This is a genomic window from Leisingera sp. ANG-Vp (assembly GCF_000813725.1).
Classification (GTDB): Bacteria; Pseudomonadota; Alphaproteobacteria; order Rhodobacterales; family Rhodobacteraceae; genus Leisingera.
Window position 1 is genome coordinate 88540 of sequence record NZ_JWLD01000044.1, and the last position, 55414, is coordinate 143953.

Here is a 55414-nt window from a genome sequence, read left to right on the forward strand (position 1 = left end):
CCTCGATGCCATCGGCATCCGCGCGCAGCACAGCTACAGCCTGCCCCTGCGGCTGCGGTGCAGCAGGTTCGCCAGCCAATGCCGGGTCTTGTGCAGCCGGTTCGGCCCCGGCGGCGTCCGCAGCATCCTGTGACGGGGCAACGGCTTCTGCTGCTTCCGTCTCAACGGAGGCCGCGCTCTCCTCCACGGCAGCGGGCGTGCTTTCAGACTGGTCCGCCGCCGGGCTGTCCGCAGGCTCCGAAACGGCAGCAAGTTCTTCGCCTGCAGCAGGCTGTTCTGCCCCGGCAGCAACGTCTTCCTGAACCGCTCCGGCTGCAGCTGGCGCATCCGGTTCGGCTGTTTCAGCCGCAGCCGTTTCGGCAGGCTGTTCCTCGGGCACGGCCGCAACCGGGCTCACCGGCGCCAGAATAAACGACGCGCCTGACGTGCTTTTCTGCCCGTCGTGTTCAGCCAGCAGCGAGACCACCCGGGCCTCGGCACTTGCCGGGATATTGGTCAGTGAGACAAACTCTCCCCCGGCGGGCACCTCAACCTGTTCCAGAACTTCACCGTCAAGAAGCACCGAGATCCGCACGCCTTCCTGGGCGCGGCCAGCGATCACCGCCGCTCCTTCGCTGTCGACCCGCACCAGATCCAGTTCCGGCGCCTCAAGAACAAAAATGTCCTCTTTGGCTTCAGGCTCCTGCAGCGCGGGCTCTGCAACCGCTTCGGTCTCTCCGGCAGTTTCGGCCAGGGCAATCTGCTCCCCGGCTTCCACTGAGGCAGCCTCATCCTGAGCTGTTTCCGTTTCATTTCCGCCGGTTAAAGTCTGTTCTTCAGCCACGGCGGCAGAGTCCGTCCCAGCAGGTTCTTCCGCCTCCGGGTCAACTTCTGCCGCTCCGGTTTCTTCCGGCTGGGCTTCCGTGCTTGCAGTTTCAGCCGCCTCCGGCTGTTCCGGCGCCTCCGCAGCCGCGGCAATGTCCGCATCTGCTTCTCCGGACTGGCTCAAGCCGTTGTTTTGCAACGGCTGCCCGGACTCGTCGCCGTCACCGGTAAACCCGCCGTCATTTGCGGCAGTTTGGCTGCCGCCCTGGCTGCCATCCGCCGCGCCGGGCTCCGGCTCCCCCGAGCCCAATATCCCCAGCTGAAACAGCACTACGCCGCCCAGCACCACGGCTGTTCCGGCAATACCGCCAAGTGTGAGGGCCCCCAGACCCCCGCTTCCAGATGCATCCGCCATTGCGATCCCTTCAAGAGTTGCGGAATGTGGCCTTCCGCTTAGTTGAGCAAACCTAGCAATCCCGCTATCACGGGTCAAAACACCAATTGCGTTTCACCTTGAAATTCCACGGAAAGGCTGGCCGATGAGCATCAAATCCGTCTGTGTCTATTGCGGATCCCGCGCCGGCGCGCAGCCCGCTTATGCCGAAGATGCGCGCGCGTTCGGCGCCCTTCTCGCCGAAAACGGCATGCGGCTGGTCTATGGCGCCGGGGATGTCGGTCTGATGGGCGAGGTTGCCCGCGCGGCGCAATCAGCCGGGGCCGAGACCTTCGGCGTGATCCCCAGCCACCTGGAGCGGCGCGAGGTCGGCAAATCCGACCTTACATCTTATGTGGTCACCGAGACCATGCACGAGCGCAAGAAGGTGATGCTGTGGAACGCTGATGCGGTGGTGGTTCTGCCCGGCGGCGCAGGCTCGCTGGACGAGCTGTTCGAGGCCCTCACCTGGCGCCAGCTGGGTCTGCATGGCAAGCCGATCGTGATCCTGAACACCGCAGGCTACTGGGACAAGCTGCGCGATCTGCTGTCACAAGTGGTCAGCGAAGGCTTTGCCGGCCAGGAGACCGCGGATCACCTGATCTGGGCCGACACGCCGGTGGCCGCAATCGCCGCTCTGCGCGACGCCCGCTCCTGACGCAGCGCCGAGACCGAAAACACCGCCACCGCGCTCCAGATAAGGGCAAATGCGATGCCATGCCACTGGGTAAAGGGTTCGGCGAAGACCAGCACAGCAACCATGAACTGCAGTGTCGGGTTCAAATACTGCAGCACCCCCACCGTGCCCAGCCGCACCCTCTTGGCTGCATAGCTGAACAGGATCAGCGGCAGGCCGGTCAGGATACCGGAAAACGCCAGCATGGCGGCATCCTGCGGACCCCCCATGAACCCGGCCCCGCCGGTCGTCCAGATCACCGCCAGGGCCACAGGTAGGATCAGCAGCACCTCTGCCGTCACCGAGACCACCGGCCCCAGCGGCAGTTTTTTCTTGGCGACGCCATAAAGGGCAAAGCTCACGCCAAGGACCAGCGCAATCCAGGGCGCAACTCCCAGCCCAAAGGCCAGAACCGCAACCGCCAATGCGGCCAGCCCAATGGCCGCGCCCTGCGCGCGGGTCAGCAACTCGCCAAAGACCAGCCGCCCCAGAAGCACGCTGAGCAGCGGAAAGATGTAGTAGCCGAGGCTCGCCTCAGTTGCATGCCCCGTCTGTACTGACGAGATGAATACAAACCAGTTGAGAGAGATCATCGCGGTCGCACAGATCAGAAGCAAGGCATGGCGCCAGCTGCTCAGGGCAGCAATCAAGGCATCAATCCGCCCCTGGGCCAGCAAAACTCCTGCAAAAAACAGGAAGGACCACAGCACACGGTGCGACAGCACCTGTTCGGGCGGCACATGCGACAGCGCCTTGTAATAGATCCCGGACAGCCCCCAGACCACGCAGGCTGCAATCATTGCCAGGATGCCTTTGGCCGACTCATTCATGGACTGCCCTCCCCGCCAACGCATGAGCGCCGCGCGGGCCGGTTGCAAGCCTCAATCGTGCCTGCCCCATTGGAAAGGCGCGTTAATCCCTGGCCCGCTCAACCACCGCCGCCAGGCGTAAGACCTGATTGTGCACCGCATCCAGATCCCCGGCGGCCAGCGCCTGGAAGTGGCTCTTGTCCACCTCGCCCACCTTGTCCATTACCTGCTCGGCCAGCACCTGCCCGGCCCCGGTCATCCGGACAATCCGGCTGCGCCCGTCCTGCGGGTTCGGCACCCGCTCCACCGCGCCGCGCCGCTCCAATTCAATCAGCACCTTGGTCATTCCGCCCGAAGTCAGCAGCGCCGACCGGTACAGCTCTGTCGGCGTCATTTGCCGCGGCGGTTCGTAGGCTCTCAGCGTCACCAAAACCTCAAAGGCGGCGGGGGTCAGGTTGAATTCCGCCAGCACCTGGTCAGTGCGGGCCCGGATCAGCTCTCCAATCCGGATCAGCGCAATTGCCATCCGGGATTGCGCACAGGCCGCCTCCGGCCAATGCGCCCCGATCCGGTCCAGCAGGTCTTGTACAGGATATGCGTCAGTCATAGGCCCTCCTGCCGTCACCGTAGATTTACCTTTCCAGAAAGGCAATTCCGCTTTATATCTTTCCAGAAAGATAAAAGGAGCTGCCATGACCGCCCTCGCCAATGCCCTGATCGACACCCTGCCCAAAGCCGAACTGCATCTGCACATCGAAGGCACCCTGGAACCTGAAATGATGCTGGCGCTTGCCAGGCGTAACAAGGTTGAGCTGCCTTACAAAGATGTCGAAGAAATTCGCAAAGCATATGATTTCAACTGCCTGCAGGACTTTCTTGACCTCTACTACCAGGGCATGTCGGTGCTGCTGACCGAGCAGGACTTCTACGACCTCACCTGGGCCTACCTTCTGCGGGTCCAGGCCGACGGCCTGACACATGTCGAGATGTTCTTTGACCCACAGGCGCATACCGGCCGCGGCGTCGCCTTTGAAACCGTACTCGGCGGCATCACTTCCGCGCTGGAGGATGCCCGCAAGGAGATGGGCATCACTTCCAAGCTGATCATGTGCTTCCTGCGCCATCTGCCCGAGGACGAGGCCTTTGACGCCCTTTCCTGCGCCTGCAAGCACAAGGACCATATCTTTGGTGTCGGGCTCGACAGCACCGAACAGGGCCATCCGCCCGCCAAGTTCGCCCGCGTGTTCGAGGCTGCCCGCAACGAAGGCTTCACCCCGGTTGCCCATGTTGGAGAGGAAGGCACTGCCGAAAACGTCCGCGAAGCACTGGATATCCTGAAAATCGACCGGGTCGACCACGGCAACCATGCACTGGACGACCCTGCCGTAACCCGCCGCCTGGCAGAGCAGCAGACCCCGCTCACCATGTGCCCGATCTCCAACTGGCGGCTGAAGGGCATCCCCTCCCTGTCTGCCAGTCCGGTAAAAAAGGCCTTGGACGCGGGCCTTCTGGTCACCGTGAACTCGGATGACCCTTCCTATTTCGGCGGCTACCTGAATGACAACTACCGCGCCGTGCACCAGCATCTGGACCTGAGCGAACAGGAGATCGTGACGCTGGCCAGAAATTCCTTTGCCGGCTCTTTCCTGACAGACGCCGAGAAACAGGCCCAGCTCGACAAGATCGACGCCCAATGCGGGACTTTGAAAAACCGCCTCTGAAATGCAAAACGCCCGGCCAAACGGCCGGGCGTTTCAAATTCCATGATCCCAGGATTACATCCGCGAAGCGACGTTCTCCCAGTTCACCAGGTTGTCCAGGAAGTTGGTCAGGTAAGCCGGGCGCTTGTTGCGGAAATCGATGTAGTAGGAGTGCTCCCACACGTCGCAGCCCAGCAGTGCGGTCTGGCCAAAGCACAGCGGGTTCACGCCGTTTTCGGTCTTGGTCACGGCCAGCGAGCCGTCTGCGTTCTTGACCAGCCAAGCCCAGCCGGAGCCGAACTGGCCCGCGCCTGCAGCGGAGAACTGCGACTTGAATTCGTCAACCGAGCCGAAGGATTCCACCAGGGCCTTCTCCAGCTCACCCGGCATCGCGCTCTCGCCCGGGCCCATCATTTCCCAGAACTGGTTGTGGTTCCACAGCTGGGAGATGTTGTTGAAGATGCCGTTCTGGGCAACCGCGCTGGCGTCGTATGTGCCGGTGATGATCTCTTCCAGCGATTTGCCTTCCCACTCGGTGCCGGCGATCAGCTTGTTGCCGTTGTCGACATAGGCCTTGTGGTGCAGGTCGTGGTGGTATTCCAGGGTCTCGGCCGACATGCCTTTGGCAGCCAGAGCGTCATGTGCATAAGGAAGATCGGGAAGTTCAAAAGCCATTTGGGCCCCCTGTGAAATAAGTTTGCGTTCCTGCGCAGATACATGCTGTGTGTGCGCTATCAGGTCAAGGGCCAAGACAGCAAATCCGCACAAGGTCTATGTGCATATTTCAACCATTCCGGAAAGTCCGGTTCGGCAGAGAGCCAGCCGCTTTTTCTGCCTTGGGTCAGATCCGATGATTACCGTTTCCGCTTTCCGGATACTGACTGACCACAGATGATGTGGCCGCCTTGCCGGGTATCCGAAAACACGGCCACGGCCGCATGAATTCGGCCTTTGCCCGATTCCGGATCAAAATCTGCCCGGTAGGAAGCTGCAGTCCTTCGTCCACTAGAGGTCGGCAGGTTCAGCCGCCATCTAAACCTCAGCATTCCATTTCTTCGCTGCTTCACCGGGACCACCACCGGGCCGCCTTCGCTTTCCCAGATATAGGGATCAGAGACCTCGACGTTTTCAAAACTGTCTAGAAACGTCAGGGAAGTCTTGCGGGGCACCCAGTTGCCGTATCCGTAAGTGTCAATCTTGCAGTTGAAAACCTCACCAAGCTCTGCAGCCCGGCTTTTTTCTGCCAACCCAGCCGTCAGTAGCAAAGACACCCCTAAGATCGGGAAAACAAGTTTCAACAATATGCGTCTTTCTTTTTCATATCTGTTTTGACGATAACGCTCTATTTGCGACTCGCGTCTGCGAAACGTCGGCGCTCGCCCCTGTGGTTATCCCTTGTGTCACCTTGCATTTGCCGCGCCCGCGCGGAGCGTTGCGGAACTCTGCTAGATGCGCGCGGACTGACAGTGTCTGGGTCTGCTTGTTCAGAACCCCGTAATACTGCGCTTTTGCAGTCGTGTTCACATTGCCGACAGGGATGCCGTCGACATACCAGGCCAAATCAACTGCCTTTTCGCTGCGCGGCGTTACTTTCCCGGCAATCGGCTCACCATACACCGTGTGAATGATGCCATCGTATACTTCGACAACCTGTTCCTGGCTGTCGAGCGAAACTATGATCCGGGGCGCAATCCAGCCATTGTTTGTAAACACTTTGATATCGCAATCAAATGTAGTTGTGCCGTCGCCGGCAAATGCTGCGGTCACGGAGGACAGCACCAGGGATGCCGCCAGAAAAATACGCTTCATGAGTTATTTCCGTCGTTCTATATCAACGTTTTGATGTAATAAGCAGTCGCCCAGTGCAAGAGCTAATTGCCCTCTAGCCGTTCTGGCCGCCCCATCCCTATCAGCCTGCGTCGATCCGCGCCAGCTGCGACATGGTACGCTGCATTCGGCAGCTTCCTGAACCGCGCGGCAGCTGGGCATCCGCAGCGGTCAGCACCGACTGAATGCTCATTTTCCGGTTGGCCGTGTTCAGCACCGCCCGGAACCGCGGCTCAGCCCGGCTTTCGCCGGGGGAAACCGCCAGCCCGGGCAGCGACCAGCTAAGCCCATAAGATGTGGCGCTGCGTTTCACCACCCTGGCGGGAGCAGACACGCCAAAGGCTGCATCTTCTACATCAGCCGTCGAAAAATCCTCAGAGAAATGAACGGTGATCCGGGCCGGGATCCAAGACGCCCCGGAGAGCGGTTTCAGGTCGCAGCTATAGCTGGTTCCTGCCAGCGCGCCCGTGCCGGCAAGCGTTAAAACCAATGCCAGCGCCCCGCAGTTCGGCACACTCATCAGATGCCCCCCAAAACCCTCTCACACGGCCGCGCCCCGAACCGGGAAACGGCTAAAAATCAATCTGTTGCAATCACTGCAAAGGTCGTTTTCCAGAGTCTGTTCCAGCGGAAATTGCGGCGCTCCGGATGTCTTTCAGCCACCGTAAATGACGCGCCATGGCGTCACAAGCAAAAAGCGAGTGACAATTTTATTAAACACCCGTGTCATATTCCGGGCTCGCAGCGCCGAAGCAAAGCAGTTGCCTGCCCCTTGGGACGACCGGACCGGGGCGGTTAAAGTCCGGTCCGGCAGACGACAGCCCTTAGCCTTCGCTAAGACTGCATTCCCCGATTCCGCGCGGCTGTGCCACATCCATGCCGTTGTACAAGACACTCATGTGCAGCTTCTTTTTCTTTACGTTGAACAGCGCTCTGAAATGGCCGTCGATCGTATGGACGCCATTGGACAAAGGAACATTGTTCACCGTCCAGGTCAGTTCGAAGATCCGCGCGTTGCGCTGGCTGACAGACGCAGCGATGGGTTCGCCATAGACCTCATGAATGATGCCGTCATACACATGCGCGCCCTCACGGCCGTCGCCCATGATCACGGCAACTTTGGGGGATATCCAGCCGATTGTCGTGTAAGGCGTCATATCGCAGATGAATGTTTCTTTTGCTTGCGCGGCAGAGGCTCCAATCGCAAAAGCCGCAACTGAAGCCAGAGTTTTTAGTATCTTCCGCATTCTTTAGCTCACCTCATTCCGCAAAAAAATTCTGCGCTTCCAGCTGGAGAAAGCCAGCTCGCTATTGATTAATGGCAGCCCACGGCTGCTTTATTCGAAATCAGAGAATTTCACCTGGCCCGGTTCAATTCAAGCTTGTACTTCATCCGGTTCTGATTTTTTGACCAATTACTGAGCTGCATCAGGTGTCCGTCAGTTTGCACTTGCCGATACCGCGCGGTTCAGGCCCGTGCATTCCCGGGAACAGCACATCCATGAACAGCTTGTTCTTCTTGAAGTTAAACATTGCCTCGTAAAACACATTGCCACGATGGGTGTTCTTCCAGCGCGGGACGTCTTCCAGTGTCCAGAAAAGCTTCACTGTTGCAGCAGAGCGAGGTTTCACAGTTACGTTTATTTGCCCGCCGTAGCGTTTGCCGATCAACCGGTCGTGAACCTTCGCCGTGGCCCGGCTGTCCCCGAACTCAACCGTAATGGTCTCAGGGATCCACTGCTCAAGCAGCGGCGCATATGTTGTCACGTCGCAAACGAATGTTTCTTTTGCCTGCGCGGCCTGCGCTCCAATCGCAAGAGATGCTGCGCTCAGCTATGCTGCAAATGTTCTTGTCATGATATTCTCTATTCTGCCCGCCTGGCAGGCAGCCCAGGTTCAATTCACAAAAAAAACGCCCCCTGCGCAGCAAGGGGCGTTCAAACAGCTAACTTCAAGTCAGGGTTTAGTAAACACCGACTTTCGACTGCGGGTGGGCGGCGGTGCTCAGCAGCTTGAACACATACTCGCCAACCGAACGGAAGCACACGATGTAGAAGCTTCCGTCCTCGTTCAGCCAGAAGGCGCCGGCCACCTGAGCCAGGCGCGAGCGGCGGAACTGGCCGGGCACAAAGGCTGCGGCGTCAAAGTCCACCGGGCTCACTTTGCCCAGCACTTCGCGCGCGCCTTCACCGGACAGGCGGAAGAAGGCACGGGCGTCGGAAACGTTCACCGCCAGCGCGTGCTCGCCCTTCAGTGCCTCAGCCACTTCAGCGGTTTTGGCAACCGCGTCCTCGTAAGGCACCAGAAGCAGCAGCTCGTCAGTGGACATCCAGGCGACAGCGCCGTTTTTGGCAACATTGACAGAGCCCTGAGCCGGAACCTCGGCGCCGGTGGCGGCTTTGACAGCCGCCTTCAGCGCTTTGGAACCCAGATCGCCGCGCAGGGTGATCATGCCCTGCAGGCCCGCGTCCTCGACTTTGGCGATCCCGGTATACTGGGCGCCATTCAGTACGGAAACAGCCTTAGACATTCTGCTTTTCCCCTTCCTTGTCGTAGAAGACCGGGTCAACGATCTTGGCTTTGTAGGTCTTGCCGTCGGTGCCCGGGAATTCGATCACTTCGCCCATCCGCTTGGGACCGTGCTTGACCAGGCCCATGGCGATGCCCTTGTTCAGGGTGGCGGAGAAGTAGGTCGAGGTGACCCGGCCGATCATATTGCGCTGGCCGTTGGCGTTGACGCCTTCACCCACCGCATAGGCGCCGTCGGGCAGCACGGAACCGTCGACGGTTTCCAGGCCAACCAGCTGCCAGCGCTCCGGATCAACCATGTGGGAACGGGCTTGCGCGCGTTTGCCCAAATAGTCTTCCTTCTTCTTCGAAAGCGCCCAATGCAGACCCAGATCCTGCGGGATCACGGTGCCATCGGTCTCGTCGCCGATCATGATGAAGCCCTTCTCGGCCCGCAGGATGTGCAGGGTCTCGGTGCCGTAAGGCATGACGCCGAATTCCTTGCCTGCCTCATACAGCGCATCCCAGAACGCCTGGCCTTCTGAGGCCGCAACCGCGATCTCATAAGACAGCTCGCCCGAGAAGGAGATCCGGTAAGCACGGGCGTCAAACCCGCCGATCTTGCCGTCACGCCATTCCATGAAGGGCAGCGCCTCTTTCGAGACATCCATGCCGCCGCCTGCAGCCGCGTTCAGCTTTTCCAGCACCTTGCGGGCGTTGGGGCCGACCACAGCAACCTGCGCGTACTGCTCGGTCACGTTGGCAACATAGACTTTCCAGTCCCACCATTCGGTCTGCAGCCATTCTTCCATCCAGCCGTGGATGCGCTCGGCACCGCCGGTGGTGGTGTGGCACAGCCAGGTGTCCTCGTCGATGCGGGCAACCACACCGTCGTCCATCAGGAAGCCGTTCTCGGTGCACATCAGGCCATAGCGGCATTTGCCGATTTTCAGCGTCGACATCATGTTGGTGTACATCATGTCCAGGAACTTGCCTGCGTCGGGGCCCTTGACCACCAGCTTGCCGAGGGTCGAGGCATCCAGCAGGCCGAGGTTCTCGCGGGTGTTTTTCACCTCGCGGTTCACCGCGGCATGACGGTCCTCGCCCGGGCGGGTAATGGCAAACGGACGGCGCCACTGGCCAACCGGTTCCCAATCCGCGCCGTTCCGGTCCATCCAGTCGGCGATCGGTGTCTTGCGCACCGGCTGGAAGATCTCGGCCCGTGCCTCACCGGCGATCGCGCCCAGCGAGATCGGGTGGTAAGGCGGGCGGAAGGTGGTGGTGCCCACCTGCGGGATTTCCGAGTTCAGGCTGTCGGCCAGAATGGCCAGGCCGTTGATGTTGGACAGCTTGCCCTGGTCGGTCGCCATGCCCAGCGTGGTGTAACGCTTGGTGTGTTCGACGCTTTCATAGCCTTCGCGGGCCGCCAGCTGCACGTCCGACACTTTCACGTCGTTCTGATAGTCCAGCCAGGACTTCATGCGCAGCTTGATGTCCGCCTTAGCCGGCATCAGCCAGACCGCTTCCATCTGCACTTCCGCCTCGGACTCGCCTTTGGCAGCCGCCACGGTTTTCGCCGGGAAGCCAGCCTCTTCAGCTGCCTTGGAACCAGCTGCCGCTGCGTCTTCCAGCAGCGCGCCCAGGCCGAATTCGCCGTTTGCGGCACCGGCGGGAACCACAAAGCCGGTTCCGTCATGGCCCAGCGGCGGACGGGAAGCATCGGGGCGGAAGTTGGCGTTCTTCTCGTCCCAGATCAGCTTGCCGCCGCAGTGGGACCACAGGTGCACCACCGGCGACCAGCCGCCGGACATGGCAACTGCGTCGGCTTGCACGGTTTCACGCGCGCCGCCTTCGCCGTTCTGGGCGCAAATGGAGACCTCGGTCACGCATTTGCCGTCCTTAACCTTGGCGATGGCACGGCCCAACTCAACGCGGATGCCCTTTTCGCGGACCGCTTCCATCAGCGCGCCGCCGCCGGTTTCGCGGGTGTCGACCACGCGGACCACTTCGACGCCTGCGTCATGCAGCACCAGCGCGGTGCGGTAGGCGTCGTCGTTGTTGGTGGCAACCACGACTTTCTGGCCCGGGTTGATGCCCCAGTTGACCACATAGTCGCGCATCGAGGCTGCCAGCATGACGCCGGGAACATCGTTGCCTGCAAAGGACAGCGGACGCTCGATCGCACCGGTTGCGGTGACGATGCGGGTCGCGCGGATCCGCCACAGACGGTGGCGCGGGCCGCCCTGGCCCGGCACGTGGTCGGTCAGGCGCTCATAGCCCAGGGCATAGCCGTGGTCATAGACGCCGGAGCCCATGCAGCGGTCGCGCAGGGTGACATTGTCCATGCCGCGCAGTTCTTCCAGAGTCTTTTCGATCCAGGCATCCGGCGCTTCACCGTCAATGGTGCCGCCGTCGACCGGCGCACGGCCGCCCCAGTGGCTGTTCTGCTCCAGCACCAGAACCTTGGCGCCGGTTGCCGCAGCCGCCTTGGCCGCCTGCAGGCCGGCAACACCGCCGCCGATGACCAGCACATCTGCAAAGAAGTAGAAGTGCTCGTAGGTGTCGGCGTCCTTCAGTTCCTTGTCGGGGGCTGCGCCCAGACCGGCGGACTTCCGGATGATCGGCTCGTAGACGTGCTTCCACAGCGGACGCGGATGGATGAACATCTTGTAGTAGAAACCGGCCGTCAGGAAGCGCGACAGCTTGTTGTTCACCGACAGGACGTCGAACTCCAGGCTCGGCCAGTGGTTCTGCGACTGCGCAGTCAGCCCCGAGAACAGCTCGGTGGTGGTGGCGCGCTGGTTCGGCTCGTAACGGTCGCCCACGCCCAGCTGCATCAGCGCATTGGGCTCTTCCGACCCCGACGCCACAACGCCGCGCGGACGGTGGTATTTGAACGACCGGCCCATCATCACCTGGCCGTTGGCCAGCAGTGCGGATGCCAGGGTATCGCCGGCATAGCCCTTCATGGACTTGCCGTTGAAGGTGAAGTCGATCTGTTTGGAGCGGTCGATCAGCCGGCCCTGATTGGCGAGACGCGTGCTCATGTGCTCAGACCTTTCAAAAGAAAAGCGGGTGTTTCAGTCAGGCGGAGGATCATTTCTTCCCGTCCGCAAATTCACGCCAGGTCCAGCCCGGGCGTTTGGCAGCGATCTTGTCCTGGATCTCCTGCGTCGGCACCGAGGTCTGGGCCGTGTAGGTGCCAAAGACCTCCAGCGTCATGGTGCAGCGCGCGGCATGGAACCACTTGCCGCAGCCATTGGCATGGCGCCAGCGTTCAAAGTGAACGCCTTTGGGGTTTTCGCGCATGAACAGGTAGTCATGGAACTCATCATCCGAGGAGCCGGGGCCAAAGCGCTTCAGATGCGCTTCGCCGCCCGCGGCCAGTTCGGTTTCTTCGGCTTTGACGCCGCAGTAGGGACATTCAAGGATCAGCATTTTGCATCTCCGCCAGTGTGTTTACTGAGCTCCTCCAGAAAGTCAGCACGGGACATGCGGACCTCGTCGGAGCCATCATTGAAAGTGGCATAGACCGCCACCTCGTCATTTTCCGGGATGTACTCAAATCCCAGTGTGTTCGTTTCAAAGCTGGCCTTGCGCCCTGCATCCCATCCCTTGCTGAGCGGGACGGCAATCTGCGAAAAACGCGTTCTGCCGTCCTGGAGCAATTCAATGTGCATAGCCTGAAAACGGCCAGCTTCGGCACCACTCATCAGTGAGCAACCCCTGCGGCGACGCTCTCGTCGATGAACTTGCCTTCTTTGAAGCGGTTGATCGAGAACTCCTCGGTCAGCGGCGAGTGGCCGGTGGCCATCAGCTCTGCCATCGCCCAGCCCGAACCCGGGATCGACTTAAAGCCGCCGGTGCCCCAGCCGCAGTTGATGAAGCAGTTCTGAACCGGGGTCTTGGAGATGATCGGCGAGCGGTCGCCGGTCACATCCACGATGCCGCCCCACTGGCGCAGCATCTTCAGGCGGCTGACCATCGGGAAGGTTTCGACCAGGGCGCGCACGGTTTCCTCGATATGGTGGAAGCTGCCGCGCTGGGTGTAGTTGTTGAAGCCGTCGGTGCCGCCGCCGATGACCATCTCGCCCTTATCGGACTGGGACATGTAGCCGTGCACGGTGTTGGCCATCACAACCACGTCCATGCAGGGTTTGATCGGCTCGGAGACCATCGCCTGCAGGGCCACGGATTCCATCGGCAGACGGAAGCCCGCCATTTCCGACAGAACAGACGCGTTGCCGGCAACGATCATGCCGATCTTGTCGCAGTCGATCGGGCCTTTGGTGGTGTCGACACCCACGGTGCGGCCGTTCTCGGTGCGCACACCGGTGACTTCGCACTTCTGGATGATGTCCATGCCCATGTCGGAGCACGCACGCGCATAGCCCCAGGCCACAGCATCATGGCGAGCGGTGCCGCCGCGTTCCTGCCACAAGCCGCCCAGCACGGGGTAACGGGGGCCGTGCAGGTTGATGATCGGCACCAGCTCCTTGACGCGCTCCGGGGTAATCCACTCGGTCTGCACACCTTGCTGCTGGTTGGCATGCGCGGTGCGCTTGTAGCCGCGGATCTCATGCTCGGTCTGGGCCAGCATGATCACGCCGCGCGGGCTGAACATCACGTTGTAGTTCAGGTCCTGCGACATGGTCTCATAGAGGCTGCGCGCCTTTTCATAGATCGCAGCCGAAGGATCCTGCAGGTAGTTCGAGCGGATGATGGTGGTGTTCCGGCCGGTGTTGCCGCCGCCAAGCCAGCCTTTCTCGATAATTGCGACATTGGTGATGCCGAAGTTTTTACCCAGGTAGTAGGCAGTGGCGAGGCCATGCCCGCCCGCACCCACGATGACGACATCGTAGTGGCGTTTGGGTTCCGGCGAGCGCCAGGCGCGCTCCCATCCGGTGTGATAGCGCAGGGCTTCCCGCGCAACAGCAAAGACTGAATAGCGTTTCATGAGCGAATCCGATGGTTCGTGTCTGGTAGCGGGTATGCCCTAAACGCATGACTGACCCGTGCCGTTTATCGTCCCCTTTCTGCGTTATTGCGACATATCTTAATGACGCATTGCGGCATGCCGCGCGCCGGCGCGGCAGTTTGGCCCTTTTGTTCAGCCCGCCCCGCATATAGATGAAATCCAAACTACGGAGACACTATGGTTTTCTGGATAGTCACCGCATTCATCGCGTTTTCAGCTGCCCTGCTGCTGGCAATGATCATCATCCGCGCCCGCGAGCAAGGCGAACCCGCGGCGGCCTACGACCTGCGCGTCTACCGCCAGCAGCTGCGCGAAGTGGACAAGGACCTGGCCCGCGGCGTCATTGTCGAGGCCGACGCCGAGCGCATCCGCACCGAGATTTCCCGCCGCATCCTGGCCGCCGACGCCCAGCTGCAAAAGCGCAAGACAGGCCCGGCCCAGCCGCAAAGCGTGTCTTTGGTCTTTGCCGGCGTGACAGCGCTGCTGGTGATCGGCGGCACTCTTGGCCTTTACTGGCAGCTTGGCGCACCGGGCTACGGCGACTTTGGTCTTGAGGACCGAATCCGTCTGGCCGGCGAGCGCGCCGAAAACCGCCCCTCGCAATCCGAGGCAGAAGCCGAAGTGCCGGCGCTGCCCAAACCGCAGGTGGAAGAAGGCTACCTCCAGCTGGTCGAACAACTGCGCAAAACCGCGGGTGAACGGGAAGATGATCCCCAGGGCCAGGCCCTGCTGGCCCAGCACGAGGCCAACCTCGGCAATTTCCAGGCTGCCTATCAAGCCAAGGAAAACTACATCCGCCTGGCAGAAGGCCAGGTCAACGCCCGCGATTTCACCGAACTGGCCGAGCTTCGGATCATGGCGACCGGCGGCTACGTCTCCCCGGAAGCCCAGACCGACCTGCAAAAGGCCCTCGCAATTGACCCCGCGCACGGCCCCGCGCGGTACTACTGGGGCCTGATGCTGGGCCAGATCGGCCGCCCGGATCTCGCCTACCGTGAATGGGCCGCAGCCCTGCGCGCAGGCCCGGCGGAGGCGCCGTGGATCCAAGGCATCCAGGGCCAGATCGAGGAAATGGCCTTCCGCGCCGGCGTCCAGCACAACCCGATCACCCCCGGCGGCGGCACCGCTCCCGCCCTGCCCGGCCCCAGCGCTGAGGAAATGGAAGGCGCAGCTGAGCTCTCGCCCGAGGAACAGCAGGAGATGATCCGCGGCATGGTCACCCGCCTGTCGGACCGTCTGGCATCCGAGGGCGGCAGCGCCGAAGAATGGGCCCGCCTGATCGGCGCCCTTTCGGTTCTGGGCGACACCGACCGGGCCCGCACCATCTATGACGAGGCGCGCAATGTCTTCTCTGCCGACGCAGAGTCGCTCGCCCTGATCGACACCATCGCCGCCCAGGCAGGACTTGCAGAATGATCCACGACGCTTTCGAAGACTTCGCCGCTGCCCTGCCGCCGATGAACGCGCTGATGGGGCTGGACCTGGGCACCAAGACTATCGGCGTTGCCGTCTCCGACCGCATCGGTGCCGTGGCGACACCCTTGGAAACCGTGAGGCGTAAGAAATTCACCCTGGATGCCGCACGGCTTCTGGAGATCCAAAAGGAACGCGACATCAGCGGCATCCTGCTGGGCCTGCCCCGCAATATGGACGGGTCTGAAGGCCCCCGCTGCCAATCCACCCGCGCCTTTGCCCGCAACCTCGCCCGGCTCACCGATCTGCCGATCGGTTTCTGGGACGAGCGCCTCAGCACCGTGGCGGCAGAAAAAGCGCTTCTTGAAGCAGATACGACACGCAAACGCCGCGCAGAGGTTATCGACCACGTTGCGGCTTCCTATATTCTCCAAGGCGCACTGGACCGGATGCGGCATTTGAAGAACGGGTGAATGATGACTGACGACGTTTGGAAACGGGACGAGATCCAGTCCCCCTGCATCAAGATCTGCGTCGTCCACCCCGAGGCGCGCATCTGCACCGGCTGCTACCGCTCCATCGACGAGATCCGCGACTGGTCCAAGATGACCAATGACGAGCGCGCCGGCATCATGAACGACCTCCCTGCCCGCGCCAGCAAACTGGTCAAGCGCCGCGGCGGCCGCGGCGCAAGATTAAAGCGCAGCTAACGCGGCGCACGGCTGGGTAAGGCTCTGTAAATCATGCGGAATAGGCGCTGACCTTTTGTTTCGCGCGCGAAACATTGGGGCGGAAGTACAGACCTATCCGCAGAGGGCAAGCACCTGCCCGCGGGCTAGCGCCTCGACCGGGGGAAGTGGCAGTTTTTCCCTGCAAACCACATCCCAGGCCGCCGGGCTGCACGACCCTTACCAAAGCGCCAGCCCTCCGGTACGGACAGCCGTTTGCAAGGCGCCTGCTGCTTGTTCCGGGCGGTTTGCCGGATTAGTAATGAGCACAGTTATTTATCCGAAGAGATTTCGAGAGTACGAATGAGAAAGAAGTTCAAAGACAGACCAATTTACTTCTGGATTTCCTGCGTGCTTTTGGTCTTTCTAACATGGCTCATGTGGGAAAAGGACGTGGGACTATCCGGGAAAGATGTTTCTATTCTCTCGGTTCTGGTGTTTTTCGGGGCTATGGATTTCGCACGGATTTTTGTTTTCAACTCGAAAAAGCGCGACTGAACACCCATTTAAGCTCCGGCTCCAGGGCAACTAACGTTTACTTGCTTGCCCCGGCCCCTATTAACAACACTAAAATGGACCGGCCGTTAGACGTACCTTAGCCCGGAACAAGGCGCGTAGCGCCGCCAGGCAGAGCCCGCCCGCCCCGCCAAACCGAAGGTTTGCCTACGACAAAATGGGCGGGCTCTTTTGCAAGCACCGCTCAGTGGTTCAATGTCACAGTGGCAGGAAAAACAAACTGCCAAACATACCCAGCTGAAACGCCCACCCGAGGACGGGCCTGGCCCGGCTCTGTTTCAGCCTATCCCTCCGCCAGCCAGCCTTTGGTCCATTCCGCCAGCTCCGGTCGGAAATAGGCGATCATACGCCCTTCTTCCGGTGCTGATGCGCCCTCACCCCAGGGCGCAACCCCGTGCAGGCAGAGGCGATGCATCAGATAGGACTCGCCGGGCTTGGCGTGCACCATGATCCGCGGGCAGGTCTCGAACACTTCGGCGCGGGCCGCCGTATAGGCATCGGTCACATCCACATCCGCCCAGTCCGACTGCGGCACGCCCTCGAATGCGGCGGCAAAGGCGCGGCGCATGATGCGGTGGCTGCCCTCCCAGATCACCAGAGGCGAGGCATCCGGGCTGCTTTCATTCAGAGGGATCCCCAGCACCCAGGCATGCGGCTCCTCCACCTTGCGGCGGCGGTGCTCGCCGTACATTTTCACCCCGTCCACATGCGCCGCATCGCGTTTGATACGGTAGCGGAAGGCGGCCTCGCCCTCACCTGGGCGCGGACGCGGATAGCCGGGGAAGACCGAGGACACCTGCGCCCGGTGCAGCTCCGGGACCGGGCCAAGATTTCGGGTGATGAAGTCCACTGGCGCCCCGGCCAGCGGCGGCCCTTCGGGCAAGCGGCCCGTTGCATCATTCGGCAAAGCATCGACGCCGATGAACCAGGTGCGCTCGCATTGGAACCACTCGGCGCAGGCCGGATCGTCCAGCGACCGGATCCCATGCTGCAGCGCATCCGCCGCCCATTCCGCGATCTTCGGATCATGGGCAAAGCGAACCCAGCCTTTGTCCTGAAACCGTTCGAACTGCTTGTTCATTTTCTTAGTATCCCAGCGCTTTACGCAGCATATTGAGCGCCACCAGCACCAGGAACGCGCCGAAAACCCGTTTCAGCGGCTTGGGGTCCATCGCATGGGCCAGCTTCACGCCGTAAGGCGCAGTGATCAGAGTCATGGCAATCACAATGAAAAACGCCACCAGGTTGACCGCGCCGATGGTGAACGGCGGCCGAGTGGCCGGATCGATATCCAGCAGCAGAAAGCCCGCGACTGAGGGCACCGCAATGATCACGCCAAAGCCCGCAGCAGTTGCCACCGCCCGGTGCACTGCCACCCCGTGCAAGGTCATCAGCGGCACCCCGAAGCTGCCGCCGCCAATGCCCATCAGCACCGACAGGAAGCCAACCGAAGGCGAGAGCGCGGCACGTTTTCCGCCCTTGGGCATGGCTTCGGCAAGCCGCCATTCGGACCTGCCCAGCCCCAGGTAAAACCCGATAACCAGCGCCAGGATGCCGAACACACCTTGCAACACCGTGGAACGCAAAGAGGAAGCCGCCAGCACGCCGATGATGGCGCCAAAGGCAATGCCAATGCCCCAGCTGCGCAGGATTTCCCAGTCAACCGCCCCCTTCTTGTTGTGGCTCATGACAGAGCGCACAGAGGTCACGATGATTGTCGCCAGCGAGGTTGCCAGGCAGATCTGCATCAGCTGATCGCCGCCATAGCCCAGCGTCTGGAAAGCATAGAAAAAGGCCGGCACCAGCACGATGCCGCCGCCAACCCCCAGGAGGCCCGCCAGCACGCCGGCAAAAGCGCCGATCACAACCAGCAGCCCGGCCATCTGCATCAGCAGGGCTGGCTCCGGCCACAGGGCGGCTGTCACAGCGGGATCAGTCATGCGGGGCACCTCGTGGCTTGGCTTTGCCGGCAAAGGGTTAGCCGCCGCCGCAGGCCAGCACAAGGCAATTGCGTGTGAGGCCGCTGCGTCAGGCCGCCGCCTGCCCCGCCACCTGCGCCAGGGCCTGTTCCACCAGCTCCGGCCCTGCCCCCGCGCGGCACGCCCCCTCGGACAGGCTGCGCCGCCATTGCCGCGCTCCCGGCTTGCCGGCAAACAGCCCCAGCATATGCCGGGTGATCTGATTGAGTTTGGCGCCTTCACTCAGCCGCGCCTCGATGTACGGCAGCATCTTCTGAACCGCGGCAACCGGGTCGCTGGCGGCACCGGTGCCATAAATCTCCGGGTCCGCAGCACAAAGGACATCCGCGGGCTGGTGATAGGCCGCACGGCCCACCATCACACCGTCAAGGCCCCGGTCCAGATGCGCCTTCGCCTCTGCCAGCGTGGCAATGCCGCCGTTGATCGAGATATGCAGATCCGGAAACGCCGCCTTCATCCGATGCACCAGATCATAATCCAGCGGCGGGATGTCCCGGTTTTCCTTGGGCGACAGCCCCTGCAGCCAGGCTTTGCGGGCATGGATGGTCACGCGCCGGCAGCCCGCCGCACGGATTTTCTCCAGGAAATCCGGAAGCACCTCTTCCGGCTCCTGCTCATCCACGCCGATGCGGCATTTGACTGTGACCTCAACTTCAACCGCCTCGCGCATGGCAGCCACGCAATCCGCCACCAGCTCCGGCGTCTGCATCAGCACCGCGCCAAAGGCACCGGATTGCACCCGGTCGCTGGGGCAGCCGCAGTTGAGGTTGATCTCGTCATACCCCGCCAGCGCGCCCAAACGCGCCGCCTCTGCCAGCTCTGCCGGGTCGGAGCCGCCCAGTTGCAGGGCAACCGGATGCTCTTCTTCATTGAAATCCAGAAGATGCAGCGCCCCGCCCCGCACCAGGGCCGGCGCGGTGACCATCTCGGTGTACAGCAGCGTCTCCCGGCTCAGCAGCCGGTGCAGATAGCGGCAGTTCCGGTCGGTCCAATCCATCATCGGCGCAACGGACAGGCGCGCGGCTTGGTGCAAGGGGGCAAAATCTTTCATGCCGCGCCATATAGGCCCTGCGCGCGCGCCTGCCAAGCGGATCTGCCTTGGCAAGGCCTATACGCCCTTCCCACCCCGCTACCCGGCCAAGGACGGCAGGTAGAGAACGATCCCCGGGAAGGCGACCAGAAGCGCAATGGTCACGCCATCTGCAATGAAGAACGGGGTCACGCCGCGGAACACATCCTGCACGGACAGATCATCGCGCACGCCCGCCACCACAAAGCAGTTGAGGCCGATGGGCGGGGTGATCAGGCAGAACTCGGCCATTTTCACCACCAGGATACCGAACCAGATCGCACACATGGTGCCGCTCATGCCGAAGGCACTGTCGGCCGCCGCGACGCTATCGCCGCCATTAAGCGCCATCACGGCGGGATAGACGACCGGCAGCGTCAAGAGCAGCATGCCGATCGCGTCCATGAACATCCCCAAAACCGCATAGGCCAGAAGGATGCAGATCAGGATCAGCATCGGGCTCATCTCCAGCGAGGTGATCCAATCCGAGAATGCCCCCGGGAGATCTGCAAAACCTAGGAACCGCACATAGATCAGCACGCCCCAGATGATGGTGAAGATCATCACCGTGAGCTTGGCGGTTTCCAGAAGCGCGGATTTCAGTTCCGCCCATTTCATGCCTTTGAAAACGGCCATGCAGAAAACCACAAAGGCCCCCAAGGCGCCGCCCTCGGTTGGCGTCCCCCAGGCGTCGCCGCCAAAGGGGTTGTAGACAAAGCAGATGATGATCACGACGACAAAGATTATCGGCAGCGCACCGGGCAAGGAGGCAAACCGCTGGCCCCATGTGAACCCCTTCACTGGCGGACCGACGGATTTGAAGATCACTGCGATACCAACGATCAGCAGCCCGTAGATCACAGCCGAGAACGCACCGGGGATGAAGCCTGCCAGCAAGAGCTTGCCCACGTCCTGCTCAACAATGATGGCGTAAATCACCAGGATCGCCGAGGGCGGGATCAGCGAGGCCAGTGTGCCGCCTGCAGCCACCACGCCGGCCGCGAATTGCTTATTGTAACCGATCTTCAGCATCTCGGGGATGGCGATACGGGCAAAGACGGCGGAGGTGGCCACAGAGGCGCCGGACACGGCGGCAAAACCTGCAGTGGCAAAGACAGTGGAGACCGCCAGCCCGCCCGGCAGCCACGCAATCCAGCGTTTTGCTGCCTCAAACAGCGCCCGGGTGAGGCCTGCGTAATAGGCGAGATAGCCGATCAGGATGAAGGTCGGAATAAGGCTGAGCGCCTGGCTTGAGACCTTGGAGTGCGGTACCTGGCCTGCGATCTTGACGGAGACGGTCAGCGCCTTGCCAAACCGCGCCGGGTCATAGCCGAACTTGGCCCAGAATATCCAAATGAGGCCGATGAGGCCTGCAAGGCCTGCCGCAAAGGCCACCCGCATGCCCAGCACCACCATCAGCAGAAGGCCGCCCGTGACCCACAGGCCGATTTCAATGGGTTCCATGCGTCCTACCCCTGCCTGCTGCCATTGCTGTCGTGGCCTTCCAGCTGCTCAGCCTCTGCGGCCGCCTGTTCAGCTGCACTCTGGATCAGCGGCACCGCAACTGGCGCCTCCAGCCCCAGCACAAAGGCGCGGCCATAGCCCCAGACTTGCAGCAGCAGCCGCAGCCCAAGCACGGCAAAGGCCACGGGCACCAGCAGCTTGGCAGGCCAGATAGGCAAGCCGATATCGATCGAGCTGTCGCGGCTCCACAGCGGCGCGGCAAAGTCGAAGGAGCGCAGGAAATGCGACCAGCTGCCCCAAACCAGCGCGGTGATCAGCAGGAAGATCAAGAGGACAGAGATCAGTTCAAACAGCCAGAGCGCCCGGCCCTTCAGGGCGCCGATGAAGATATCCATGCGGATGTGGGCGCCGTCGCGCTGCACGAAGGCAATGCCCATGAAGGCGATCAGCGGCATGATCTGCTCGATCCAGTCGACATAGCCTGGCAGCGGCGCATTGGCCGCGTTGCGTCCGCCAACCGAGATCACCGCCAAGATCATCAGCGAGAACACTGCCAATCCGCTCAAAAGCGCCAGCAGGCGTTCCGCCTTCAATAAACCCCGGTCCAGCCTGCTGATCAGGCTGCCGTCTTCCAGGACTGCTGCACCTGCCGCCATGCCCTGCCCCCATCTTTCCGTTGGTCAAAGACAGAAGGGGCCGGAACTGATCAAGCCCGGCCCCTTCAGCGTCAAATCAGGCTCAGCTGCCCGAGCGGTGATCGCTCAGTGTTTTTTGAACCAGATCATACAGCTCCTGTGCGGGCAGGCCCTGGGCGGACATGTCCTCGATCCACTGGGCGCGGATCGGGTCGGCGGCCACTTTGCGGAACTCGGCCAGCTGGTCGTCGGAAATGGTCACTTTCTCCACGCCCTTCTCGGCCAGAACGCTGTCCCATTTCGCCAGCAGCTCGCCGTAGTTGGCCAGATAGTGATCAATCGCCTCCGCAATCGAGCTGTCCAGAGCCTCGCGCTCAGCATCGCTGAGGGCATCATAGGCATCCGTGTTGACGACCACCGGGCAGTTCACGGTGCCGGGGTTCAGGTTTGCGGTCCACCAGTCGGCACGGTTGATGGTGCCAAAGGCCAGATGCGCGTGCTGGGCAAAGGCCACGGTATCGACCACGCCCGATTCCATCGCGTTATAGGCCTCGGTTGCGGTCACAGATGTCGGCACCGCACCCACGGCTGAGAACGCCTTGCCGATACCGCCGGTGGCGCGCACCCGCATATCCTTGAACTCAGCCAGTTCATCGCGCGGCTCGCCAGTACCAACGATATTATACTGCGGCATCGGCGAGGTCATCAGCAGCTTGGCATTCCAGCGCGCCAGATCCGCCTGCACCGCCGGATGCGCATAGACCGCATTGGCCACCGCCACTTCTTCCTCCAGCGTGTTCACACCCAGGAACGGCAGCTCCAGCACGGTGATCGAGGGGTTCTTGTCGCGGTGGTAGCCCGCGCAGAACTGTGCCATCTCGAAGGCGCCGATGGAGATGCCGTCGAGGTTTTCCTTGTTCTTGCTAAGGCCGCCATAGCTGATGTTCAGGGTGAACTCGCCGCCGGTTTTCTCAGAGACCAGCTCAGCCAGCTTCTCCACATGCTCGGTAAAGGCGCGGCGCTTGCCCCAGAGGGACACGTTCCACTCGGTGGCCGCAGCCTCGCCTGCCAGTGCAACGCCTGCAGTTGCCGCAATGGCGGCAGTCAGAAATTTATTCATGATGTAACTCTCCCGAATTGCGCCCTTTTCCGCTGTGGCGGGTGCCACTGGCGGGCGCTTGCGCGTCAGGCTAACGGCTTGCCCGCGTGCTGCCAACCCCCAGGGCGGAAAGGTTACGCAGCGACTCGCGCCTGGCGCGCAGCCGCAGGTCTTGCGCTCCTGTTTAAGCGGCAGGTGTCACAATATGCCGCAGTGCGGAATCTGCATGTTTCCGCAAACGGCACCTGCCCGGCGCCATGCGGTCCCGTCAGCCCCCGTAAAGCTGCTGTAAATACGTTTACATGCAAGCCTCTGTTTTTCCGTATTCTGAAAATTGAAATCGGCAAAAAATTTACAGAAAGTTACACACCAGGGAAATTCGTTCACAAGCAAATGCTTAAAAACCCGTCAGTTATTCACAAATTTTCAGCCTGCTCTATTATCGGGTCGCAGGAGGAAACGGTTTGACAGCCGCGGCACAGCGTTGTCGTTTGTCTTGCCAATATAATTTCTGGGAGGAAACCGCATGAACGCGCTGCACGCAGACGCTGTCTATCCGCCATCCGACGAAACCGTTGCCCGTGCGCATGTCAATGCCGCGAAATACCAGGAGATGTATGACGCCTCTCTGTCCGATCCGGAAGCATTCTGGGGCGAACAGGGCAAGCGCATCGACTGGATCAAGCCCTTCACCCAGGTGAAGGACGTGAACTATAACTTCGGCAATGTCTCGATCAACTGGTACGGCGACGGCACTCTGAACGTTTCCGCCAACTGCATCGACCGCCACCTGGAAACCCGCGGCGATCAGACCGCGATCATCTGGGAGCCGGACAGCCCCGAGGATGAGGCGCAGCATATCTCCTATAAGGAGCTGCACCGCCGCACCTGCCGGATGGCCAACATCCTGGAGTCGATGGGCGTGCGCAAGGGCGACCGGGTGGTGATTTATCTGCCGATGATCCCCGAAGCGGCCTATGCCATGCTGGCCTGCGCCCGCATCGGCGCCATTCATTCCATTGTCTTTGCCGGCTTCTCCCCTGACGCGCTGGCGGCCCGGATCAACGGCTGCGACGCCAAGGTGCTGATCACCGCGGACGAGGCGCCGCGCGGCGGCCGCAACACGCCGCTGAAATCCAACGCCGACGCCGCTCTGCTGCACACCAAGGACACGGTGAAATGCCTGGTGGTCAAGCGCACCGGCGGCCAGACCACCTGGGTGGACGGGCGCGACCACGACTACAACGAGATGGCGCTGGAAGCGGATGACTACTGCGCGCCGGCAGAGATGAACGCCGAGGATCCGCTGTTCATCCTCTACACCTCGGGCTCCACCGGCCAGCCCAAGGGCGTGGTGCACACCACCGGCGGCTATATCACCTATGCCGCGATGACCCATGAGATCACCTTTGATTACCATGACGGCGACATCTATTGGTGCACCGCCGACGTGGGCTGGGTGACCGGCCATAGCTATATCGTCTACGGGCCCCTGGCCAATGGCGCCACCACGCTGATGTTCGAGGGCGTGCCGACCTACCCCGATGCCTCCCGCTTCTGGCAGGTCTGCGAAAAGCACAAGGTGAACCAGTTCTACACCGCCCCCACCGCCATCCGCGCGCTGATGGGCCAGGGTCCGGAATTTGTCGAGAAATGCGACCTGTCCGCATTGCGCACCCTGGGCACCGTGGGCGAGCCGATCAACCCGGAAGCCTGGACCTGGTACAACGAGGTTGTCGGCAAGGGCAAATGCCCGATCGTCGACACCTGGTGGCAGACCGAGACCGGCGGCCATCTGATGACCCCGCTGCCGGGCGCCCATGCGATGAAACCGGGTGCTGCGATGAAGCCCTTCTTCGGCATCCAGCCGGTGGTTCTCGACCCGCAATCCGGTGTCGAGATCGAGGGCAACGGTGTTGAAGGCGTCCTGTGCATCAAGGACAGCTGGCCGGGCCAGATGCGCACCGTCTGGGGCGACCATGAGCGGTTCGAGAAAACCTATTTCTCGGACTACAAGGGTTACTACTTCACCGGCGACGGCTGCCGCCGCGACGAGGATGGCGATTACTGGATCACCGGCCGCGTCGACGACGTAATCAACGTCTCAGGCCACCGCATGGGCACCGCCGAGGTCGAAAGCGCGCTGGTGGCGCATGCTGCCGTGGCCGAGGCCGCCGTGGTCGGCTACCCGCATGAGATCAAGGGCCAGGGCATCTACTGCTATGTAACCCTGATGAACGACCGGGAGCCGTCCGAGGAATTGCGCAAGGAACTGCGCACCTGGGTCCGCACCGAGATCGGCCCGATCGCCTCGCCGGACGTGATCCAATGGGCGCCGGGCCTGCCGAAAACCCGTTCGGGCAAGATCATGCGCCGCATCCTGCGCAAGATCGCCGAGAACGATTTCGGCAGCTTGGGCGACACCTCGACCCTCGCCGATCCGTCGGTGGTCGAAGACCTGATCGAAAACCGCGCGAACAAGGGGTGATTGACTGATGAATATGGCAGTACTCACCCGTCCCGCCGTGCTGATCCTGCTGGGGCCTCCGGGCGCCGGCAAAGGCACCCAAGCGCGGATGCTGGAGGAAAAATTCGGCTATGTGCAGCTGTCAACCGGCGATCTGCTCCGCGAGGCGGTTGCCGCTGGCACACCTGCGGGCCTTGCCGCCAAGGCGGTGATGGAAGCAGGCCAGCTGGTCAGCGACGAGATCGTGATCAACATCCTGCGCGACCGCCTGGCAGAGCCGGATTGCACCAAGGGCGTGATCCTCGACGGCTTCCCCCGCACCACCGTGCAGGCCGAGGCATTGGACGATCTGCTGGCGGAGACCAGCCAGAAGATCAACGCTGCGATCAGCCTGGAGGTGGACGACGCCGCCATGGTCGAGCGCATCTCCGGCCGCTACACCTGCGGAGGCTGCGGCGAAGGCTACCACGACAGCTTCAAACAGCCCGCCGAGGCTGGCAAATGCGACAAATGCGGCAGCACCGAGATGAAGCGCCGCGCCGATGACAACGCCGAAACCGTTGCCAGCCGGCTGGAGGCCTATCACGCGCAGACCGCGCCGCTGATCACCTACTACGGCGGCAAGGACGTACTGAAGACAACAAATGCCATGGGCGAAATCTCTGATATCGCCCAGGACATGGCGGCCATCGTGACCGAGGCCACCAGCTAACCAACAAGAAACGGGGCCTGCGCCAAAACCGCAGGACCCCGTCTCCCGGACATTGGAATACCCGACGGCACCGCCTTGGCGGACCGGCGGAGTCATGCCTGCACGCCCGTGAACCCGGAGGCAGGCAAACGGAGAGAGTCTGCCTGGTGAACCGCATAGGCAGGCATGGAGGAAGAAGGAGGAGCCGCCATGGCGGATCAAACCACAAACGCCGCAAAGGCCGCCGAAGCCGATAAGGGCTATTGGGCGGCCAACGTGCGCATCATCATTGTCAGCCTGGTGATCTGGGCTGTTGTTTCATTCGGCTTTGGCATCCTGCTGCGCCCGCTGCTTTCGGGCATCCAGGTCGGCGGCAGCGATCTGGGCTTCTGGTTCGCCCAGCAAGGCTCGATCCTGGTGTTCCTGGGGCTGATCTTTTTCTACGCGGTCCGCATGAACAAGCTGGACCGTGAATACGGCGTGGAGGAAGAATAAGATGGACCAGTTTACCATCAACCTGCTGTTTGTGGGCGCCTCCTTTGCGCTTTACATCGGCATCGCAATCTGGGCCCGTGCGGGTTCCACTTCTGAGTTCTATGCGGCCGGCCGGGGCGTTCACCCCGTCACCAACGGCATGGCCACCGCGGCTGACTGGATGTCGGCGGCGTCTTTCATTTCGATGGCGGGCCTCATCGCCTTTACCGGCTATGACAACTCCACCTTCCTGATGGGCTGGACCGGCGGCTATGTGCTGCTGGCGCTGCTGCTGGCGCCCTACCTGCGCAAATTCGGCAAGTACACCGTGTCCGAGTTCATCGGCGACCGTTTCTATTCCCCGACCGCGCGGGTGGTGGCTGTGATCTGCCTGATCGTTGCTTCGACCACCTACGTGATCGGCCAGATGACCGGTGTGGGCGTGGCCTTTGGCCGCTTCCTCGAGGTCTCCAACACCGCGGGGCTGTTGATCGGTGCCTGTGTTGTGTTCGCCTACGCGGTGTTCGGAGGCATGAAGGGCGTGACCTACACCCAGGTGGCCCAGTACTGCGTTCTGATCACCGCCTACACCATCCCGGCGATCTTCATCTCGCTGCAGCTGACCGGCAACCCGGTCCCGGCCCTGGGCCTGTTCGGCGACCACGCTGCCTCTGGCGAGCCGCTCCTGGCCAAGCTGGACGCGATTGTGACTGAGCTGGGCTTCAAGGAGTACACGCTGCATCACGCTGATACCTTCAACATGGTTCTGTTCACCCTGTCGCTGATGATCGGCACCGCGGGCCTGCCCCACGTGATCATGCGTTTCTTCACCGTGCCGCGCGTGGCTGACGCCCGCTGGTCGGCCGGCTGGACCCTGGTGTTCATCGCCCTGCTGTACCTGACAGCTCCGGCTGTTGGCGCCATGGCCCGTCTGAACATCACCGAGATGATGTGGCCCAATGGCGGCATCGAAGGCGGCGCCGTGACCGTGCAGCAGATCGAAAACGATCCGCAGTACGACTGGATGGCCACCTGGCAGAAAACCGGACTGCTGGCCTGGGAAGACAAGAACGGCGACGGTGCGATCCAGTACTACAACGACAAGAACCCCGATCTGCAGGAAACCGCAGCAGCCAACGGCTGGGCCGGCAATGAGCTGACCAAGTTCAACCGCGACATCCTGGTGCTGGCCAACCCTGAGATTGCCAACCTTCCGGGCTGGGTGATCGGCCTGGTGGCGGCTGGCGGCCTGGCGGCAGCACTGTCCACTGCGGCGGGTTTGCTGCTGGCGATCTCCTCAGCCGTGTCGCACGACCTGATCAAGGGCTCGATCAACCCGAACATCTCGGAAAAAGGCGAACTGCTGTCAGCCCGTATCGCCATGGCCGTGGCCATCGCGGTGGCAACCTACCTGGGCCTGAACCCGCCGGGCTTTGCCGCACAGACCGTGGCGCTGGCCTTTGGCCTGGCAGCCGCCTCGATCTTCCCGGCGCTGATGATGGGCATCTTCACCAAGGTGAACAACAAGGGCGCCGTGGCCGGCATGCTGGCAGGCCTGATCGTCACCCTGATCTACATCTTCCTGCACAAGGGCTGGCTGTTCATCCCGGGCACCAACTCCTTCACCGACGCAGACCCGCTGCTGGGCACCGTCAAATCCACCTCCTTCGGTGCGATCGGTGCGATGGTGAACTTTGCGGTGGCCTACTTCGTCTCCAAGTCGAGCGAAGCCATCCCCGCCGAGATCGAAGAGCTGGTGGAAAGCGTCCGCATCCCGCGCGGTGCCGGCGCCGCACAGGACCACTAACCTCCCCTGGGCGGGCCGCCCTCTGGCGGCCCGCCACCTCCCTGATGGTCCCGTCCGGCACTTTCGCTGGCGGGACCATTTTTCTGATTTCAAAGGTGCCGCCATGTCCCTTGATGAAACCGGCCTGATCCGCTTCCTGTCCTCGGTGCATCCCTACGACAGCCTGGAGCCTGCGCTGCTGAACGCCCTTGCCCCGAAGTTCCGCCAGATCCAGGCTGCAGCCGGTGATCCGGTCTACGCGCTGAACGAGGAACTGGAGGGGCTTTATCTGGTCCATTCCGGCGAAGTCGAGGTGACCGATGAGAACGGCATCCTAGTTTCGATCCTCGGCCCCCGCAATTCCTTTGGCGAGCGCGGGCTGACCCGCAGCGGCCGTGCGGTGACCTCGGCCCAGGCAACCGCAGACACCCTGCTGCTCTTGCTGCCCAAAGCCGACTTCCATGCCCTGATGGCAGAGCATGCACAGATCGCAAAATTCTTCGACCGCCGACGCCCCGGCAGCCGCGAAGGCAGCAGCCTGGCCACCACCCGCGTCGAAGCCATCATGGCACGCGACCCGGTCACCTGCGCAGGCACCCTCACCTGCCAAAGCGCGGCGCAGCTGATGCGCAACCATTTCATCTCCTCGGTCTGCGTCACCGATGGAGACCGCCTGCAGGGCATCCTCACCACCCGCGACCTGACCGGCAAAATCCTGGCAGCAGGCAAGCCCATCTCCACCCCGGTCTGCAACGTGATGACCCCCGAGCCGCTGACGCTGGCACCCTCCGCCATCGGCTCTGACGTTCTGCACATGATGATGGAGCACGGCATCGGCCATATCCCGGTGACCGAAGGCGGCAAGCTGGTGGGGATTGTGACCCAGACAGACCTGACCCGGTTCCAGGCCGTGAGTTCCGGCGAGATGGTCTCGGCCATCGCCAGCGCGGACACGGCCGCGGATATGGCCAAGGTCACCAGCGAAATTCCCCGCCTGCTGGTGCAATTGGTGGCAAGCGGCAACCGGCACGAAGTGGTCACCCGTCTGATCACCGACATTGCCGATACCGCCACCCGCCGCCTGCTGGCGCTGGCCGAGGAGAAACTCGGTCCGCCGCCAGTGCCCTACCTGTGGCTGGCCTGCGGCTCGCAGGGGCGGCGCGAGCAGACAGGGGTATCCGATCAGGACAATTGCCTGATCCTCTCGGATCAGCTGGCGCCAGGGGATGAAGCCTATTTCGAGCAGCTGGCCGGTTTTGTCTGCGACGGGCTCAACACCTGCGGCTATGTCTATTGCCCCGGGGAGATGATGGCCTCCAACCCGCGCTGGCGGCAGCCGCTGGGTGTCTGGCGCGAGTATTTCCGCGGCTGGATCGCCAAGCCGAACCCGGAGGCGCAGATGCTGGCCTCGGTGATGTTCGACCTGCGCCCCATCGGCGGCGATGCCGCCTTTTTTGAGGATTTGCAGCGGGAAACCCTGGCAGCCGCCCGTGCAAACTCCATTTTCACCGCGCATATGATCTCCAACTCGCTGAAGCACACGCCGCCGCTGGGATTGCTGCGCGGACTGGCCACCATCCGTTCCGGCGAGCACCGCAACACGCTGGACATGAAGCACAACGGCGTGGTGCCGGTGGTGGATCTGGGCCGGATCTATGCGTTGCAGGGGGAACTGGCTGATGTGAACACCCGCGCCCGGCTGGAAGCGGCGGAGGCGTCCGGTGTTCTCAGCCATACCGGTGCGCAGGACCTTCTGGACGCCTATGACCTGATTGCCCAGACCCGGCTGGAGCATCAGGCAGCGCAGATCCGAGCCGGTCAGGCACCGGACAATTACCTGGCGCCCTCCAGCCTGTCGGACTTTGAGCGAAGTCATCTGCGCGACGCCTTTGTTGTGGTAAAAACAATGCAATCGGCGGTTGGGCACGGCAAAGGTATGCTGGGCTGAGGGCAGCGCCGGCCGCCAGTGCGGGAGCCTCCGGCGGGAGTATTTGGACAAAGAAGAAGAGGCTTGAGGCCTTCGGGGAGATCGGATGTTTCTGGAACTTATTGCGGTGATCTTTGCGGGCATGGCTGCCGCAGGCGTGGTAATGCTGCTGAACCGGACACTCAAGGGCCGGCTTCCGCGCTGGATGGCGCCGGTGGCGGCGGGGCTGGCTATGATCGGCGTGACAATTGCGTCGGAGTACGGCTGGTATTCCCGCACCGTCGCAGCATTGCCCGAGGGGCTGACAGTGACGGAGACGGTGGAGAACCGCAGTTTCTACCGTCCCTGGACCTATGCCGTGCCTTACATCGACCGCTTTGCAGCTGTCGACACGGCCACGATGAAAAGCCACGCGGACCACCCGCAGATACATCTGGCCGATATCTACTTCTTCGGCCGTTGGGCTGCCGTGACCAAACTGCCAGTCTGGCTTGACTGCAGTGCCGGGCGGCGGGCGCTGTCTTCCGGCACCGCGGAGTTCAGCGGCGGGCTGCCGGAGGGGCTGAACTGGATTGAACCGGGCGCCGGTGATGCGATCCTGGCCACTGTTTGCGGAGGATAGCGATGCTTACCCGGCTCAGCCTGCGTTTGCGGATTTTCCTTTTCTTCTGCCTGCTGGCGCTTGGCGGCATTGCGGTGACCGGCGGCGCGCTGTGGCTGGGCTACAACCGCGCGGGGCAGCCGGGGCTTTCAGATGCGTTTTTGTTTTCCGGACTGCTGAGCACATTTGCCATTCTCGGCCTCTGCGCCGGGGTTTGGCTGCTGTTTGATGAAAACGTCGCCAAGCCGATCGAGCGGCTGGCCGCCGATATGCGGGCCCGCGCCCATGCCGGGGTGACCGGCAAGATGGACACCCATGGCGCCCGCTATCTGGGCGACCTGGCTGCTGCGGCGGAAGGGCTGGCGGGCCAGCTGGGGGAAAGCGCGCTGGGGGCTGCCGAAGCCATCGCCCGCGAAACCGAGCATCTGGAGGCGGAGAAAACCCGCCTGGCGGCACTGCTGACCGACATCCCCATCGCCACCGTCATGGCCAGCCCGTCGCATCAAATTGTGCTTTACGACGGGCAGGCCGCCTCGGTGCTGGCGCAGGAGGCCCCGCCCCGGCTGAATGCACCCCTGTCCGGCTACCTGGACATGAACGGGCTTGAGGCGGCTTACGGCCGGATGGCGCGCAGCGGCAAGGAGGTGCAGGCCGAAGTTAAAAGCCTCAGCGGCACCCAGGTGTTTGATCTGCGGCTGAAACCGCTGGGCGGCGCGCCGGGCTACATCATCCTGTTCGAAGGCACCCACGCAGGGCTTGCCCCAGACGAGCCGCGGCCTCTGGTCTATGACTTTGCTTTGCTGAACAGCGGGGCGCCGCCAGAGGATGACCGCGCGCTGTCCAGCTTCAGCTACGCCGTATTTGACACGGAGACCACGGGGCTGTTGCCGCACAAGGACGAAATCGTGCAAATCGGCGCCCTGCGGGTGGTGCGGGGCCGGATCATCGAGGAAGAGCAGTTCGAGACGCTGGTGGATCCGGGACTTCCGATCCCGGCCGCCTCGACCCGGGTGCATGGGGTGACGGACGCCATGGTGCAAGGCGCCCCGGCCATTGCCGAGGCGGCGCGGGAGTTCCACCGCTTTGCCTCGGATGCGGTGATTGTTGCCCATAACGCGCCGTTTGACATGGCTTTTCTGCACCGGCACGCCAAGCAGGCCGGTGTCAGCTGGGAGCAGCCTGTCCTCGACACCGTACTGCTGAGCGCTGTGCTGTTCGGCGCCTCGCAGAATCACACGCTGGATGCGCTCTGCGAACGGCTGGGGGTCACCATCCCCCCGGCCCTGCGCCACACCGCCATGGGAGACGCCCGCGCCACTGCCGAAGTCTTCTGCAAGATGCTGCCCATGCTGGAAGCGCGCGGTCTTTCGACCTTTGGGGCTGTTCTGAAGGAAACCCGCAAGCATGGCCGCCTCATTGAGGACATGAACTAGGTAGACAATCGTTTCCATGCGTGGCAGGTCACTGCCCGGAACGAACAAAAGGCGCGCGACATGGCCGAAACCAGCTTTATTCCCGGGCCCGATACCGCCCGGGCCTACCGCGATGCGCTTGGCAGCTTCGGCACCGGGGTGACCGTCGTCACCACGCAGACCGAGCGCGGCCCTCTGGCCATTACCGTCAACAGCTTCACGTCTGTTTCTCTGGAGCCGCCGCTTTTGCTGTGGTGCCCGGCGCGGGCGTCACTGCGCCATGATGCCTTTGTTTCAGCCGCAAACTTCGCCATTCATGTGATGGCCGAGGACCAACTGGGCCTGGCCAAGCATTTCGCCGCCAACGGCGAAGATTTCAGTGCCGCCGCCTGGCAGCCGAACGCCTTGGGTGCTCCAGCGCTGGAGGGGGTTCTGGCGCGCTTTGACTGCTGCGAATTTGCAGCCCATCCGGCAGGCGACCACACCATCGTGATCGGCGAGGTCGCAAGTGTCACCACCCGTCCGGGCAAGGGGCTGATCTTCAAACGCGGCCAGTACGGCGGATTTCTGGAACAAACCTGACGACTCCGGCGAAAAGGCCGGGAAAGCCTGGCTGCTTGCCGCCTAGTTCTGCAGCCCGCCGGCCTCTTCCGGTTCCCCGCGGCTGCTGCCCTCCCAGCGGGTCAGAAGCTGCGGCAGCACCGCCGAGGCGGACAAATCCATGCCGGCCTCCATGTGCAGCGCCCGTTGCGGGCAGATCGTGATGCACAGGCCGCATTGCGAGCAAAGCGATTCCACAAGGCTCAGTTCACCGCCGTTTTCAGTGAGCCCCAGCGCATCCGACGGGCAGACCCAGACACAGCTGCTGCACTTGTTGCACAGGCTTTCATCCAGACTGACCGTTCCGTAAGGCGCCTTGTCCGGCAGCCCGATATGGTCAATGGCCGGCGGCAACAGGGCCGCAGCACTGGCGCGGGCGGTGTCCCGGCGGCTGCCAACTGCCAGGATCTCCGGCGCGACCGAGGGAAAGGGCAGGATACCGGCCGCAAGCCGCCGCTCCAGGGCAGTCTCCCTATCAAACAGCATGATCCGCCCCAGCCCGCCAAGTTCCCGGACCAGCTCAACCTCATTGTCCTGCGCTTGCCGGACAGAGGGTCTGGGACAGGTCTGCAAGTGGATGACATCAAAACCGCTGGCCAGCGCATGCAGCAGATCCGCATGGCCAATTCTGGTCAGGCAGCAGAGCGACACCGGGATCACATCGTTCAGCCGGGCCTCTGCCGCGGCCAGCCCGGCGGGTTCCGTCTCATAGAGCACCAGAACCTGCGCCCGGCCGCTTTCCAGCTTGCGTGCATGCGCCTCTTGGCAAAGGTCCATCAGAGGCAGCCTGCTGCTGCGGCTGGACACGTCGCGCAGAACGCTCCGCGCCTGCGCCGCATGCCGTGAATGGCATCCTGTATGATCCTGCTGAGGGCAAAGGCAAAGGTATTTCGGCGGATGTCCCGCTTGCTTTTGACCTTCAGGGATATGAGCCCGCATCTCTCCCATAGGGGAAGGCTAACACAAAAAAACTCATCTCAGACTTGTGTTTAAAAAGAGAAGGCAATTTTTTGCTTTTTTAACAAATCTGCTTAAAATTTAGGCAAAAATGCCGCCGAAGAGCTCTTCTCCGGCGGCATCTTCCGCTCAACTTACGGGTGCAGCGGCTTATTTAAGGGCCGCATCAGTGATGGCATGGGTCCAAGCGCCCTCCGGGGACTTGGTGATCACCGGATCGGAACCGCCGCCCATCAGGGTAGCCACCGTGCGTTCGTAGTCCGCGGGGTCCAGCGCGCCGTTGCTGCCTGCAGTCAGCTTGGCAATCTCACCCATCATACGTTTCTGGTGGGTTTCGGTCTGGGCGCCGGAGGCGTCGTTGTCGAGCACGATCTCCGCCGCCTCGTCCGGATGCTCCTCGGCGTATTTCCAGCCCTTCATGGAAGCGCGCACAAAGCGTTCCATCTTGCCGGTGAATTCCGGGTCGCTCAGCTTGTCCTCCAGCACATAAAGACCGTCCTCCAGCGTTGCGACGCCCTGGTCCTCATACTTGAAGGTGATCAGCTCATCCGCGCCTACACCGGCGTCGATGACCTGCCAGTACTCATTGTAGGTCATGGTCGAAATGCAGTCGGCCTGACGCTGCAGCAGCGGGTCGACGTTGAAGCCTTGCTTCAGCACTTCCACACCGCTGTCGCTCTTGCCTTCGGTGGAGATGCCCAGCTGGCTCATCCAGCTCATGAAGGGGAACTCATTGCCGAAGAACCAGACGCCAAGGGTCCGGTTGGCCAGGTCAGCCGGCGCCGCAATGCCGGTGTCCTTCCAGCAGGTCAGCATCATGCCGGAGGATTTGAACGGCTGGGCGATATTGACCAGCGGCAGGCCTTTCTCGCGCGCGGCCAGCGCGGCCGGCATCCATTCCACCGTCACATCGGCACCGCCGCCGGCAATCACCTGGGTCGGTGCAATATCCGGGCCGCCCGGCAGGATGGTGACGTTCAGGTCCTCTTCCTCATAGAACCCCTTGTCCAGCGCCACGTAGTAGCCTGCGAACTGTGCCTGTGTCACCCATTTCAGCTGCAGCGTCACATCATCCGCCGCCTGGGCTGCGCCTGCTGCCCCCAGAGCAAATGCCGCTGCTGTCATAATGTGCTTCATTGGTAAGTTCTCCCTATTGGTTTTGATTTTACCTGTTGGTGTTATTTGTTTTTCACTTTCCCGTATGTGCTGTGCCTGCTCAACCTCTTTGTGACGGATGCCAGAAGGTAAAGCTCTTCTCGATCAGCGCCACCAACCCGTAGAAGGCCGAGCCTGCAAGCGCTGCCACCACGATCTCGGCCCAGACCATGTCCAGCGCCAGCTGGCCGACGCTGGTGGAGATCCGGAAGCCCATGCCAACGGTGGGCGAGCCGAAGAACTCCGCCACAATCGCGCCGATCAGCGCCAGGGTGGTAGAGATCTTGAGGCCATTGAAGACAAAGGGCAGTGCTGCCGGCAGCCGCAATTTGAAGAAACTCTGCCAGTAGCCGGCGGCATAGGTCTGCATCAGGTCGCGCTGCATCTGGTCGGTCTCGCGCAGGCCCGCCACGGTGTTCACCAGCATCGGGAAGAACACCATGACCACAACCACCGCGGCCTTGGAGTGCCAGTCGAATCCGAACCACATCACCAGGATCGGCGCGGTGCCGACAATCGGCAGCGCCGCCACGAAGTTCCCCACCGGCAAAAGCCCGCGGCGCAGGAAATCGCTGCGGTCCACCAGGATCGCCGTCAGAAACGCCGCGCCGCAACCGATCACATAGCCGCCAAGCGCGCCTTTCAGGATGGTCTGGGCAAAGTCTTCCCAGAGGATCGGAATGCTGGAGGCAAAGCGTTCAGCAATCACGGAAGGCGCAGGCAGGATCACCAGCGACACTTCCAGCCCGCGCACCAGCAGCTCCCAGACCACCAGCACGGTGACGCCAAAGATCGCAGGCACCAGCAATTGAACTCCGCGTGTCGCCGCCGCCGGGCTGTTGGCCAGGCGGCTGTTCAGCCACCAGCCCAGACACCAGACGAGAATAGCAAGGATAACCATCACCATGACGCACCCTCCTGCTTCTTTCTGGGCCAAATACCCCGGGTGAGCCGCGCAGCGGCGAGGGCAGAGCCCTCCTTCCAACGCTCAATCATGCCCGCACCCCCATCCGGTTCAGCACCAGCTTTTCAATCAGCCCCAGCAGCGCCACCAGCGCCGCCGCCAGGATGGCAGCCGCAAACAGTGCCGACCAGATCTGCACGGTCTGCCCATAGTAGCTGCCCGCCAAGAGCCGCGCGCCAAGACCCGCAACCGCGCCAGTCGGCAGCTCACCCACGATGGCGCCCACCAGCGAGGCGGCAATACCGATCTTCAGCGAGGCAAACAGATACGGCATCGAGGACGGCAGCCGCAATTTCCAGAACCCCTGGGAGGTCGACGCGCTATAGGTTTTCAGCAGATCCAGCTGCATCGAATCCGGCGCCCGCAGCCCCTTCACCATGCCGACAACGACAGGGAAGAAACTGAGGTAGGCAGAGATCACCGCCTTGGGAATGATCCCCTGCACCCCGATCGAATAGAGCACCACGATGATCATCGGCGCCAATGCAATGATCGGGATGGTCTGGCTGACAATCGCCCAGGGCATCACTGACATATCCATGACGCGGCTGTGCACGATACCGACTGCCAAAAGGATGCCAAGGCCGGTGCCGATGGCAAAGCCCAGGAGCGTCGCGCTCAGGGTTACTTGCGCGTGGTAGATCAGGCTGCGTTTCGAAGTGATCTTCTTCTCCACCGTGGTCTTCCACAGTTCCACCGCCACCTGATGCGGCGCCGGCAGCCGCGGGCGCTCCTGCACCCAGGTGTCGCCAATGGCAAAGGTGTTCTTTGCCACCAGCCCGATTTCGCTCATGTCCCGGCGCGCCTTGGGTGTGGCCGGGGTGACTTCGGCCCCTGCCCGCTCAGCACCATCCAGAACGCCTTTGATGTTCATCGGCACGCAAGCCGCGTACCAAAGGGTAATGATGGCAGCGAGGACGGTTAGAACAGCTATCACACTTTTCATACCTGCCACTCCATCCGAATTTCCGGCAGCTGGTTGGGCGGCCCGGCATCATATGGGCCAGCCTCAACAAAGCCCTCCCGCTTATAAAACCTCTGCGCAGGCAGATTGCATTCCTGAGTGGTCAGCCACAGAGACCCGCGCCCGGCTTTCACTTGATCCAACAAGGCCTTGCCAACGCCCTTGCCACGCTCGCTGCAATAGAGCATGCCAATCCTCTGCGCCTTGGGATCAAACGACAAATATCCTTTGACCGGCTCGCCCGACACCCAGATTTCCCGGTCCGGCATCACCGTCCGGATGAAGTCTTCCGACTCCTTCAGGCTGTAAGTATCCGGCACCCAATCAGTTGCGGTTTCCCAATCAAAAATGATCTGCGCCATTGCGGGGATGTCGGCCTCCGTTGCCCTTCTGACTGGCGTATCAGTCATCGCCATGCCCCGCCCTGAGGCCTTCGCGCACCCGGTGGGCAATCTCGATGAACTCCGGGCTGTCGCGGATATCGAGCGGCCGCTCCTTGGGCAGCGTGCTGTCGATCACATCATGGATGCGGCCCGGCCGCGGCGACATCACAACGATCTTGGTCGAGAGATACACTGCCTCCGGGATCGAGTGGGTGACAAAGCCAATGGTCTTGTTGGTGCGCGCCCAGAGCTTCAAGAGCTGTTCGTTCAGGTGATCGCGCACGATCTCGTCCAGCGCGCCGAAGGGTTCGTCCATCAACAGGATGTCAGCATCGAACGCCAGCGCCCGCGCGATGGAAGCCCGCTGCTGCATGCCGCCCGACAGCTGCCAGGGAAACTTGCCGCCAAAGCCCGACAATTCAACAAGTTCAAGCACTTGGCTAACGCGCTTCTCCTGCTCCGCCTTGGAGTATCCCATGATCTCCAGCGGCAGCTTGATATTCTTGGCAATGGTCCGCCACGGGTAGAGCCCCGCGGCCTGAAACACATAGCCATAAGCCCGGTTGCGGCGCGCCTCATCCGGGGTCATGCCGTTCACGGAAAGGCTGCCGCCGGTCGGTGTCTCCAGCGCAGCAATACAGCGCAGAAACGTTGTTTTGCCGCAGCCGGACGGGCCGATGAAGGAGACAAAATCGCCCTTGTTGATCTCCAGGCTCACATCTTTCAGCGCGTGCACCGGGCCGTCATTGGTCTCAAACGTCAGATCCAGGTTCTTTGCCTCGATCACGCAGTCTGCGGGACCTGTTGCGGAAGCGGCGGCCTCGGGACGGATTGCCTGGGTGGTCGTTTCCATATTCATATCTTCGCCTTGATTTCACACAGGAAAACGGGCCGCCGATACCGGCAGCCCGCTCCTGAATTACACGCCTGTCGCCGGGATGCCGCTGCGCTCCACCGGACGCGGCGCGGTCAGCTCTTTCCAGGTCGACAGCGCCCTGTTCACCGTAGTGTTGGCCTCGCGCTCGACAAACTTGCCGTGGCCCTCCTGGCAGCGGATCTCGCCGTCATGCACCGCCACATGGCCGCGGGTCAGGGTAAAGCGTGGCAGGCCCTTCACCTCATGCCCCTCGAACACATTGTAGTCGATCGAGGACTGCTGAGTGCCTGCCGAGATGGTCTTGGTCTTGGCCGGATCCCAGACCACCAGATCGGCATCGGCGCCTACCAGAACGGCACCCTTTTTCGGATAGCAATTCAGGATCTTGGCGATGTTGGTCGAGGTTACAGCCACAAACTCATTAGGAGTCAGGCGGCCGGTTTCAACACCGTGGGTCCACAGCATCGGCATCCGGTCCTCAAGGCCGCCGGTACCATTGGGGATCTTGGTGAAATCGCCGACGCCATAGCGCTTCTGCTCCGTCGTAAAGGCGCAATGGTCCGTCGCCACCACCGACAGCGAGCCCGATTGCAGGCCGGCCCACAAGCTGTCCTGATGCTGCTTGTTGCGGAACGGCGGCGACATCACCCGGCGGGCTGCGTGGTCCCAGTCCTTGTTGAAATATTCGCTCTCATCCAGAGTCAGATGCTGGATCAAGGGCTCGCCCCAGACCCGCTTGCCCTGCATGCGTGCGCGGCGGATGGCCTCGTGGCTGTCCTCGCAGGAAGTATGCACCACATACAGCGGCACACCCGCCATATCGGCAATCATGATGGCTCGGTTGGTGGCCTCGCCCTCCACCTGCGGCGGGCGGGAATAGGCGTGTGCTTCGGGGCCGTTGTTGCCCTCGGCCAGAAGCTTCGCCGACAGTTCTGCCACCACATCGCCGTTTTCCGCATGCACCATGGCGATGCCGCCCAGCTCTGCCAGGCGCTGGAAGGAGGCATAAAGCTCATCATCGTTCACCATCAAGGCACCCTTGTAGGCCATGAAGTGCTTGAAGGTGTTGATGCCGCGCTCCTGCACCACGGTCTTCATATCGTCAAAGACCTGCTCGCCCCACCAGGTTACCGCCATGTGGAAGGAGTAGTCGCAATTGGCACGGGTCGATTTGTTGTCCCAGCGCTTCAGCGCATCCAGCAGGCTCTCGCCAGGGTTGGGCAGCGCAAAATCCACCACCATCGTGGTGCCGCCTGCCAGGCCCGCACGGGTGCCGCTTTCAAAATCGTCAGAGCTGTACGTGCCCATGAAGGGCATCTCCAGGTGGGTATGCGGGTCAATCCCGCCCGGCATCACATAGCAGCCGGTGGCGTCGAGCTCCTCATCGCCTTTCAGACCCTGGCCGATCTGTGTGATCACGCCGTTTTCGATCAGAACATCCGCCTTATAAGTCAGATCGGCGGTTACGATAGTGCCGTTCCGGATGACTTTACTCATGATTGCAACTCCCTGAATTGGGGCGTCTTTTCACGCCTCCGCTTGTCTCTTTCGCTGTCTGGCGCAGCTCTTTCATCTTGCTGGAAATACTCCGGGGAGCGGCCCCGCGGGCCGCAGGGGCAGCGCCCCTTATCCCACGATTTCCGCAGTTTCGACCACTGCATGGAACAGCACGTTGGCGCCCGCTTCGGCCCATTCCTTGCTGATCTCCTCCGCCTCATTGTGGCTGAGGCCGTCGACACAGGGGCACATCACCATGGCGGTCGGTGCCACCCGGTTGATCCAGCAGGCATCATGGCCTGCGCCGGAAATGATATCGAGATGCGAATAACCCAGCCGCTCTGCTGCGCTGCGCACTGCGGTGACACAACCCTCGTCAAAGGCAACGGGATCAAAGCCGCCAACTTTCTCGAACTCGATTTCCACCCCCATCGCCTCGGCGATTTCGCTGGCCTTTTCGCGCAGGCGGTTCTCCATATCGGTAATCACGTCCAATTCCGGGCTTCGGAAATCAACGGTAAAGACCGCCTTGCCCGGGATCACATTGCGCGAGTTCGGATAAACGTCGATATGGCCGGCCGCGCCAACCGCGTGCGGCGCATGGCTCCAGGCAATCTCGTCTACAGTTTCCAGAATACGTGCCATCGCAAGGCCAGCATTGCGGCGCATCGGCATCGGTGTGGAGCCGGTATGGGCATCCTTGCCGGTGATCGTCACCTGCGTCCAGCTGAGACCCTGTCCATGTGTCACCACGCCGATGTCCTTGCCTTCGGCCTCGAGGATCGGCCCCTGTTCGATGTGCAGCTCGAAGAAGGCATGCATCCTGCGGGCACCGGTTTCCTCGTCGCCCCGCCAGCCGATGCGGCTCAGCTCATCGCCGAATTTCTTGCCCTCGGCATCCTCCCGGTCATAGGCCCAGTCCTGGGTGTGAATGCCGGCAAAGACACCGGAGGACAGCATGGCCGGGGCAAAGCGCGTCCCTTCCTCGTTGGTGAAATTGGTCACCACAATCGGATGCTTGGTCTTGATGTTCATATCGTTGAGCGAGCGGATCAGCTCCAGCCCGCCCAGCACGCCCAAGACACCGTCGTATTTTCCGCCGGTCGGCTGGGTGTCCAGATGCGAGCCCACGTAGACAGGCAGCGCGTCCGGATCGGTGCCTTCACGCCGCGCAAACATGTTGCCCATCTGGTCCAGACCCATGGTGCAGCCTTCAGCCTTGCACCATTTCTCAAACAGAGCCCGGCCCTCGCCATCCTCGTCCGTCAGCGTCTGGCGGTTGTTGCCGCCAGCAATCCCGGGGCCGATTTTGGCCATCTCCATCAGGCTGTCCCACAGCCTGTCGCCATTGATTTTCAGATTCTGTCCAAGCGACGTCATCTCGAGCTTCCTTCCCTGTTCACCTGTCTTTGCAGGTTTCGGCCGGCGTTCTCGCCGTTTCCGGTGGCTTTGAGTGCTGGCCTTTCACCGAGCCGGTCCGCCTGGATCCGGCCAATGATTTGACCAACTGGTCAAACTCACGCTATCACGGGTTCACACTCAGTCAAGAAATTGCCGCGCCCCTCTTGAAAAAATCGGCCCTTTTGCCGGAAATAGGTGAAATTCCGCGCTTCAGCTGGCAGGTGCGGCAAAACAGACAAGGACGGACATGCCCGCAGACCGCGCGCCCACCCGAATTCAGAAGAAGAATCGCGCCGCAATTCTGGAGGCCGCTCTGGATGTGTTTTCCAGCCACGGCTTCCGCGGCTCCACCGTGGATCAGATCGCCAAGGCGGCGGGGTTGTCGAAACCGAACCTGCTCTATTACTTCCCTTCCAAGGAAGCGATTTTCAATGAGCTGATGGCCGGGCTTCTGGACACCTGGCTGGATCCGCTCAGAGCGCTTAATCCGGAGGGGGATCCGCTGGAGGAAATCCTCGCTTACGTGCAGCGCAAACTGCAGATGAGCCGGGATTTCCCAAGGGAGAGCCGACTGTATGCCAATGAGATCGTGCAGGGCGCGCCGCGTTTGCATGATGTCATCGCAAGCGATCTGAATGTGCTGGTTGAGGAAAAGGCCCGGCTTCTGCAGGGCTGGATGGATGCCGGCCGGATCAACCAGGCGCATCCCAAGCACCTCTTGTTTTCGATCTGGTCGCTGACACAGCACTATGCGGATTTCGACGCCCAGGTACGCACGCTGATGGGCACTGAAGACCCCTTTGACGCGGCGCCGCAATACTTGGAAACTCTTTACCGCCGGATGCTTACGCCGCAAAACTGATGCCAAGATCAGTTTTCGCATTCCCGCAATGGAAACTCTCCCGCGCCCGCAGGTGCCATCAGCTATGCTGATGCCCCCTTGGCGGCCTTGGGCCCGGCGCCGCGCTTTGCGCGGCGCCGGGCCCAACGGGAGACGGTCTCCTGCCAAGGAGGCCGGCGACGGGCGGGAGGACACCCGAAGCCGGCCGCCTCAGCAATGTTATTCCGCTGCTGTGGCGGAGGGGTTGTTGGGATGGGTGGTCCAGTTGGCGTAGTCGCCCGAAACCACCTCGCCGGTGCGTTCGTCGATCTGCCCTGCTGCGACCTCCTCCATGGTGATGCAGCCCTCAACCGGGCAGACATTCACACAAAGGTTGCAGGCAACGCATTCGTCGTCCTTCACCGTGAAAACCCGGTCTTCGCTCATCGCAATTGCCTGATGCGAGGTATCTTCGCAGGCCGCATAGCAGCGTCCGCATTTGATGCAGTCGTCCTGATTGATCTTCGCCTTGGTCACAAAGTTCAGATCAAGATACTGCCAGTCGGTCACATTCGGCACTGCCATGCCGATGAAATCCTGGGTGGAGGTATAGCCCTTCTCATCCATCCAGTTGGACAGGCCGGAGATCATCTCCTTCACCACGTTGAAGCCATAGGTCATGGCCGCGGTGCAGACCTGCACGTTGCCTGCGCCCATCGCCATGAATTCCGCCGCATCGCGCCAGGTGGTCACGCCGCCAATGGCAGAGATCGGCAGCCCGCGGGTCTGCGCATCCCGGGCGATTTCCGCCACCATATTCAGCGCAATCGGCTTTACCGCCGGGCCGCAATAGCCGCCATGGGTGCCCTTGCCGCCAATGGTCGGCTCCGGCGCCATGCTGTCGAGATCCACCGAAGTGATCGAGTTGATGGTGTTGATCAGGCTGACCGCATCGGCATTGCCCGCATTTGCAGCCCGCGCCGGGTGGCGGATGTCAGTGATGTTCGGGGTCAGCTTCACGATCACAGGCTTGGAGTAGTACTTCTTGCACCACTCGGTGACCATCTGGATGTATTCCGGCACCTGCCCCACGGCGGAACCCATGCCGCGTTCGGCCATGCCATGCGGGCAGCCGAAGTTCAGCTCAATCCCGTCGGCACCGGTGGCCTCGACCTGGGGCAGGATGTCCTTCCAGGCCTGCTCCTCGCAGGGCACCATGATCGAGACGATGACGGCGCGGTCCGGGTAGTCTTTCTTGACCCGGGTGATTTCCTCGAGGTTGGTCTGCAGCGGGCGGTCGGTGATCAGCTCAATGTTGTTGAGGCCCAGGAGGCGCCGGTCAGCCCCCCAGATCGCGCCATAGCGCGGGCCATTTACATTGACCACCGGCGGACCTTCAGCGCCCAGCGTTTTCCAGACCACACCGCCCCAGCCGGCCTCAAAGGCGCGGCGGACGTTGTATTCCTTATCGGTTGGCGGCGCAGAGGCCAGCCAGAACGGGTTGGGGGATTTGATCCCCAGAAATTCTGTTGTCAGATCAGCCATTTGATCTCTCCTCTTAAGGCTCGCTTGGCGCCGCCGGTGCGCGCCCAAGCTGGCTCAGCCCATCAGGCTGGAGTGAATGTCCATTGCGGCATCGCGGCCCTCGGCCACGGCGGTCACGGTGAGATCCTCGCCGCCCGAGGCGCAGTCGCCCCCGGCCCAGACCCCGGCCACCGAAGTGCGCCCGGTTTCCGTGACCTTGATCTTTCGGCCCTCAAGCTCCAGCGCATCCGGCTGGCCTTCCAGCGTCTGGCCGATGGCTTTGAAGACCTGATCGGCGGCCAGCCGCACGGTCTCGCCGGTGCCGGAGACTTTGCCGTCGGCAACCGCAGTATACTCCAATTCGATCTCGGCTGCCGAACCATTGCCATGCACCGCCTTGGGCATGACGTTGAACATCAGCTTGACGCCCTTGGAGGCCGCGAGATCCTGTTCGAACCGGCTGGCGCCCATGTCATCGCGGCTGCGCCGGTAGGCGATGGTGACGTTTTCTGCCCCCAGCAGTTTCGACTGCACCGCGGCGTCCACCGCGGTCATGCCGCCGCCGATCACCACCACATTGCGGCCCACCGGCAGCGCGGTCAGATCATCCGCCTGGCGCAGTTCGGCAATAAATTCCACCGCGTCACGGACACCGTCCTTGTCCTCGCCCGGTGCGCGCAGGGCGTTGACGCCTGCCAAACCGATGGACAGGAACACAGCATCATTATCCGCCTTCAGAGCGTCCAGGGAAAGCTCCGCGCCCAGCTTCTTACCGTAATCCATTGTAATGCCGCCGATTTGCAGCAGCCACTCCACTTCCCGCGCGGCAAAGTCGTTGGTGGACTTATAGGCGGCAATGCCGAATTCGTTGAGACCGCCCGCCTTGGATTTGGCGTCATAGATCACCACGTCATGACCTAGCATGGCCAGCCGGTGCGCGGCCGCCAGGCCTGCGGGGCCGGCGCCAACCACGGCAACTTTCTTGCCGGATGCGGCTGCGCGGGTGAAGGGGTGTTCGCCCTTCTCCATCAGCGTGTCGGTCGCATAGCGCTGCAGGCGGCCGATCTCCACAGGCTTGCCTTCAGCAGTCTCCCGCACGCAGGCCTCTTCGCAGAGCGTCTCAGTCGGGCAGACCCTGGCGCACATGCCGCCAAGGATGTTCTGCTCCAGAATGGTGCGGGCGGCGCTTTCAGCGTGGCCCGCCTGGATCTCCCGGATGAACTGGGGAATGTCGATGCTGGTCGGACAGGCCGTCATGCAGGGCGCGTCATAGCAGAAGTAGCAGCGGTCCGCTGCCACCGCTGCCTCATGCGCGTCATAAGCCGGGTGCAGGTCCGAGAAATTTTCGGCGATCCCCGCAGCGTCAAGCCGCGCTGCCTGAATGCCGGATGCCTGATGGCTGGTCGCCATTGGGTGTCTCCCTGATTTTGCGTTTTTCTTGCCTTCCAGAGTGCCACAGTCTGATTTTTTATCAACTGGTAAAATTTTGATCAGGGCAAAAAATAAGCTGCTCCGGCAGGAACAGCTTGCAAATCACTGATTTGACGAGAGAAGTCTGAAAGCGGTCTAAGCGGTCAATTGCGCAAGATGGCCGGTTTTCATCCAGATTTTGGCGCCTTCTGCGCCTGCGACAGCGTCAAACCGGCTGCCCGGCGGCAGCCTCAGCCAGTCCCAGCGGGTGAACTCTTCGCCGCTTTCCAGGTAGCTGCCAGCCACCACAAAGACTTCCATCCCGGCGGGAACTTCCAGGCTGACCGCCTGCCCCGGCGCCCAGTTCTGAAGCGTCACGGTCTCCACCGCATCCCGGAACAGCTCCTGCTCTGCAGCGCCGCCGCTGGTGCCTACGGTCACCTCGGTGCGGTCGTCCGGATCGAACTGGTGCAGTTTCACCAGGATCACCGCCCCCTCTGCCGCGGCCGGGGTGTGGCTGGTGGTTGGCGGGTTGCGGACATAGGTGCCGGCCGGGAAGTCGCCGTGCTCATCCTGAAAAACGCCGTCGAGAACCAGGAATTCCTCGCCGCCGTCGTGGACATGCGGGGCAAAGGCGGACCCTGGCGCAAACCGGACGATCGTGGTGGCGCGCGCCACCTCTTCGCCGATCCGGTCGAGCATCTTGCGCTCCACCCCCGGTGCCGGGCTGGCCACCCAAGGCGTCTCGTCAAAATGCACCGCGGCGCGTTTGGTGAAGTCGGCATTGATCCGCATATCGCTCTCCCTGGCTGCGCCAGCAATGTGGCGGCTGGAGGCGGCTGGGAAAAGAGTGCTCACGAAACCGTGTGAGCCTTGCCTCAGGCAGGCAGCACGGCGGTGGCTTCGATTTCCACTTTGGCTTCATCCTCAACCAGGGCAGAAACCACCACCATGGTCATTGCCGGGAAATGATACCCCATTACCGCGCGGTAGGCTTTGCCCACTTCGGACTGATGGGCGAGGTATTCCGCCTTGTCTGTCACATACCAGGTCAGCCGGGTGACATCCTGCGCCGTGCCGCCCGCGGCCTCGACCACGTCCAGGATATTGCGCAGAGCCTGGCTCATCTGGCCGGTAAAATCATGCGCCTCAAACACCTGGTCCGCTGTCCAGCCGATCTGGCCGCCGACAAACAGCAGCTTGCCTTCTGCCACCATGCCATTGGCATAGCCTTTGGCGGGCTTCCACCCTTCGGGATGCACGCTGATGGCCGGCATGGCATGGCTCCTTTGCTGATAACGCCTGCGGTCGACAATAGCGCGGCAGCCAGATTTATTTCAAGCTTAAAACTTATGAGCATAAAGCAGGCCGGCCGGTGGTTGCCATGAAGACCTCAGCCCGCCCGGTCCTTCCGCGTCAGAAGAGAGTCACTATCCTCTGGCGCAATACCAGCGCCGGGTTCATCCAATCCGCAGCCCGGAATTGAACACCTGCGCATACACGCCGGACGCAGAACGCAGCTGATCCTGCAAACTATTTTCTTGCGCTCCAACGCCCCGCTCCGCAGTCACCTGCTGTGAAACCAGTCACGATGCTTCTGCATGAAGTTTTTTCAGCGCAGCTCTGAACTATCCTGAACAGCAGCAGGACTAGTGGAGTTGAAAATCTGCCGCGACCCGCTCTAGGACCAGTCCCAAATGCATGGGCGGAAATTGGTGGAGATTATCCGACTAGTATCAACGGGATAGATTCCCGCCCGCCAAATTTGCCCAACGCAGGCACGATCAAGGCAAAAGGGCCCCAAGAGGGGAACCGCACCAATCTTTCACAAGAGGTATTCCGGGCAGTTTCGCCCGTTTGAAAGGCTGAGGTTTACACTCAAAACCATCTTCGGCGGCCTTCGGCCGAGCCTGTCCAAACCGGCGCCGCGGCGGAAATGCCCGCCTGGCGCCGGAGATTTCGCTTGCAGGGCAGAAGGCCCCGCGGGCTCACATGCCCAACGCTTCCTTGTACATTTCCAGCACCGCCTCTTCCTCAGCGATGTCGTCCTGGTCGCGTTTGCGCAGGGCAATGATCTTACGCATCACCTTGGTGTCGTAACCGCGCGCCTTGGCTTCGGCCATCACCTCTTTCTGCTGCTCGGCGATGGTCTTCTTCTCTTCATCCAGCCGCTCGAAGCGCTCGATGAACTGGCGCAGTTCGCCGGCAGTCACGCGGTAGTTTTCGCTTTTTTCGTCTTCGGTGATATCCATCCCGGGCTCCGTCGGCAGGTGCTGAGTTGTTGTCGTCGGAGCAAGGGGATAGCGCCCCGCCCGCCGCGCCGCAAGCGGGGAAAGGCGAACCCGGCCGCCAGGCAGCAAAAACCGGCACGTATGCCTGCACAGCTTGCACCGGGCGCCAGGATCAGCTAGGCGCGGCTGAGCGAAAATCCCGCAGGAGCACGCATATGTTCGATCTTATCGTCTGGACCGGAGCTGCAGTGTCCGTCGCAGGTCTGCTGGGTCTGATCTGGTGCATTATCAAGGTCGCCAAGGCCCGCCGCCAGAATCTGGACGACGAGGCCCTGCGCGCCGCTGTGCAATCGGTGCTGCCCTATAATCTGGGCGCCCTGCTGCTGTCGGTCCTGGGTCTGATGCTGGTAATGGTGGGCATCTTCCTGGGCTGAAGCCCCGGGGTCCGCCCGCGCAGCCCCGTCAGACGGGCATGTTGTCAAACATTTCCTCTACTGCTTCTTCGCAAAGCGCCGCTTCCAAGCGGCGGAACCGTCCGGGGACCTCTTCCCCTTTCTTGCGCATGTAGTCGAGCAGGCGGATGAATTCCGGACGCATCGCCAGCCGTTCAGCGCCAGTCTCTCCCAGGATCCGGGTCTCCAGCGCTTCGACGGTATGCAGCAGTTCTTCCTTGGTCATGAGCAGTCCTCCCTACGTCATGCGATTGTGCCAGTATTTCGCAACAGGAATACGAAAACCCGCGAAAATTGAGCTTCGCGCCTCAAATTTGCGCAGATTTACCGGCCCGCTGACGGTTTCGCGGGCAAATGCTGCTGCGCAGCTAGGATACCGCGATGCAGCATCGGCCTGCATTGACACAAATCAGGCCGCGGGATGATTTTAACGCGCTGCCGGTCCTTGCGCTGCCCGGCCTGAATACATATTCTTAAATCAATATATGAACTCACGGCTCTAAGCCGGAGCACAAGGGAGAGTAACAGATGACCCCCGCCGTCAAAGCCTTCTTCGACGAAGCAACCAACACAGTGTCATACGTGGTGCGCGAGCCGGAAGGCTCGGCCTGTGCCATCATCGATTCCGTGCTGGATTACGATCAGGCGGCCGGGCGCACCTGCACTGCCTCGGCGGATGAGATCATCGCCTGGGTCAAGGCCGAAGGACTGCGGGTGGAATGGGTGCTGGAAAGCCATGTTCACGCCGATCACCTGTCGGCAGCGCCTTATCTGCAGCAGGAATTGGGCGGCAAGATTGGCATCGGCGACCAGATCACCGTGATTCAGGACACCTTCGGCAAGATTTTCAACGAGGGAACAGAGTTTCAGCGCGACGGCAGCCAGTTCGACCAGCTGTTCCGCGAGGGCGATGCCTTCATGATCGGCCAGATGCGGGGCGAGGTGCTGCACACGCCGGGCCACACGCCTGCCTGCCTGACTTACGTGATTGGCGATGCAGCCTTTGTCGGCGACACGCTGTTCATGCCCGATTTCGGCACCGCCCGCTGCGACTTCCCCGGCGGTTCGTCAGAAGATCTTTATAACTCGATCCAGAAGATCCTGGCACTGCCTGATGAGACCCGCATTTTTGTCGGCCATGACTACAAGGCGCCGGGCCGCGACGAATACGCCTGGGAGACCACCGTGGGCGAGCAGAAGGCGCTGAATGTGCATATCGGCGAAGGCCGCAGCATCGAGGAGTTCACCGAGATGCGCGATGCCCGCGACGCGACCCTGGGCATGCCCCGGCTGATCCTGCCGTCGCTGCAGGTGAACATGCGGGCGGGCCAGATGCCGGAACCCGACGCGCAGGGCGATGTGTTTCTGAAGATCCCGGTCAACAAGATCTGACCGGAGCCAGCGGAGAGCAAACATGGAAGCGGATTGGATTCGGGCGCTCGCCGGCGGCGGGCTGATCGGGCTTGGCGGCGCGGTTTACCTGCTGGGCAATGGCCGCATCATGGGAGCCAGCGGCATCCTGGGCGGGCTGGCAGACCGCAGCGGCTGGGGCACAGCGGCTGAGCGGCTGGCCTTCATCGCCGGAGTGATTCTGATGCCGCTGCTGATCGGGCTTGCGGCTGGCAGCACACCGGACACGCATGCCACTGGCAACGCTGCGGTTCTGATCATTGCCGGGCTTCTGGTGGGTGCCGGAACAAGGATCGGCAGCGGCTGCACATCCGGCCACGGGGTCTGCGGCATCTCCCGCCTGTCGCTGCGGAGCATCTCGGCAACTTTGGCTTTCATGCTGGCAGGCATTCTTACCCTGGCTGTGCTGCGCCGGCTGCTGGGGGTGATCTGATGCTGCGTCTTGGTTTTTCCCTGATCTCCGGCAGCCTGTTCGGCGCCGGGCTGATGCTGTCCGGCATGACCGACACCGCAAAAGTGCAGGGCTTTCTGGACATTTTTGGCGCCTGGGATCCGTCTCTGGCCTTTGTGATGGGCGGAGCCTTGCTGCCGATGGCTATAGCCTGGCGCCTGACGCAGGGGCGCGCGCCCGCCGCAGGCGGCAGCTTCCCTGCCCCGCCGCAGAAGCAGCTGGACCGGCGGCTGTTCCTGGGGGCGGTTCTGTTCGGGACGGGCTGGGGGCTGGCCGGTTTCTGCCCCGGCCCGGCGATGGCCTCGCTCAGCTACAATGGCTGGCAGGGGGTTCTGTTCCTGGCAGCGATGATCTGCGGCATGATGGCCGCCCCTGGGCTCAGCCGGCATCTGGACCGGCGCGCCGCAAACGCGTAAAGGGATTGGCATGGATGCACGCGTAATCACCCCCCGCTATTCGGTCTCGCCGCAGATCTCGGCTGAGGACCTGCCCGCCATTGCCGCTGCCGGCTTCAAGACGGTGATCTGCAACCGTCCGGACGAAGAAGTGCCGCCCAGCCACCAGGCTGAAGCGATCCGCGCGGCTGCCGAAGCCGAGGGGCTGCGCTTTGAGGTTCTGCCGCTGACACACCAGACCATGACCCCCGAGAACGTGGCGCTGCAGCGAGAGCTTTACGAGGGCTGCGAAGGTCCGGTGCTGGCCTATTGCGCCTCTGGAACCCGCTGTTCGGTGGTATGGGCGCTCAGCCAGGCCTGCGATATGTGCGCCGACGATATCCTCGAGAAAACCAGTGCAGCTGGTTACCAGCTGGACGGGCTGCGCCCTGCGCTGGATTCGCTGGCAGACAGCTGACCGGCGGGAAATCAGCCGGGCTGGCCAGGAAAGACGACTGTTTCAGCCCGGCCTGTTTCTGATGCAGCCTGCTTTGCAGAAGGCAAGCATCCCGCAAACGCTGCGTTGGCAGAGACAGCCTGTATGCGGCAGTGCTTCTGACGCCGTAGCCGATTGAAACGGCTTCACTTCACATTGCGCCCGCAGCGTGCAGAAGGCAGGCCGGCGCCTGCTTTGGCCGTACAGCGGCCTGCAGCTTCGCCGGGCCACAACTGTGTCCAAAGCTTCAGCTCTGCCGTGCTTTTCGAATGATACAGGGTCTTGCCGTTGGCGTTTCGGGCCTGACGCTGAACCTGTTTGCACCGGCTAAGGAGCCGGATCACGCAGCGGTCAGCAGCAGTTCTGCTGCCTCAGCCGCCGTCCGGCAGGGCGCCGTCCAGCCCGGCCAGCTGCGAAATTTCTGCCGCTGCATCGCCTGGATCAAAATCGCCGAGCCCGCCGCCCGGCAGGTCTGGCAGATCGGGCAGTCCGCCCTCAAGCCCATCCATGCCAAGGGCCCCTTCGCCGCCGAGGCCGCCTAGATCCATGGCACCATCCAAGCCATCGCCCAGACCGCCATCGAGGCCGCCGTCCAGCCCCCCCATGAGGTCGCCGGCGCCGCCTTCCAAGTCGAAGCCGCCGCCATCCAACGCCGGGGCTGCTTCCAGCGCGGGCAGACCCATGTCATCCATCGGCTCCTGAAGGCCTTGAGCGGTGATGCCCATGTCGATGGCCGGCGGCATCGCCGCCGCGGGATCGGCGCCTGTGCCATCCGAGAAACCCATTGCATCAGACCCGGCATCTGCAACCAGCTTAGTCTTGTTCTGGTTCAGCCGGACCGCACGCGCACCGTTCATCTGTCCCAGGCGGCCCTGTGCCACAGACTGGCCGCCGATGGTCAAAAGATCCGTTTCATAAAGAAATGCCTGATCCAGCTGCAGAGTGTCTCCAACCTTCAAATTTGCAAATTCGTTCAGCGGCACCCGCATTTTGCACAGGACCGCAGACAGTTCAGCCCGGATTGAGCTCATATTGCTGCCTAGCGAAGGCCCTTGGGCGCCGCCGCCCTGGCTGTCCTGCAGCTCTTCGGCTGTGGGCTCAGGCAGAATCAGTTTCATCACACCCTGCATGGCTCCGCAGGCCAGATCGAGGTTCAGCTCGATTACCCGGTAATCCTCAGCCTCCATTCCCAGTACCAGGCTGCGCACATTTTCAACCTGTGCGCCGAACCGGTAGCCCGAAAAGAAGGCCTGATCCGCGTGCCCCTCCAGCATTGCCACCACTTTGGCGAATGTACGTTCAAGAAACTCCGAGGTCATCGCCGCATCGGTGGGCGTGTAATTGCGCTCGTCCGGGGCCTTGCCGATGACTGCCCCGATGGTCTGCTGCTGGATCAGCGCCGTCACGGTGGCCGCGTCCATGCTGGCCGCGCCCATGCGGCCATGCGGGCAATCCAACACCACCAGCAAGTCCTTGTCCGACAGGTTCTGGGCCAGATCTTCGGGGATACGGTTGGCCTGGCGCGCAGCCAGCACCGCCATCGGAAGGTCGCATAGATCCGCAGCCGCACGCGCAACCGAGCGGCGCAAAGCCTTCAGCGTCAGGGAACTGCTAAGCGCCCCGACGCCTTCCTTTGTCGCTGCCAGCTTGCGTGCAAGCACACTCTGCTTGCCGCTGCCCGCCTCTGCTGCTTCTGTTTCAGACATAGGCTGTTTGACCTGCCTTATTTAGCGCCCCGTTTTCACGGTTTTACCTGAAAGGAGGTTAACAACTTCTGTACTTTGCAGCCTCTTACGCCGCCTTTTCGCCGGCGGATGGTAAGGAAACCCGGAAAGCACCGCCGCGGTGCCCGGACAGATAGGAAATATCGCCGCCCAACCGCTGCATAACCTCGCGGCAAATCGCCAGGCCAAGCCCGGCGCCGCCTGCGCGCTCCGGGCTAACCCGCGAGAATTTCTCGAAAATCATTTGCTGGCAATCAGCAGGCACCCCGCTGCCATTGTCGGTGAAGTCTATCTGCAGCCGACCGCCTGCGGCAGCGGCGGAAATGGTCAGCTCCGGCGCTTCGGCATCGCAGTATTTCTGTGCATTTGCGATCAGATTGATGAAAACCTGCGCCAGCCGGTCCAGGTCGGATGATATCCGGAATGCCTCCGCCTCCGGGGTGCGGTGCACCTTGAGCCCGTTGTCCGATCCGGCCAGTGCAGCGGACACAGCATGATCCAGCACCTCACCCAGGGTTCCGGCCGTCATGTTGAGGCTCACCTGGCCGTTTTCCAGCACGCTGAGATCCAAAAGGTCGTTGAGCAGCCGGGTCAGCCGCAGGGTTTCGTCGTGGATGATGCCGGCATAGTGCTGCTGTTCCTGCGGGCTCAACTGGCCATCATCGCGCAGGATCTCCGAAAACGCCCGGATTGAGGTCATCGGGGTGCGCAGCTCATGGCTCACCTGGCTGAGGAACGCATCCTTCTGCTTGGAGAGCTGGGTGAGTTTTTCGTTTGTTTCTCTCAATTTACGGGCAGTTGCTGACAGCTCGGCCGATTGCGCTTCCAGGCGGCTGGAGTATTCCAGCATCTGCGCGGTTTCATCCGCCACAGCCAAAAGATCCTGCACCGAAACCGAAGATCCGCCGACGATCTGCCCGATCATCGCATGTGCCGCAGCGGCACCGATGGAGGCACTGAGTTCACGCTCAAGCCGTTCCAGAAAGGCCGGTGTAGGCTCCGGCAGCGGGCCGCGTCCGCCCTGGCGCATCCGTTCCCGCTGGAAGAAGGCCTGCGCCTCGTGCGCCCCCAGAATACGCTGCGACATGACCATCAGGTCCTCGCATTGCGCTACCGAGCCGGTCCAGCCGCGCGGGCCTGCGGAGTGTTCGAAGACATTGACGAACTGCGCGCCTTGCAGCCGTTCGATCGGGCTTGGGAAGCTCATCAGCGACACCAGGCAGAAGGCCAGCGCATTCAAGCTCATCGACCACATCACCGCATGCACAGTGGGGTCCAGCCCTTCGATGCCGAACAGAGCCTGCGGGCGCAGCCAGCTGAGGCCGAACAGGCCATCTCGCAGGATGTGGTCCGGCAACAGCCCGCCCCCCAGTGCCGGCAGCAGCATGGTGTAAAGCCAGATGGCAAAGCCAACCGTGAGGCCCGCCAGAGCGCCGCTGCGGGTGGCGCCGCGCCAGAACAGCCCGCCGACCAGAGCCGGCAGGATTTGCGCCACCCCTGCAAAGGAAATCAGACCAATGGCCGCCAGCGCCGCGGCACCGCCTGAGAGGTGATAATAGAAGTATCCCAGCGCCATGATCACTGCGATCGACACCCGGCGGGAAAACAGCACGACATCACGCACGTCACCGGAAACCGAGGCCTGACGGTTTTGCAGCCGCAGCCAGACGGGCATCACGATGTGGTTCGACACCATGGTCGACAGCGCCATCGCTGCAACGATCACCATCGAGGTGGCTGAGGAAAAGCCGCCAAGGAACGACAGCACCGCCAGCCCCTGCTGGCCCTGCTGCAGCGGCACCGTCAGCACAAACATGTCCGGGTTGGCGCCCGCGGGCAGCAGCTCCAGACCGACCACCGCGATGGGCACAACAAACATCGAGATCAGCAGCAGGTACAGCGGAAAGGCCCAGGAGGCGATGCGCAGGTGGCGCTCGTCCTCGTTTTCGACCACCATCACCTGGAACATCCGCGGCAAGCAGACAAAGGCCGCCGCTGCCAGGAAGGTGATCGTCGCCCAGCGGCTGCCGTCCACGTTCCACTGGCCGATCTGCGAAGCATCAATACGCTGCAGCGTTTCGCCCACACCGCCGGCCACACCCCAGACCACAAACACACCCACTGCCAGCAAAGCTGCAAGCTTGACGATGGCCTCCAGCGCCACGGCGGTGACCACGCCATGGTGGCGCTCATTGGCATTGAGGTTGCGGGTGCCGAACAGGATCGCAAAGACCGCAAGCCCCACCGCCACCCAGAGGACGGTGGAAGATTCATTGTAGCTGCGCAGCGGATCGGCCTCGGCAAAAATGGCAAAGGACAGCGTAATCGACTGGAGTTGCAGGGAAATATAGGGCGTGACGCCAATCACCGCGAGGATGGTCACGCCGGTCGCCAGGAGATTCGACTTGCCGTAGCGCGAGGACAAGAGGTCGGCGATGGAGGTAATCCGCTGGCTGCGCCCGATCCGCACCAGCTTGCGCAAGCCCCACCACCAGCCGATCATTACCAGCGAGGGGCCAAGGTAGATGGTCACAAACTCCAGACCCGAGCGCGCCGCATAGCCGACGGCTCCGTAAAAGGTCCAGCCGGTGCAGTAGATCGACAGCGACAGCGTGTAGATCAGCGGCGAGCGCATCCAGGCCGCGCTTTTGCCGCGCGAGGCCAACCGGTCAGCCCAGAAGGCAATGAAGAACAGGAAGGCCACATAGCCCAGGCAGACAAAGGCAAGAACGTTGAGGGAGGCCATCAGCTGTCCTCCGCCTCACCGGGCAGCCCTGCCCCGTCCGGCCCGCCGCCGGTCCAGTGATCCGCCCACCGCTGCACCGCCAGGCTGAAGGCGAAACAGGCGCCGATCAGGCCAATCCAGACCGCAAAGATATAGATAATGGCAGTGGACATGCTGACCCCGCCCCGGGCTGCCGGATGGGTCGAGGCCTCGGGCCACAGCAGCGGCAGCGCCAGCAGCAAGGCACCCAGCACAGGCAGCAGCCGGGCGATGTCCATCAGCCTGCGGCGGCGGTAAGTCTGGCGTTCCGCGCGGGTGCCTGTTTGCTCCTCGCTGCTGCCCCGGCTCATCCCTGGCTGGCCTGGGCGTGCAGATCGCGCACCGCCGTCAGCACCTCAGCGTTCGAGAAAGGTTTGGTCATGAAGCGCGTGACACCGGCTTTTTCCGCCATCTCCCGGTCACGCATCTGGCCGCGGGCGGTCAGCATCAGCACGGGCAGCGCCTGCATGTCTTCCTTGGCGCGCAGTTCGCGAATGATCTCTAGCCCGCTTTTGCCAGGCAGCATCAGGTCCAGAATCACCAGATCCGGATTGGCGTCCTGAATCACCTGCACCGCTGTTGCGCCGTCGGTGTGCGCATCCACGCTCCAGCCGTCGCGCGTCAGCAGAAACCGGATGGCCTCGGTGATATTCGGCTCATCCTCGATCAGAACAACATGCCTGCCCATCAGCAGAATTTCCTCCCGGCGCTGCCCTCCGGCTCTGAACTTCAACAAGCCGGCCCGGACACGCATTCAATTTCACGCAGGTTAGCCGCGCGGCCTTGGTGCTGTCAAAACTCTTCCTTCAGGATCGACGGCTCGCGCCGTGCCGGACAGCCTTGGCGCGGACAGATCCGGCAGCTGGCGCCGACCGGCTGTGCATCCGATACCTCCTTGCCGCCCGGCAGGATCAGCATCACCGCACGGTACATCGGATCATGCCCGAAATCCGGCATCTCCTGC

At 62.2% G+C, this 55414-nt stretch carries 58 protein-coding genes (1 of these 58 cut by a window edge); 19 read left to right on the plus strand and 39 right to left on the minus strand.

The genetic code is table 11. The features are described 5' to 3' along the window. Positions 1 to 1219: peptidoglycan-binding LysM (locus RA20_RS14575; protein WP_241482265.1), on the minus strand; the 1219-nt coding region annotated here is incomplete at its 3' end. 124 nt (positions 1220 to 1343) lie between these two features. Here RA20_RS14575 and RA20_RS14580 point away from each other — a divergent pair. Beyond that, positions 1344 to 1895 (plus strand): LOG family protein, encoded by a 552-nt coding sequence (locus tag RA20_RS14580; RefSeq protein ID WP_039130140.1) that lies wholly within the window; start codon positions 1344 to 1346, stop codon positions 1893 to 1895. Here the strand turns inward: RA20_RS14580 and rarD are convergent. Both rarD and RA20_RS14590 read right to left on the minus strand, forming a co-directional pair. Continuing rightward, a complete protein-coding gene (rarD, locus tag RA20_RS14585; RefSeq protein WP_039130142.1) occupies positions 1832 to 2743 on the minus strand; it encodes an EamA family transporter RarD in 912 nt (303 codons plus the stop codon). The two genes, RA20_RS14580 and rarD, sit on opposite strands and share 64 nt — an antisense overlap. An 82-nt stretch (positions 2744 to 2825) precedes the next feature. Beyond that, positions 2826 to 3329 carry a MarR family winged helix-turn-helix transcriptional regulator gene (locus RA20_RS14590; RefSeq protein ID WP_052249012.1) on the minus strand — a complete coding sequence of 168 codons (504 nt, stop codon included), beginning with the start codon at positions 3327 to 3329 and terminating at the stop codon, positions 2826 to 2828. A gap of 85 nt (positions 3330 to 3414) precedes the next feature. On the opposite strand from RA20_RS14590, the gene RA20_RS14595 reads away from it, so the two are divergent. Beyond that, complete coding sequence (locus RA20_RS14595; RefSeq protein WP_039130145.1) at positions 3415 to 4443, plus strand: adenosine deaminase; 1029 nt, start codon at positions 3415 to 3417, stop codon at positions 4441 to 4443. Between the two features lie 54 nt (positions 4444 to 4497). Here RA20_RS14595 and RA20_RS14600 read toward each other — a convergent pair whose 3' ends face one another. From RA20_RS14600 to RA20_RS14645, 11 genes are all read right to left on the minus strand, one after another. Beyond that, positions 4498 to 5097, minus strand: coding sequence for a superoxide dismutase (locus RA20_RS14600; RefSeq protein WP_039130148.1), 600 nt, complete (start codon positions 5095 to 5097; stop codon positions 4498 to 4500). Positions 5098 to 5276: 179 nt separating this feature from the next. Then, positions 5277 to 5720 (minus strand): hypothetical protein, encoded by a 444-nt coding sequence (locus RA20_RS25420; protein WP_152618522.1) that lies wholly within the window; start codon positions 5718 to 5720, stop codon positions 5277 to 5279. 19 nt (positions 5721 to 5739) lie between these two features. After that, positions 5740 to 6231 (minus strand): hypothetical protein, encoded by a 492-nt coding sequence (locus tag RA20_RS14605; protein ID WP_039130150.1) that lies wholly within the window; start codon positions 6229 to 6231, stop codon positions 5740 to 5742. A gap of 100 nt (positions 6232 to 6331) precedes the next feature. After that, entirely contained in the window at positions 6332 to 6769 is a 438-nt protein-coding gene (locus RA20_RS14610) for a hypothetical protein (protein WP_039130153.1), read from the minus strand. A 304-nt stretch (positions 6770 to 7073) separates the two neighbouring features. Then, positions 7074 to 7496 (minus strand): hypothetical protein, encoded by a 423-nt coding sequence (locus RA20_RS14615; protein ID WP_039130155.1) that lies wholly within the window; start codon positions 7494 to 7496, stop codon positions 7074 to 7076. Positions 7497 to 7677: 181 nt separating this feature from the next. Then, positions 7678 to 8016 carry a hypothetical protein gene (locus tag RA20_RS14620; RefSeq protein ID WP_039130158.1) on the minus strand — a complete coding sequence of 113 codons (339 nt, stop codon included), beginning with the start codon at positions 8014 to 8016 and terminating at the stop codon, positions 7678 to 7680. A gap of 196 nt (positions 8017 to 8212) precedes the next feature. After that, positions 8213 to 8779 carry a sarcosine oxidase subunit gamma gene (locus tag RA20_RS14625; protein WP_039130161.1) on the minus strand — a complete coding sequence of 189 codons (567 nt, stop codon included), beginning with the start codon at positions 8777 to 8779 and terminating at the stop codon, positions 8213 to 8215. Further along, positions 8772 to 11804, minus strand: coding sequence for a sarcosine oxidase subunit alpha family protein (locus RA20_RS14630; RefSeq protein WP_039130163.1), 3033 nt, complete (start codon positions 11802 to 11804; stop codon positions 8772 to 8774). Before RA20_RS14630 ends, RA20_RS14625 begins: the two co-directional genes overlap by 8 nt. Before the next feature lie 49 nt (positions 11805 to 11853). Then, positions 11854 to 12195 (minus strand): sarcosine oxidase subunit delta, encoded by a 342-nt coding sequence (locus RA20_RS14635; RefSeq protein ID WP_039130165.1) that lies wholly within the window; start codon positions 12193 to 12195, stop codon positions 11854 to 11856. After that, positions 12189 to 12470 (minus strand): hypothetical protein, encoded by a 282-nt coding sequence (locus tag RA20_RS14640; protein ID WP_039130168.1) that lies wholly within the window; start codon positions 12468 to 12470, stop codon positions 12189 to 12191. The genes RA20_RS14635 and RA20_RS14640 overlap by 7 nt, the downstream gene beginning before the upstream one ends. Further along, positions 12470 to 13714 (minus strand): sarcosine oxidase subunit beta family protein, encoded by a 1245-nt coding sequence (locus RA20_RS14645; protein ID WP_039130171.1) that lies wholly within the window; start codon positions 13712 to 13714, stop codon positions 12470 to 12472. Before RA20_RS14645 ends, RA20_RS14640 begins: the two co-directional genes overlap by 1 nt. Before the next feature lie 198 nt (positions 13715 to 13912). Between RA20_RS14645 and ccmI the strand changes: the two genes are divergently transcribed. From ccmI to RA20_RS14660, 3 genes are read left to right on the plus strand one after another with little or no spacing between them, the layout of a single operon-like run. After that, a complete protein-coding gene (ccmI, locus tag RA20_RS14650; protein WP_039130174.1) occupies positions 13913 to 15151 on the plus strand; it encodes a c-type cytochrome biogenesis protein CcmI in 1239 nt (412 codons plus the stop codon). After that, positions 15148 to 15621: a Holliday junction resolvase RuvX gene (gene ruvX / locus RA20_RS14655; RefSeq protein ID WP_039130177.1), complete on the plus strand. Its 474-nt coding sequence runs from the start codon at positions 15148 to 15150 to the stop codon at positions 15619 to 15621. Before ccmI ends, ruvX begins: the two co-directional genes overlap by 4 nt. 3 nt (positions 15622 to 15624) lie before the next feature. Next, positions 15625 to 15858, plus strand: coding sequence for a DUF1289 domain-containing protein (locus RA20_RS14660; protein WP_039130524.1), 234 nt, complete (start codon positions 15625 to 15627; stop codon positions 15856 to 15858). 817 nt (positions 15859 to 16675) lie between these two features. Here the strand turns inward: RA20_RS14660 and RA20_RS14670 are convergent. The 6 genes from RA20_RS14670 to RA20_RS14695 all read right to left on the minus strand — a co-directional run bounded on the left by RA20_RS14670 (position 16676) and on the right by RA20_RS14695 (position 22659). Continuing rightward, positions 16676 to 17473 carry a hypothetical protein gene (locus RA20_RS14670; protein ID WP_039130181.1) on the minus strand — a complete coding sequence of 266 codons (798 nt, stop codon included), beginning with the start codon at positions 17471 to 17473 and terminating at the stop codon, positions 16676 to 16678. A gap of 4 nt (positions 17474 to 17477) precedes the next feature. Beyond that, the gene (locus RA20_RS14675; protein ID WP_039130183.1) at positions 17478 to 18332 is read right to left on the minus strand and encodes a sulfite exporter TauE/SafE family protein; all 855 of its coding nucleotides are present in this window, start codon (positions 18330 to 18332) and stop codon (positions 17478 to 17480) included. An 88-nt stretch (positions 18333 to 18420) separates the two neighbouring features. Then, entirely contained in the window at positions 18421 to 19422 is a 1002-nt protein-coding gene (gene dusA, locus RA20_RS14680) for a tRNA dihydrouridine(20/20a) synthase DusA (protein ID WP_039130185.1), read from the minus strand. A 78-nt stretch (positions 19423 to 19500) separates the two neighbouring features. Then, positions 19501 to 20904 (minus strand): TRAP transporter large permease, encoded by a 1404-nt coding sequence (locus RA20_RS14685; RefSeq protein ID WP_039130188.1) that lies wholly within the window; start codon positions 20902 to 20904, stop codon positions 19501 to 19503. A 5-nt stretch (positions 20905 to 20909) separates the two neighbouring features. Further along, positions 20910 to 21560, minus strand: coding sequence for a TRAP transporter small permease subunit (locus RA20_RS14690; protein ID WP_039130190.1), 651 nt, complete (start codon positions 21558 to 21560; stop codon positions 20910 to 20912). 82 nt (positions 21561 to 21642) lie between these two features. Continuing rightward, positions 21643 to 22659 (minus strand): C4-dicarboxylate TRAP transporter substrate-binding protein, encoded by a 1017-nt coding sequence (locus RA20_RS14695; protein WP_039130193.1) that lies wholly within the window; start codon positions 22657 to 22659, stop codon positions 21643 to 21645. A gap of 505 nt (positions 22660 to 23164) precedes the next feature. Between RA20_RS14695 and acs the strand changes: the two genes are divergently transcribed. The 8 genes from acs (at position 23165) to RA20_RS14735 (ending at position 32578) form a co-directional block, all read left to right on the plus strand. Continuing rightward, positions 23165 to 25126 (plus strand): acetate--CoA ligase, encoded by a 1962-nt coding sequence (acs, locus tag RA20_RS14700; protein WP_039130196.1) that lies wholly within the window; start codon positions 23165 to 23167, stop codon positions 25124 to 25126. 7 nt (positions 25127 to 25133) lie between these two features. Continuing rightward, positions 25134 to 25817 (plus strand): adenylate kinase, encoded by a 684-nt coding sequence (locus RA20_RS14705; RefSeq protein WP_039130199.1) that lies wholly within the window; start codon positions 25134 to 25136, stop codon positions 25815 to 25817. 189 nt (positions 25818 to 26006) lie between these two features. Beyond that, positions 26007 to 26291 (plus strand): DUF4212 domain-containing protein, encoded by a 285-nt coding sequence (locus tag RA20_RS14710; protein ID WP_039130525.1) that lies wholly within the window; start codon positions 26007 to 26009, stop codon positions 26289 to 26291. Between the two features lies 1 nt (position 26292). Further along, a complete protein-coding gene (locus RA20_RS14715) occupies positions 26293 to 28077 on the plus strand; it encodes a sodium:solute symporter family protein (protein ID WP_039130202.1) in 1785 nt (594 codons plus the stop codon). Positions 28078 to 28180: 103 nt separating this feature from the next. Continuing rightward, entirely contained in the window at positions 28181 to 30004 is a 1824-nt protein-coding gene (locus RA20_RS14720; RefSeq protein ID WP_039130205.1) for a DUF294 nucleotidyltransferase-like domain-containing protein, read from the plus strand. Positions 30005 to 30089: 85 nt separating this feature from the next. Then, positions 30090 to 30605, plus strand: coding sequence for a hypothetical protein (locus RA20_RS14725; protein ID WP_039130207.1), 516 nt, complete (start codon positions 30090 to 30092; stop codon positions 30603 to 30605). 2 nt (positions 30606 to 30607) lie between these two features. Beyond that, complete coding sequence (locus tag RA20_RS14730; protein ID WP_039130209.1) at positions 30608 to 32017, plus strand: 3'-5' exonuclease; 1410 nt, start codon at positions 30608 to 30610, stop codon at positions 32015 to 32017. 60 nt (positions 32018 to 32077) lie between these two features. Next, positions 32078 to 32578 carry a flavin reductase family protein gene (locus RA20_RS14735; protein ID WP_039130212.1) on the plus strand — a complete coding sequence of 167 codons (501 nt, stop codon included), beginning with the start codon at positions 32078 to 32080 and terminating at the stop codon, positions 32576 to 32578. A gap of 42 nt (positions 32579 to 32620) precedes the next feature. Here RA20_RS14735 and RA20_RS14740 read toward each other — a convergent pair whose 3' ends face one another. The 8 genes from RA20_RS14740 to RA20_RS14775 all read right to left on the minus strand — a co-directional run bounded on the left by RA20_RS14740 (position 32621) and on the right by RA20_RS14775 (position 40773). Further along, entirely contained in the window at positions 32621 to 33373 is a 753-nt protein-coding gene (locus tag RA20_RS14740) for a 4Fe-4S binding protein (protein ID WP_052249013.1), read from the minus strand. Between the two features lie 330 nt (positions 33374 to 33703). Next, positions 33704 to 34690, minus strand: coding sequence for an ABC transporter substrate-binding protein (locus tag RA20_RS14745; protein ID WP_039130215.1), 987 nt, complete (start codon positions 34688 to 34690; stop codon positions 33704 to 33706). Between the two features lie 79 nt (positions 34691 to 34769). Continuing rightward, positions 34770 to 35615 (minus strand): ABC transporter permease, encoded by an 846-nt coding sequence (locus RA20_RS14750; RefSeq protein ID WP_039130217.1) that lies wholly within the window; start codon positions 35613 to 35615, stop codon positions 34770 to 34772. An 85-nt stretch (positions 35616 to 35700) separates the two neighbouring features. Beyond that, complete coding sequence (locus RA20_RS14755) at positions 35701 to 36618, minus strand: ABC transporter permease (RefSeq protein ID WP_039130219.1); 918 nt, start codon at positions 36616 to 36618, stop codon at positions 35701 to 35703. After that, positions 36615 to 37052 carry a GNAT family N-acetyltransferase gene (locus RA20_RS14760; protein WP_241482266.1) on the minus strand — a complete coding sequence of 146 codons (438 nt, stop codon included), beginning with the start codon at positions 37050 to 37052 and terminating at the stop codon, positions 36615 to 36617. Before RA20_RS14760 ends, RA20_RS14755 begins: the two co-directional genes overlap by 4 nt. Continuing rightward, positions 37039 to 37878 carry an ABC transporter ATP-binding protein gene (locus RA20_RS14765; protein ID WP_039130222.1) on the minus strand — a complete coding sequence of 280 codons (840 nt, stop codon included), beginning with the start codon at positions 37876 to 37878 and terminating at the stop codon, positions 37039 to 37041. Before RA20_RS14765 ends, RA20_RS14760 begins: the two co-directional genes overlap by 14 nt. Before the next feature lie 60 nt (positions 37879 to 37938). Continuing rightward, positions 37939 to 39393 (minus strand): dihydropyrimidinase, encoded by a 1455-nt coding sequence (hydA, locus tag RA20_RS14770; protein ID WP_039130224.1) that lies wholly within the window; start codon positions 39391 to 39393, stop codon positions 37939 to 37941. A gap of 129 nt (positions 39394 to 39522) precedes the next feature. After that, the gene (locus tag RA20_RS14775) at positions 39523 to 40773 is read right to left on the minus strand and encodes a Zn-dependent hydrolase (protein WP_039130227.1); all 1251 of its coding nucleotides are present in this window, start codon (positions 40771 to 40773) and stop codon (positions 39523 to 39525) included. A gap of 268 nt (positions 40774 to 41041) precedes the next feature. On the opposite strand from RA20_RS14775, the gene RA20_RS14780 reads away from it, so the two are divergent. Beyond that, positions 41042 to 41656 (plus strand): TetR family transcriptional regulator C-terminal domain-containing protein, encoded by a 615-nt coding sequence (locus tag RA20_RS14780; RefSeq protein ID WP_039130229.1) that lies wholly within the window; start codon positions 41042 to 41044, stop codon positions 41654 to 41656. Positions 41657 to 41854: 198 nt separating this feature from the next. On the opposite strand, the gene preA is transcribed toward RA20_RS14780, so the two are convergent. The 5 genes from preA to RA20_RS14805 all read right to left on the minus strand — a co-directional run bounded on the left by preA (position 41855) and on the right by RA20_RS14805 (position 46800). Then, positions 41855 to 43159, minus strand: a complete 1305-nt coding sequence (gene preA / locus RA20_RS14785) for an NAD-dependent dihydropyrimidine dehydrogenase subunit PreA (protein ID WP_039130231.1) — start codon at positions 43157 to 43159, stop codon at positions 41855 to 41857. Positions 43160 to 43213: 54 nt separating this feature from the next. Next, entirely contained in the window at positions 43214 to 44548 is a 1335-nt protein-coding gene (locus tag RA20_RS14790) for an NAD(P)-dependent oxidoreductase (RefSeq protein WP_039130234.1), read from the minus strand. A gap of 156 nt (positions 44549 to 44704) precedes the next feature. Further along, entirely contained in the window at positions 44705 to 45343 is a 639-nt protein-coding gene (locus RA20_RS14795; RefSeq protein WP_039130237.1) for a cupin domain-containing protein, read from the minus strand. 83 nt (positions 45344 to 45426) lie between these two features. Further along, a complete protein-coding gene (locus RA20_RS14800) occupies positions 45427 to 45825 on the minus strand; it encodes a RidA family protein (protein WP_039130239.1) in 399 nt (132 codons plus the stop codon). A gap of 711 nt (positions 45826 to 46536) precedes the next feature. After that, complete coding sequence (locus RA20_RS14805) at positions 46537 to 46800, minus strand: DUF2312 domain-containing protein (RefSeq protein WP_039130241.1); 264 nt, start codon at positions 46798 to 46800, stop codon at positions 46537 to 46539. A gap of 194 nt (positions 46801 to 46994) precedes the next feature. Here RA20_RS14805 and RA20_RS14810 point away from each other — a divergent pair, with 194 nt between their 5' ends. Then, positions 46995 to 47213: a hypothetical protein gene (locus RA20_RS14810; RefSeq protein ID WP_039130243.1), complete on the plus strand. Its 219-nt coding sequence runs from the start codon at positions 46995 to 46997 to the stop codon at positions 47211 to 47213. A gap of 28 nt (positions 47214 to 47241) precedes the next feature. Here the strand turns inward: RA20_RS14810 and RA20_RS14815 are convergent, their stop codons facing one another. After that, positions 47242 to 47457, minus strand: coding sequence for a hypothetical protein (locus RA20_RS14815; protein ID WP_039130246.1), 216 nt, complete (start codon positions 47455 to 47457; stop codon positions 47242 to 47244). Positions 47458 to 47759: 302 nt separating this feature from the next. On the opposite strand from RA20_RS14815, the gene RA20_RS14820 reads away from it, so the two are divergent. The 4 genes from RA20_RS14820 to RA20_RS14835 are packed head-to-tail and all read left to right on the plus strand — an operon-like array spanning position 47760 to position 49944. Continuing rightward, entirely contained in the window at positions 47760 to 48623 is an 864-nt protein-coding gene (locus RA20_RS14820; RefSeq protein WP_039130249.1) for an MBL fold metallo-hydrolase, read from the plus strand. 22 nt (positions 48624 to 48645) lie between these two features. After that, the gene (locus RA20_RS14825) at positions 48646 to 49074 is read left to right on the plus strand and encodes a YeeE/YedE family protein (RefSeq protein WP_039130251.1); all 429 of its coding nucleotides are present in this window, start codon (positions 48646 to 48648) and stop codon (positions 49072 to 49074) included. Further along, entirely contained in the window at positions 49074 to 49508 is a 435-nt protein-coding gene (locus RA20_RS14830) for a YeeE/YedE family protein (RefSeq protein ID WP_193748847.1), read from the plus strand. The genes RA20_RS14825 and RA20_RS14830 overlap by 1 nt, the downstream gene beginning before the upstream one ends. A 10-nt stretch (positions 49509 to 49518) precedes the next feature. Beyond that, positions 49519 to 49944 (plus strand): TIGR01244 family sulfur transferase, encoded by a 426-nt coding sequence (locus RA20_RS14835; protein WP_039130253.1) that lies wholly within the window; start codon positions 49519 to 49521, stop codon positions 49942 to 49944. A 389-nt stretch (positions 49945 to 50333) separates the two neighbouring features. Here the strand turns inward: RA20_RS14835 and RA20_RS14840 are convergent, their stop codons facing one another. From RA20_RS14840 to RA20_RS14860, 5 genes are all read right to left on the minus strand, one after another. Further along, the gene (locus RA20_RS14840; protein WP_039130255.1) at positions 50334 to 51668 is read right to left on the minus strand and encodes a FliM/FliN family flagellar motor C-terminal domain-containing protein; all 1335 of its coding nucleotides are present in this window, start codon (positions 51666 to 51668) and stop codon (positions 50334 to 50336) included. A gap of 85 nt (positions 51669 to 51753) precedes the next feature. Then, entirely contained in the window at positions 51754 to 54432 is a 2679-nt protein-coding gene (locus tag RA20_RS14845) for an ATP-binding protein (protein ID WP_039130257.1), read from the minus strand. Then, positions 54432 to 54761, minus strand: a complete 330-nt coding sequence (locus RA20_RS14850) for a hypothetical protein (protein WP_039130261.1) — start codon at positions 54759 to 54761, stop codon at positions 54432 to 54434. Before RA20_RS14850 ends, RA20_RS14845 begins: the two co-directional genes overlap by 1 nt. Next, on the minus strand, positions 54758 to 55138 hold the full coding sequence (locus tag RA20_RS14855; RefSeq protein ID WP_039130534.1) for a response regulator transcription factor: 381 nt from the start codon (positions 55136 to 55138) through the stop codon (positions 54758 to 54760). Before RA20_RS14855 ends, RA20_RS14850 begins: the two co-directional genes overlap by 4 nt. 104 nt (positions 55139 to 55242) lie before the next feature. Further along, positions 55243 to 55414 carry the 3' end of a short-chain fatty acyl-CoA regulator family protein gene (locus tag RA20_RS14860; RefSeq protein ID WP_039130263.1) on the minus strand. 1127 nt of this gene lie beyond the right edge of the window, so 172 of the gene's 1299 nt are visible here — the last part of the coding sequence; its start codon lies beyond the right edge, outside the window; its stop codon occupies positions 55243 to 55245.

What these genes read in the sequence shown, in the direction of transcription:
- RA20_RS14580 (WP_039130140.1), top strand. Translation starts at nt 1,344, where the DNA reads ATGAGCATCAAATCCGTCTGTGTCTATTGCGGATCCCGCGCCGGCGCG.
- rarD (WP_039130142.1), bottom strand. Translation starts at nt 2,743, where the DNA reads ATGAATGAGTCGGCCAAAGGCATCCTGGCAATGATTGCAGCCTGCGTG.
- RA20_RS14590 (WP_052249012.1), bottom strand. Translation starts at nt 3,329, where the DNA reads ATGACTGACGCATATCCTGTACAAGACCTGCTGGACCGGATCGGGGCG.
- RA20_RS14595 (WP_039130145.1), top strand. Translation starts at nt 3,415, where the DNA reads ATGACCGCCCTCGCCAATGCCCTGATCGACACCCTGCCCAAAGCCGAA.
- RA20_RS14600 (WP_039130148.1), bottom strand. Translation starts at nt 5,097, where the DNA reads ATGGCTTTTGAACTTCCCGATCTTCCTTATGCACATGACGCTCTGGCT.
- RA20_RS14605 (WP_039130150.1), bottom strand. Translation starts at nt 6,231, where the DNA reads ATGAAGCGTATTTTTCTGGCGGCATCCCTGGTGCTGTCCTCCGTGACC.
- RA20_RS14610 (WP_039130153.1), bottom strand. Translation starts at nt 6,769, where the DNA reads ATGAGTGTGCCGAACTGCGGGGCGCTGGCATTGGTTTTAACGCTTGCC.
- RA20_RS14615 (WP_039130155.1), bottom strand. Translation starts at nt 7,496, where the DNA reads ATGCGGAAGATACTAAAAACTCTGGCTTCAGTTGCGGCTTTTGCGATT.
- RA20_RS14625 (WP_039130161.1), bottom strand. Translation starts at nt 8,779, where the DNA reads ATGTCTAAGGCTGTTTCCGTACTGAATGGCGCCCAGTATACCGGGATC.
- RA20_RS14630 (WP_039130163.1), bottom strand. Translation starts at nt 11,804, where the DNA reads ATGAGCACGCGTCTCGCCAATCAGGGCCGGCTGATCGACCGCTCCAAA.
- RA20_RS14635 (WP_039130165.1), bottom strand. Translation starts at nt 12,195, where the DNA reads ATGCTGATCCTTGAATGTCCCTACTGCGGCGTCAAAGCCGAAGAAACC.
- RA20_RS14640 (WP_039130168.1), bottom strand. Translation starts at nt 12,470, where the DNA reads ATGAGTGGTGCCGAAGCTGGCCGTTTTCAGGCTATGCACATTGAATTG.
- RA20_RS14645 (WP_039130171.1), bottom strand. Translation starts at nt 13,714, where the DNA reads ATGAAACGCTATTCAGTCTTTGCTGTTGCGCGGGAAGCCCTGCGCTAT.
- ccmI (WP_039130174.1), top strand. Translation starts at nt 13,913, where the DNA reads ATGGTTTTCTGGATAGTCACCGCATTCATCGCGTTTTCAGCTGCCCTG.
- ruvX (WP_039130177.1), top strand. Translation starts at nt 15,148, where the DNA reads ATGATCCACGACGCTTTCGAAGACTTCGCCGCTGCCCTGCCGCCGATG.
- RA20_RS14660 (WP_039130524.1), top strand. Translation starts at nt 15,625, where the DNA reads ATGACTGACGACGTTTGGAAACGGGACGAGATCCAGTCCCCCTGCATC.
- RA20_RS14670 (WP_039130181.1), bottom strand. Translation starts at nt 17,473, where the DNA reads ATGAACAAGCAGTTCGAACGGTTTCAGGACAAAGGCTGGGTTCGCTTT.
- RA20_RS14675 (WP_039130183.1), bottom strand. Translation starts at nt 18,332, where the DNA reads ATGACTGATCCCGCTGTGACAGCCGCCCTGTGGCCGGAGCCAGCCCTG.
- dusA (WP_039130185.1), bottom strand. Translation starts at nt 19,422, where the DNA reads ATGAAAGATTTTGCCCCCTTGCACCAAGCCGCGCGCCTGTCCGTTGCG.
- RA20_RS14685 (WP_039130188.1), bottom strand. Translation starts at nt 20,904, where the DNA reads ATGGAACCCATTGAAATCGGCCTGTGGGTCACGGGCGGCCTTCTGCTG.
- RA20_RS14690 (WP_039130190.1), bottom strand. Translation starts at nt 21,560, where the DNA reads ATGGCGGCAGGTGCAGCAGTCCTGGAAGACGGCAGCCTGATCAGCAGG.
- RA20_RS14695 (WP_039130193.1), bottom strand. Translation starts at nt 22,659, where the DNA reads ATGAATAAATTTCTGACTGCCGCCATTGCGGCAACTGCAGGCGTTGCA.
- acs (WP_039130196.1), top strand. Translation starts at nt 23,165, where the DNA reads ATGAACGCGCTGCACGCAGACGCTGTCTATCCGCCATCCGACGAAACC.
- RA20_RS14705 (WP_039130199.1), top strand. Translation starts at nt 25,134, where the DNA reads ATGAATATGGCAGTACTCACCCGTCCCGCCGTGCTGATCCTGCTGGGG.
- RA20_RS14710 (WP_039130525.1), top strand. Translation starts at nt 26,007, where the DNA reads ATGGCGGATCAAACCACAAACGCCGCAAAGGCCGCCGAAGCCGATAAG.
- RA20_RS14715 (WP_039130202.1), top strand. Translation starts at nt 26,293, where the DNA reads ATGGACCAGTTTACCATCAACCTGCTGTTTGTGGGCGCCTCCTTTGCG.
- RA20_RS14720 (WP_039130205.1), top strand. Translation starts at nt 28,181, where the DNA reads ATGTCCCTTGATGAAACCGGCCTGATCCGCTTCCTGTCCTCGGTGCAT.
- RA20_RS14725 (WP_039130207.1), top strand. Translation starts at nt 30,090, where the DNA reads ATGTTTCTGGAACTTATTGCGGTGATCTTTGCGGGCATGGCTGCCGCA.
- RA20_RS14730 (WP_039130209.1), top strand. Translation starts at nt 30,608, where the DNA reads ATGCTTACCCGGCTCAGCCTGCGTTTGCGGATTTTCCTTTTCTTCTGC.
- RA20_RS14735 (WP_039130212.1), top strand. Translation starts at nt 32,078, where the DNA reads ATGGCCGAAACCAGCTTTATTCCCGGGCCCGATACCGCCCGGGCCTAC.
- RA20_RS14740 (WP_052249013.1), bottom strand. Translation starts at nt 33,373, where the DNA reads ATGGACCTTTGCCAAGAGGCGCATGCACGCAAGCTGGAAAGCGGCCGG.
- RA20_RS14745 (WP_039130215.1), bottom strand. Translation starts at nt 34,690, where the DNA reads ATGAAGCACATTATGACAGCAGCGGCATTTGCTCTGGGGGCAGCAGGC.
- RA20_RS14750 (WP_039130217.1), bottom strand. Translation starts at nt 35,615, where the DNA reads ATGGTGATGGTTATCCTTGCTATTCTCGTCTGGTGTCTGGGCTGGTGG.
- RA20_RS14755 (WP_039130219.1), bottom strand. Translation starts at nt 36,618, where the DNA reads ATGAAAAGTGTGATAGCTGTTCTAACCGTCCTCGCTGCCATCATTACC.
- RA20_RS14760 (WP_241482266.1), bottom strand. Translation starts at nt 37,052, where the DNA reads ATGGCGATGACTGATACGCCAGTCAGAAGGGCAACGGAGGCCGACATC.
- RA20_RS14765 (WP_039130222.1), bottom strand. Translation starts at nt 37,878, where the DNA reads ATGAATATGGAAACGACCACCCAGGCAATCCGTCCCGAGGCCGCCGCT.
- hydA (WP_039130224.1), bottom strand. Translation starts at nt 39,393, where the DNA reads ATGAGTAAAGTCATCCGGAACGGCACTATCGTAACCGCCGATCTGACT.
- RA20_RS14775 (WP_039130227.1), bottom strand. Translation starts at nt 40,773, where the DNA reads ATGACGTCGCTTGGACAGAATCTGAAAATCAATGGCGACAGGCTGTGG.
- RA20_RS14780 (WP_039130229.1), top strand. Translation starts at nt 41,042, where the DNA reads ATGCCCGCAGACCGCGCGCCCACCCGAATTCAGAAGAAGAATCGCGCC.
- preA (WP_039130231.1), bottom strand. Translation starts at nt 43,159, where the DNA reads ATGGCTGATCTGACAACAGAATTTCTGGGGATCAAATCCCCCAACCCG.
- RA20_RS14790 (WP_039130234.1), bottom strand. Translation starts at nt 44,548, where the DNA reads ATGGCGACCAGCCATCAGGCATCCGGCATTCAGGCAGCGCGGCTTGAC.
- RA20_RS14795 (WP_039130237.1), bottom strand. Translation starts at nt 45,343, where the DNA reads ATGCGGATCAATGCCGACTTCACCAAACGCGCCGCGGTGCATTTTGAC.
- RA20_RS14800 (WP_039130239.1), bottom strand. Translation starts at nt 45,825, where the DNA reads ATGCCGGCCATCAGCGTGCATCCCGAAGGGTGGAAGCCCGCCAAAGGC.
- RA20_RS14805 (WP_039130241.1), bottom strand. Translation starts at nt 46,800, where the DNA reads ATGGATATCACCGAAGACGAAAAAAGCGAAAACTACCGCGTGACTGCC.
- RA20_RS14810 (WP_039130243.1), top strand. Translation starts at nt 46,995, where the DNA reads ATGTTCGATCTTATCGTCTGGACCGGAGCTGCAGTGTCCGTCGCAGGT.
- RA20_RS14815 (WP_039130246.1), bottom strand. Translation starts at nt 47,457, where the DNA reads ATGACCAAGGAAGAACTGCTGCATACCGTCGAAGCGCTGGAGACCCGG.
- RA20_RS14820 (WP_039130249.1), top strand. Translation starts at nt 47,760, where the DNA reads ATGACCCCCGCCGTCAAAGCCTTCTTCGACGAAGCAACCAACACAGTG.
- RA20_RS14825 (WP_039130251.1), top strand. Translation starts at nt 48,646, where the DNA reads ATGGAAGCGGATTGGATTCGGGCGCTCGCCGGCGGCGGGCTGATCGGG.
- RA20_RS14830 (WP_193748847.1), top strand. Translation starts at nt 49,074, where the DNA reads ATGCTGCGTCTTGGTTTTTCCCTGATCTCCGGCAGCCTGTTCGGCGCC.
- RA20_RS14835 (WP_039130253.1), top strand. Translation starts at nt 49,519, where the DNA reads ATGGATGCACGCGTAATCACCCCCCGCTATTCGGTCTCGCCGCAGATC.
- RA20_RS14840 (WP_039130255.1), bottom strand. Translation starts at nt 51,668, where the DNA reads ATGTCTGAAACAGAAGCAGCAGAGGCGGGCAGCGGCAAGCAGAGTGTG.
- RA20_RS14845 (WP_039130257.1), bottom strand. Translation starts at nt 54,432, where the DNA reads ATGGCCTCCCTCAACGTTCTTGCCTTTGTCTGCCTGGGCTATGTGGCC.
- RA20_RS14850 (WP_039130261.1), bottom strand. Translation starts at nt 54,761, where the DNA reads ATGAGCCGGGGCAGCAGCGAGGAGCAAACAGGCACCCGCGCGGAACGC.
- RA20_RS14855 (WP_039130534.1), bottom strand. Translation starts at nt 55,138, where the DNA reads ATGGGCAGGCATGTTGTTCTGATCGAGGATGAGCCGAATATCACCGAG.